Source organism: Halosimplex amylolyticum, from assembly GCF_051414035.1.
Taxonomy (GTDB): Archaea; Halobacteriota; Halobacteria; order Halobacteriales; family Haloarculaceae; genus Halosimplex; species Halosimplex amylolyticum.
The window spans coordinates 334,654-390,382 of sequence record NZ_JBLKNW010000002.1 but is presented as its reverse complement, the minus strand read 5'-3'; the positions used below and the strand labels follow the sequence as shown (position 1 = coordinate 390,382).

52 protein-coding genes (2 of these 52 running past the window's edge) are annotated in these 55,729 nt (G+C 70.0%); 21 read left to right on the top strand and 31 right to left on the bottom strand.

Translation table 11 applies throughout. From position 1 onward, the window contains the following. The 4 genes from ACMGFE_RS12480 to ACMGFE_RS12465 form a co-directional block, all read left to right on the top strand. Window positions 1-1,427 carry the 3' portion of a DUF255 domain-containing protein gene (locus tag ACMGFE_RS12480; RefSeq protein WP_436925528.1) on the top strand. 202 nt of this gene lie to the left of the window's left edge, so only the last 1,427 of its 1,629 coding nucleotides appear in the window; the start codon falls outside the window, past its left edge; its stop codon occupies window positions 1,425-1,427. A gap of 62 nt (window positions 1,428-1,489) precedes the next feature. Continuing rightward, on the top strand, window positions 1,490-2,293 hold the full coding sequence (locus ACMGFE_RS12475; protein WP_436925527.1) for a TrmB family transcriptional regulator: 804 nt from the start codon (window positions 1,490-1,492) through the stop codon (window positions 2,291-2,293). Between the two features lie 102 nt (window positions 2,294-2,395). Continuing rightward, window positions 2,396-3,460, top strand: a complete 1,065-nt coding sequence (locus ACMGFE_RS12470; protein WP_436925526.1) for a metallophosphoesterase family protein — start codon at window positions 2,396-2,398, stop codon at window positions 3,458-3,460. Continuing rightward, a complete protein-coding gene (locus tag ACMGFE_RS12465; protein ID WP_436925525.1) occupies window positions 3,457-5,403 on the top strand; it encodes an ATP-binding protein in 1,947 nt (648 codons plus the stop codon). The genes ACMGFE_RS12470 and ACMGFE_RS12465 overlap by 4 nt, the downstream gene beginning before the upstream one ends. A 36-nt stretch (window positions 5,404-5,439) precedes the next feature. On the opposite strand, the gene ACMGFE_RS12460 is transcribed toward ACMGFE_RS12465, so the two are convergent. Then, window positions 5,440-7,308: an ATP-binding protein gene (locus ACMGFE_RS12460; protein WP_436925524.1), complete on the bottom strand. Its 1,869-nt coding sequence runs from the start codon at window positions 7,306-7,308 to the stop codon at window positions 5,440-5,442. A 675-nt stretch (window positions 7,309-7,983) separates the two neighbouring features. On the opposite strand from ACMGFE_RS12460, the gene ACMGFE_RS12455 reads away from it, so the two are divergent. Next, the gene (locus tag ACMGFE_RS12455) at window positions 7,984-8,790 is read left to right on the top strand and encodes an endonuclease/exonuclease/phosphatase family protein (protein WP_436925523.1); all 807 of its coding nucleotides are present in this window, start codon (window positions 7,984-7,986) and stop codon (window positions 8,788-8,790) included. A gap of 93 nt (window positions 8,791-8,883) precedes the next feature. Continuing rightward, window positions 8,884-9,243: a DUF7113 family protein gene (locus ACMGFE_RS12450; protein ID WP_436925522.1), complete on the top strand. Its 360-nt coding sequence runs from the start codon at window positions 8,884-8,886 to the stop codon at window positions 9,241-9,243. Window positions 9,244-9,278: 35 nt separating this feature from the next. Here ACMGFE_RS12450 and ACMGFE_RS12445 read toward each other — a convergent pair whose 3' ends face one another. The 11 genes from ACMGFE_RS12445 to ACMGFE_RS12395 form a co-directional block, all read right to left on the bottom strand. After that, window positions 9,279-9,662 carry a DUF5789 family protein gene (locus ACMGFE_RS12445; RefSeq protein ID WP_436925521.1) on the bottom strand — a complete coding sequence of 128 codons (384 nt, stop codon included), beginning with the start codon at window positions 9,660-9,662 and terminating at the stop codon, window positions 9,279-9,281. A gap of 118 nt (window positions 9,663-9,780) precedes the next feature. Further along, window positions 9,781-10,695: an ABC transporter permease gene (locus ACMGFE_RS12440; RefSeq protein ID WP_436925520.1), complete on the bottom strand. Its 915-nt coding sequence runs from the start codon at window positions 10,693-10,695 to the stop codon at window positions 9,781-9,783. Beyond that, complete coding sequence (locus ACMGFE_RS12435; RefSeq protein ID WP_436925519.1) at window positions 10,692-11,732, bottom strand: ATP-binding cassette domain-containing protein; 1,041 nt, start codon at window positions 11,730-11,732, stop codon at window positions 10,692-10,694. Before ACMGFE_RS12435 ends, ACMGFE_RS12440 begins: the two co-directional genes overlap by 4 nt. Before the next feature lie 36 nt (window positions 11,733-11,768). Beyond that, complete coding sequence (locus ACMGFE_RS12430) at window positions 11,769-12,476, bottom strand: helix-turn-helix domain-containing protein (RefSeq protein ID WP_436925518.1); 708 nt, start codon at window positions 12,474-12,476, stop codon at window positions 11,769-11,771. Window positions 12,477-12,543: 67 nt separating this feature from the next. After that, window positions 12,544-13,545: a lipid II:glycine glycyltransferase FemX gene (locus ACMGFE_RS12425; RefSeq protein ID WP_436925517.1), complete on the bottom strand. Its 1,002-nt coding sequence runs from the start codon at window positions 13,543-13,545 to the stop codon at window positions 12,544-12,546. Beyond that, window positions 13,542-14,711 (bottom strand): GNAT family N-acetyltransferase, encoded by a 1,170-nt coding sequence (locus ACMGFE_RS12420; protein ID WP_436925516.1) that lies wholly within the window; start codon window positions 14,709-14,711, stop codon window positions 13,542-13,544. The genes ACMGFE_RS12425 and ACMGFE_RS12420 overlap by 4 nt, the downstream gene beginning before the upstream one ends. After that, window positions 14,704-16,344, bottom strand: a complete 1,641-nt coding sequence (locus ACMGFE_RS12415) for an alkaline phosphatase family protein (protein WP_436926091.1) — start codon at window positions 16,342-16,344, stop codon at window positions 14,704-14,706. Before ACMGFE_RS12415 ends, ACMGFE_RS12420 begins: the two co-directional genes overlap by 8 nt. 480 nt (window positions 16,345-16,824) lie before the next feature. Next, window positions 16,825-17,706 (bottom strand): universal stress protein, encoded by an 882-nt coding sequence (locus tag ACMGFE_RS12410; protein WP_436925515.1) that lies wholly within the window; start codon window positions 17,704-17,706, stop codon window positions 16,825-16,827. A gap of 154 nt (window positions 17,707-17,860) precedes the next feature. Further along, entirely contained in the window at window positions 17,861-19,252 is a 1,392-nt protein-coding gene (locus ACMGFE_RS12405; protein ID WP_436925514.1) for a hemolysin family protein, read from the bottom strand. Between the two features lie 263 nt (window positions 19,253-19,515). After that, on the bottom strand, window positions 19,516-20,772 hold the full coding sequence (locus ACMGFE_RS12400; protein ID WP_436925513.1) for a DNA double-strand break repair nuclease NurA: 1,257 nt from the start codon (window positions 20,770-20,772) through the stop codon (window positions 19,516-19,518). Then, window positions 20,769-21,161 carry a DUF7522 family protein gene (locus ACMGFE_RS12395; protein ID WP_436925512.1) on the bottom strand — a complete coding sequence of 131 codons (393 nt, stop codon included), beginning with the start codon at window positions 21,159-21,161 and terminating at the stop codon, window positions 20,769-20,771. The genes ACMGFE_RS12400 and ACMGFE_RS12395 overlap by 4 nt, the downstream gene beginning before the upstream one ends. 141 nt (window positions 21,162-21,302) lie before the next feature. On the opposite strand from ACMGFE_RS12395, the gene gpmI reads away from it, so the two are divergent. The 3 genes from gpmI (at window position 21,303) to ACMGFE_RS12380 (ending at window position 23,563) form a co-directional block, all read left to right on the top strand. After that, window positions 21,303-22,889 (top strand): 2,3-bisphosphoglycerate-independent phosphoglycerate mutase, encoded by a 1,587-nt coding sequence (gpmI, locus tag ACMGFE_RS12390; protein WP_436925511.1) that lies wholly within the window; start codon window positions 21,303-21,305, stop codon window positions 22,887-22,889. A 129-nt stretch (window positions 22,890-23,018) separates the two neighbouring features. Further along, a complete protein-coding gene (locus tag ACMGFE_RS12385; protein ID WP_436925510.1) occupies window positions 23,019-23,300 on the top strand; it encodes a type II toxin-antitoxin system HicB family antitoxin in 282 nt (93 codons plus the stop codon). 8 nt (window positions 23,301-23,308) lie between these two features. Further along, window positions 23,309-23,563, top strand: a complete 255-nt coding sequence (locus ACMGFE_RS12380; RefSeq protein WP_436925509.1) for a type II toxin-antitoxin system HicA family toxin — start codon at window positions 23,309-23,311, stop codon at window positions 23,561-23,563. Window positions 23,564-23,582: 19 nt separating this feature from the next. On the opposite strand, the gene ACMGFE_RS12375 is transcribed toward ACMGFE_RS12380, so the two are convergent. The 4 genes from ACMGFE_RS12375 to ACMGFE_RS12360 form a co-directional block, all read right to left on the bottom strand. Then, window positions 23,583-24,542, bottom strand: coding sequence for a Gfo/Idh/MocA family protein (locus ACMGFE_RS12375; RefSeq protein ID WP_436925508.1), 960 nt, complete (start codon window positions 24,540-24,542; stop codon window positions 23,583-23,585). A gap of 141 nt (window positions 24,543-24,683) precedes the next feature. After that, a complete protein-coding gene (locus ACMGFE_RS12370; protein ID WP_436925507.1) occupies window positions 24,684-25,193 on the bottom strand; it encodes a universal stress protein in 510 nt (169 codons plus the stop codon). Window positions 25,194-25,354: 161 nt separating this feature from the next. Further along, window positions 25,355-25,591: an amphi-Trp domain-containing protein gene (locus tag ACMGFE_RS12365; RefSeq protein WP_436925506.1), complete on the bottom strand. Its 237-nt coding sequence runs from the start codon at window positions 25,589-25,591 to the stop codon at window positions 25,355-25,357. Between the two features lie 117 nt (window positions 25,592-25,708). After that, complete coding sequence (locus ACMGFE_RS12360; protein ID WP_436925505.1) at window positions 25,709-26,785, bottom strand: saccharopine dehydrogenase family protein; 1,077 nt, start codon at window positions 26,783-26,785, stop codon at window positions 25,709-25,711. Window positions 26,786-27,012: 227 nt separating this feature from the next. Between ACMGFE_RS12360 and ACMGFE_RS12355 the strand changes: the two genes are divergently transcribed. The 3 genes from ACMGFE_RS12355 to ACMGFE_RS12345 all read left to right on the top strand — a co-directional run bounded on the left by ACMGFE_RS12355 (window position 27,013) and on the right by ACMGFE_RS12345 (window position 29,558). After that, entirely contained in the window at window positions 27,013-27,507 is a 495-nt protein-coding gene (locus ACMGFE_RS12355) for a DUF892 family protein (RefSeq protein ID WP_436925504.1), read from the top strand. Between the two features lie 143 nt (window positions 27,508-27,650). Next, the gene (locus ACMGFE_RS12350; RefSeq protein WP_436925503.1) at window positions 27,651-27,995 is read left to right on the top strand and encodes a hypothetical protein; all 345 of its coding nucleotides are present in this window, start codon (window positions 27,651-27,653) and stop codon (window positions 27,993-27,995) included. A gap of 576 nt (window positions 27,996-28,571) precedes the next feature. Beyond that, entirely contained in the window at window positions 28,572-29,558 is a 987-nt protein-coding gene (locus ACMGFE_RS12345; protein ID WP_436925502.1) for an AAA family ATPase, read from the top strand. On the opposite strand, the gene ACMGFE_RS12340 is transcribed toward ACMGFE_RS12345, so the two are convergent. From ACMGFE_RS12340 to ACMGFE_RS12325, 4 genes are read right to left on the bottom strand one after another with little or no spacing between them, the layout of a single operon-like run. Further along, on the bottom strand, window positions 29,518-30,216 hold the full coding sequence (locus ACMGFE_RS12340; RefSeq protein WP_436925501.1) for a DUF7519 family protein: 699 nt from the start codon (window positions 30,214-30,216) through the stop codon (window positions 29,518-29,520). The two genes, ACMGFE_RS12345 and ACMGFE_RS12340, sit on opposite strands and share 41 nt — an antisense overlap. After that, the gene (locus tag ACMGFE_RS12335; protein ID WP_436925500.1) at window positions 30,213-31,478 is read right to left on the bottom strand and encodes a DUF58 domain-containing protein; all 1,266 of its coding nucleotides are present in this window, start codon (window positions 31,476-31,478) and stop codon (window positions 30,213-30,215) included. Before ACMGFE_RS12335 ends, ACMGFE_RS12340 begins: the two co-directional genes overlap by 4 nt. Continuing rightward, entirely contained in the window at window positions 31,475-32,080 is a 606-nt protein-coding gene (locus ACMGFE_RS12330; RefSeq protein WP_436925499.1) for a DUF7269 family protein, read from the bottom strand. Before ACMGFE_RS12330 ends, ACMGFE_RS12335 begins: the two co-directional genes overlap by 4 nt. Next, entirely contained in the window at window positions 32,077-32,949 is an 873-nt protein-coding gene (locus ACMGFE_RS12325; RefSeq protein ID WP_436925498.1) for a DUF4129 domain-containing protein, read from the bottom strand. Before ACMGFE_RS12325 ends, ACMGFE_RS12330 begins: the two co-directional genes overlap by 4 nt. Before the next feature lie 241 nt (window positions 32,950-33,190). Between ACMGFE_RS12325 and ACMGFE_RS12320 the strand changes: the two genes are divergently transcribed. Beyond that, complete coding sequence (locus ACMGFE_RS12320; RefSeq protein ID WP_436925497.1) at window positions 33,191-35,215, top strand: bacterio-opsin activator domain-containing protein; 2,025 nt, start codon at window positions 33,191-33,193, stop codon at window positions 35,213-35,215. Window positions 35,216-35,298: 83 nt separating this feature from the next. Continuing rightward, entirely contained in the window at window positions 35,299-35,472 is a 174-nt protein-coding gene (locus ACMGFE_RS12315) for a DUF7837 family putative zinc-binding protein (RefSeq protein ID WP_436925496.1), read from the top strand. 46 nt (window positions 35,473-35,518) lie between these two features. Here the strand turns inward: ACMGFE_RS12315 and ACMGFE_RS12310 are convergent, their stop codons facing one another. Beyond that, complete coding sequence (locus ACMGFE_RS12310; RefSeq protein ID WP_436925495.1) at window positions 35,519-36,235, bottom strand: hypothetical protein; 717 nt, start codon at window positions 36,233-36,235, stop codon at window positions 35,519-35,521. Window positions 36,236-36,447: 212 nt separating this feature from the next. On the opposite strand from ACMGFE_RS12310, the gene ACMGFE_RS12305 reads away from it, so the two are divergent. Then, window positions 36,448-36,642, top strand: coding sequence for a hypothetical protein (locus tag ACMGFE_RS12305; RefSeq protein ID WP_436925494.1), 195 nt, complete (start codon window positions 36,448-36,450; stop codon window positions 36,640-36,642). A gap of 97 nt (window positions 36,643-36,739) precedes the next feature. Here the strand turns inward: ACMGFE_RS12305 and ACMGFE_RS12300 are convergent, their stop codons facing one another. The 5 genes from ACMGFE_RS12300 to ACMGFE_RS12280 all read right to left on the bottom strand — a co-directional run bounded on the left by ACMGFE_RS12300 (window position 36,740) and on the right by ACMGFE_RS12280 (window position 43,224). Continuing rightward, a complete protein-coding gene (locus ACMGFE_RS12300) occupies window positions 36,740-38,041 on the bottom strand; it encodes a carboxylate--amine ligase (RefSeq protein ID WP_436925493.1) in 1,302 nt (433 codons plus the stop codon). Between the two features lie 42 nt (window positions 38,042-38,083). Continuing rightward, window positions 38,084-38,698: an arsenate reductase/protein-tyrosine-phosphatase family protein gene (locus ACMGFE_RS12295; RefSeq protein ID WP_436925492.1), complete on the bottom strand. Its 615-nt coding sequence runs from the start codon at window positions 38,696-38,698 to the stop codon at window positions 38,084-38,086. Further along, window positions 38,695-39,627 (bottom strand): polysaccharide deacetylase family protein, encoded by a 933-nt coding sequence (locus ACMGFE_RS12290; protein WP_436925491.1) that lies wholly within the window; start codon window positions 39,625-39,627, stop codon window positions 38,695-38,697. The genes ACMGFE_RS12295 and ACMGFE_RS12290 overlap by 4 nt, the downstream gene beginning before the upstream one ends. 217 nt (window positions 39,628-39,844) lie before the next feature. Continuing rightward, window positions 39,845-41,398, bottom strand: a complete 1,554-nt coding sequence (locus tag ACMGFE_RS12285; RefSeq protein WP_436925490.1) for a flippase — start codon at window positions 41,396-41,398, stop codon at window positions 39,845-39,847. Window positions 41,399-41,877: 479 nt separating this feature from the next. Next, a complete protein-coding gene (locus ACMGFE_RS12280; protein ID WP_436925489.1) occupies window positions 41,878-43,224 on the bottom strand; it encodes a polysaccharide deacetylase family protein in 1,347 nt (448 codons plus the stop codon). A 231-nt stretch (window positions 43,225-43,455) separates the two neighbouring features. Here ACMGFE_RS12280 and ACMGFE_RS12275 point away from each other — a divergent pair, with 231 nt between their 5' ends. The 5 genes from ACMGFE_RS12275 (at window position 43,456) to ACMGFE_RS12255 (ending at window position 48,764) form a co-directional block, all read left to right on the top strand. Further along, on the top strand, window positions 43,456-44,397 hold the full coding sequence (locus ACMGFE_RS12275; RefSeq protein WP_436925488.1) for a hypothetical protein: 942 nt from the start codon (window positions 43,456-43,458) through the stop codon (window positions 44,395-44,397). Between the two features lie 7 nt (window positions 44,398-44,404). Continuing rightward, entirely contained in the window at window positions 44,405-44,980 is a 576-nt protein-coding gene (locus tag ACMGFE_RS12270; RefSeq protein WP_436925487.1) for a metal-dependent hydrolase, read from the top strand. Between the two features lie 137 nt (window positions 44,981-45,117). Beyond that, window positions 45,118-45,405, top strand: a complete 288-nt coding sequence (locus ACMGFE_RS12265) for a GYD domain-containing protein (RefSeq protein ID WP_436925486.1) — start codon at window positions 45,118-45,120, stop codon at window positions 45,403-45,405. 478 nt (window positions 45,406-45,883) lie between these two features. Next, a complete protein-coding gene (locus ACMGFE_RS12260) occupies window positions 45,884-46,819 on the top strand; it encodes a glycosyltransferase family 4 protein (RefSeq protein WP_436925485.1) in 936 nt (311 codons plus the stop codon). Then, a complete protein-coding gene (locus ACMGFE_RS12255; protein WP_436925484.1) occupies window positions 46,812-48,764 on the top strand; it encodes a hypothetical protein in 1,953 nt (650 codons plus the stop codon). Before ACMGFE_RS12260 ends, ACMGFE_RS12255 begins: the two co-directional genes overlap by 8 nt. 174 nt (window positions 48,765-48,938) lie before the next feature. Here the strand turns inward: ACMGFE_RS12255 and ACMGFE_RS12250 are convergent, their stop codons facing one another. Then, entirely contained in the window at window positions 48,939-49,766 is an 828-nt protein-coding gene (locus ACMGFE_RS12250) for a hypothetical protein (RefSeq protein WP_436925483.1), read from the bottom strand. 103 nt (window positions 49,767-49,869) lie between these two features. Here ACMGFE_RS12250 and ACMGFE_RS12245 point away from each other — a divergent pair, with 103 nt between their 5' ends. Then, entirely contained in the window at window positions 49,870-50,265 is a 396-nt protein-coding gene (locus ACMGFE_RS12245) for a CopG family ribbon-helix-helix protein (RefSeq protein WP_436925482.1), read from the top strand. A 311-nt stretch (window positions 50,266-50,576) separates the two neighbouring features. On the opposite strand, the gene ACMGFE_RS12240 is transcribed toward ACMGFE_RS12245, so the two are convergent. The 4 genes from ACMGFE_RS12240 to ACMGFE_RS12225 form a co-directional block, all read right to left on the bottom strand. Then, entirely contained in the window at window positions 50,577-51,581 is a 1,005-nt protein-coding gene (locus ACMGFE_RS12240; RefSeq protein WP_436925481.1) for a DUF8471 domain-containing protein, read from the bottom strand. A 31-nt stretch (window positions 51,582-51,612) separates the two neighbouring features. Continuing rightward, the gene (locus ACMGFE_RS12235; RefSeq protein WP_436925480.1) at window positions 51,613-53,325 is read right to left on the bottom strand and encodes an asparagine synthase-related protein; all 1,713 of its coding nucleotides are present in this window, start codon (window positions 53,323-53,325) and stop codon (window positions 51,613-51,615) included. A gap of 140 nt (window positions 53,326-53,465) precedes the next feature. Then, window positions 53,466-54,437, bottom strand: a complete 972-nt coding sequence (locus ACMGFE_RS12230) for a glycosyltransferase family 2 protein (RefSeq protein ID WP_436925479.1) — start codon at window positions 54,435-54,437, stop codon at window positions 53,466-53,468. A 114-nt stretch (window positions 54,438-54,551) separates the two neighbouring features. Then, on the bottom strand, window positions 54,552-55,729 hold the 3' portion of the coding sequence (locus ACMGFE_RS12225; protein WP_436925478.1) for a hypothetical protein. Its footprint extends 310 nt past the window's final position; only the last 1,178 of its 1,488 coding nucleotides appear in the window; the start codon falls outside the window, past its right edge; the stop codon is at window positions 54,552-54,554.

The following is a 55,729-nucleotide window of genomic DNA, read 5'->3' as shown; positions in this document are numbered from 1 at the left end:
TTTCCGTCGATCGCCACCCGCGCGTCCGCGACCGCTACAACATGGGCGGGTTCCCCTCGACCGTGTTCACGACGCCGGAGGGCACCGTCATCACCGGCGCGACGTTCCTCGGGATCGACGGCTTCCGCGAGATCCTCGACGCTGTCCGCCGCACCTGGGACGGCAAGGGCGCGGAGGCCGGCTCGATCCCCCGCCAGCTCGCCGACGCCGAGCCGCCGAGCGGGGAGCTCTCCGCCCGCGTCGAGGAGCACATGGTCGAGCAGTTGCTCGCGGCCTACGACGAGGAATTCGGCGGGTGGGGCACGGACGTCAAGTTCCCGCTCCCCCGCACCATCGAGTTCGCGCTGGTGCGGGCCAGGGACCAGGCGACTCGGACGCTCGAAGCGGTCCAGAATCGACTGTTCGACACCTACGACGGCGGCTTCTACCGCTTCTCGCACAACCGCAACTGGGGGTCGCCCCAGCGCGAGAAGCTCGCAGACGAGAACGCCGCGCTCGTGCGAGCGTTCGCCCACGGCTACCGCTACACCGGCGAGGACGCCTACCGCGAGACGGCCGAGCGGGCCGTCGAGTACCTGACGACCGATCTCTGGACCGGCGACGCCTTCGCGGCGAGCCAGGGCGGCGACGACGCCTACTACCGGCTGGAAGCGACCGAGCGGGAGGACGCCGACCCGCCGGCGGTCGACCAGACCGTCTTCGCCGGCCACAACGGCGTCGCCGTCGACAGCCTGTTGACCTACGCGGCGTACACCGACGACGAGCGCGCCCGCCGCTACGCCGAGCGCGCCCGCGACCACGTCGTCGCCGAACTCGTCGGTGAAGCGGGCGAGGTCGTCCACTTCGGCGACCCCGAGACCGGCGAAGTCGGGGAGGCCGGGCTCCTCTCGTCACAGGCGCGGACGCTCGCGGGGCTGACGACCAGTGCGTCCGTGCTGGGCGAACCCGGACCGATGCGGTCGGTCGCCGACTACGCCCTCGACGCGCTGCAGGACGAGTCCGGCGCGTTCGCCGACGGGACGAGCGAGGGCGCGGGCCTGCTCGACCGCCCGCTGTACCCCCTCGACACGAACGTCGACGCGGCCGACGCGTTGATCGACTGCTGGTTGCTGACCGACGACGAGCCATACCGCGAGGTCGCCCGCGACGCGCTCGCTGCCTTCGCCGGCGCGACCGACCGGATGGGCGTCGAAGTCGCCGCCTACGCCTCGGCCGTGGCGCGACTGCGCGACCCGCGCGTCGTCGCCGTCGGGACCGACGCCGGCAGCGACCTCCACCGCGCCGCCCTCCGACTCGTCGACCACGAGACGGTCGTCTCCCCCGACGACGACCGCGCCGAGGACGGCCACGCGGTCGTCCTCGCCGACGGCGAACGCGAGGGGCAGGCGGCCGACCCCACGGCCCTCGAATCGCTGCTGACCGGGTGAGCCGGTCGACCGGCCGTAAATTTACCCGTTGTTTTTTGTTGTCGCAGTTCGAGGTGCTGACAATGGCGAGTCTCAGAGACCTCGGCCTCTCGGAGTACGAAGCGCGGGCCTATCGCGCGCTCCTGGAGGCGGGACCGACGACGGCGAAGGACCTCTCGCGGGCGAGCGACGTACCGATGGGGCGCATCTACGACGTGCTCAACAGCCTGGAGACCCAGCAACTGGCGCGGAGTCAGACGGCGAGTCGGCCGAAGAAGTACGTCGCCGTCGAGACGGACACCGCGCTGGACCGGCTGCTGGAGAACAAGAAGCGCGAACTCGAAGAACAGGCCGAGCAGTACGAGGACATCGTCGACGACCTGGTCGACGAACTCGACGACGGCGAGCCGGTCGACGAGCCGTTCTGGACAGCCAGCGTCGGCCAGGAGGAGGCGTTCGACCTGCTGGTCGAGCGACTGACCGCGGCCGACGAGCGCATCGTCGTCGTCGCCTCCGAACCGGTCCAGCAGTTCGACCTCGACGAGGTGTCCGCCCGCATCACCGCCGCGCTGGAGGAGGCGCTCGAACGCGGCGTGTCGGTGTCGGTCCTGCTCACGCCCGAACTCGTCGACACGCTCCCCGACGCGGTCGGGACGCGCTACCGCGAGACGCTCCAGCCCCACGACCGCTTCGAGACGCGGACGAGCGCGAACGTCACGGGCACCTTCGAGATCATCGACGACACCGAGGTCTGCATCGAGGTCCCGCACCCGCTCATCGAGGACGAGACGTTCGCCGTCATCGACCTCAAGGACCCGGAGTTCGCCGCCGACGTGGGGAGGGAGTTCGCCCCGCGCTGGGACGAGGCCGAGACGCTCCGGCTCTGAGTGGGGTCGGATCGGGCTGGATCGGGTCGGATCAGCGTCCGTCTTTCTGTCGGCCACACAACCAATCCTTAAGTCGCTTGCCGCCGCCAGACGGGGGTACGGATGAGGTTACTCCACACCGCGGACCTCCACCTCGGGCGCGGCGGCGAGCGGTCGGTCGCCGCGCTCGACGCCCTCCTGGACGCCGCGGCGCGCGAGGACGTCGACGCCCTGACCGTCGGCGGCGACTGCTTCGACTCGGCCGCGGCCGCCGACGAACGCCGCCCCGAACTCCGCGAGCGGTTCACCGACAACCCCTTCGAGGTGCTCGTCGTCCCCGGGAACCACGACGTCGACGCCTTCCGCGAGAACGTCGAGTTCGGCCCCGACTTCCGCGTGCTCTCCGCTGACCCCTTCGAGGTCGCCGAGGTGGCAGACGGCGAGGTCGTCGGCGTCCCCTACCGCGAGCGGCTGGGCGACGACCTGTTCTTCGAGTTGCGCGAGCGCGCCCACGAGGACGCCGTCCTCTGCCTCCACTGCACGCTCGACGCCGGGTTCGGCGCGGGCGCGACGGGGAGCGAGGAAGCCCCCAGCTACTGCCCCGTCCAGACGGAGACGCTGGGCGAACTCGGCTACGAGTTCGTCCTCGCCGGCCACGTCCACGCCGAACTCTACCAGCGCAAACTCCCCAACGGCGGCCTGTTCATCTACCCCGGATCGCCCGTCTCGCACTCCTGGGCGGAGACCGGGCGACGCCACGCCGTCGTCGTCGACACCGACGACGCGAACGTCCAGCCGATCGCGCTCGACACCTACTATCGCGACCGCTTCGAGGCGACCGTCACCCCCGGCGAGGGCTACGAGGTCATCGACCGCGTCGAGGGGTGGGTCGACGGCCAGGACACGGACCGGAGCGACCTGGAAGTCCGGGTCGACGGCTTCACCGAACTCGACGAGAGCGCCTTCGACGAGCGGCTGCACGCGGCCGCCGGCCCGGCGACCGTCGTCAACGAGACCCGCGGCGTCGCGGCCGTCCTCGACCACCCCATCTACGCCGACTTCGTCGACCGCCTCGACGACCTCGACCTCGACCGGTGGGAGCACGTCGACGACCGCGAGCAGGTCGAGCGGCGACTCGTCGAGACGCTCGCCGAGTTGCTCGCCGCGGGGGAGGTGACACACGCGTGAAACTCAGCGAGGTCCACGTCGACCGCTACGGGCCGCTCCGCGAGACGCTCCAGTTCGACGACGCCCACGTCGTCTACGGCCCCAACGAGTCGGGGAAGACGCTGCTGACGGAGTGCCTCCTGCGGACGCTGACGGGCGACCGCCGCGTCGCCGGCCCGCGCGTCGACGAGCGACCCGAGGGCTACGTCGTCCTCGACGGCGACGAGGGCGAGCACAAGCTCTCGAACGGCGAGACTCTGCTCGACCGCTACGCCGAGCGCTACAACTTCGAGCTGACGCCCGCCGAGTTCCGCAACGTCTTCGTCGTCCGCGACGGCGACCTGAGCGTCCTCGACGAGAGCGCCTTCTACCGACAGGTCACCGACCGCATCGTCGGCATCTGGACCGGCGACATCGAGACCGTCCGCGACCGCGTCCTCGAACGCGGCCGGCTCACGCCCGAGCGGCGGAACCTCTCGAACCAGCACGACGACGCCCGCGAGCAACACGAGCGGGCGACGGAGCTGCTGGCGGACGTGCAGTCGTACCTCGAGCGGGTCGAATCTGCGGGCCTCGACGCCATCGAGCGAGACTGCTACCGGGCGACCCGCGAGCGCGAGCGCGCCGAGGCCGACGTGGCGGCGCTCGAGGCCGCGCAGGCCCGCGAGGAGTACGAGGAGCTCGTCAAGACGAAGGGCGCGCTGGAGCGCAGTCTGGAGGAGCGGGCGGCGCTACCGGGCGACGCCGAGCTGTCGGAGCTGGAGTCGCGCCTGGACGAACTGGCGACCGGGAGCGAGGACGAGTTCGAGACCCGCAAGACCTGGTGTCGCCGCGCGACGCTGGCGGCGCTGATCGCGGGCGCCGTCGCCGGGGCCGTCCCGCTGGCGCTGGGGATCCGCGACCCGCCGCTCGTCGCCACCGGCCCGGCCGCGTTCGGCGTCGTCGCGCTCGTCGCGCTCGCGCTCTACCGGTCGGCGAGCAACGCGGTCGCGCGGCTCCACGCCGACCAGCAGGCCGTCGTCGAGCGCGCCGCGGAGATCGGCATCGACGCGTACGACCCCACGGAGGTGCGCGCCGCCATCGCAGACCTCCGCGAGGAGTGCGAGAGCCACACCGAAGTGATCCAGGGGTACACCGCGGTGCTCCGCAGGCAACTCGACGTCGACGCCGAGGACCCCCGCGAGGTCGTCGAAGCCGCTGCGGACGCCCTCGAAGCCCGCCGGGCCGACATCGACTTCGACGCCGACCGCGAGTTCACCGAGGACGAACTCGAAGCGGCCCGCGAGCGCGCCGCGGAGGCCGACGAACGCTCCGCGGAACTCGAAGCCGCCCTGCGCGAACACCGCCGACAGCTCGACCGGTTCGCCGAGCGGGCCGCGGAGATCCGCTTCGAGACGGTCTGCGGCGAGCCGCTGGACCTGGCGGTCGCCAACCTCGGCGCGCTCGACGACCTCGCCGACCGGCTGGAATCGTTCGTCGACGCCGTCGAGACCGACGCGGACGTCTCGCGGGCGGCGGCGACGGTGCTGGAGCGGATGGCCGAATCGGAGAACGAGAAGATGGCGTCACTGTTCGCCGACGGCGAGGCGAGCGACGTGTTCCGGCGAGTCACCGACGACCGCTACGTCGACGTGGGGCTGACCGACGAGTCGCGGCTCGCCGTCGAACTCGCCAACGGCGAGCGCCTCTCCCCGCGCGAGTTGAGCCGCGGGACGCGCGACCAGCTGTACCTCTCCGTGCGCGTCGCGCTCGGCCGCCGGCTGATGGAAGGTAGGGACGGCTTCTTCCTGATGGACGACGCCTTCCTGTCGGCCGACCCCCAGCGGCTCCAGCGGCAGGCCGAGGTGCTCGGCGATCTGGTCGACTCCGGCTGGCAGGTCGTCTACCTCACCTGCAAGCCGGAGGCCCGCGAGGCGCTCACCGAGGCGACCGACGCGGGCGTGACCGAGCTGACGCCGCTGTGACCCGTCGGAGGTGCTGAATTCGAGCGACGGGGCCGCTCACTCGTGGTTGGTCAGGCACTTCGAGAGCCCGACCAGTTCGACGGGTTCGGAGTTGTCCGGCGAGTAGACGACCTTCTGGCCCTTCTCCATGTAGGGGACCTTCTGTTCGAGGCTGGCCGGGATGTTGACGGCGGAGATGGCGTCGTCGTCGCCGAGATTCAAGACGACCGTCGTGTTGATCTGCTTGAAGACGGGGTCGGCGATGTCCTGGGGGTCCTGGGTGATGAGAAACAGGCCGAGTCGCTCTTTGCGGCCCTGCTTGGCGGCCTCGGTGAACTTGCCGATGATCTGCTCGCCCTGGACGCTGTCGACCTCCGAGAGGAAGTTGTGGGCCTCGTCGAGACCGAGGACGAGCGGCGTGTGCTTGATGCGCTCGTAGTCGGGGTCGTTCGACAGTTTCTGGTCGACGATGAGCGCCGCGAGCGCGAGGACGACCGTCACCGTCGTCCGCGAGTTGTTGATGTGGTAGGTCGGGACGACGGAGACGCCGCCCGCGCGGACGAACTCGTGGATGCGCTCGGTGATCGGGCGGGCGTCCTGGTCGAAGATGCCGTCGAAACCAAGCGCCCGGCGCTTGACCGCGTTGAACGTCGCCTCGTGGACGCGACCGGTCTCGTCGAGTTCCTCCCGGAGCGCGGGGTCGTCGAGGAACGTCTTGAACTGCTGGTAGGTGCCGTCCGGGCCGTAGTCGCGGGAGAAGCGATTGAGCAGGAGGCGGAGGGCGTTGTACTGGTTGCCGTTGAGGCTCGATCCCGCGATGAGCCAGGGGTTCTCGTGGACCATCGAGAAGGGGATGGTGAACTCCACCTGCTCGGCGCGGTGGTCACTGGTGGCGTAGGAGGCCCCGTCGACCTTCGGGACGAACGCGATGGTGTCGTCGACGCCGCCGTGGGCGATCCCCTCGCGTTCGAGCCGGCGGGCGAACGCGTCGTCCAGGTCGGGGTTGTCGTCGTGCATCTGCGCGTACTCGTCCTGCGGGTCGAACATGACGAGCCCCGGCGAGACGTCGCGGGCGCCGTCCTCGACGGGATACGTTCGATCCTCGGCGAGATACTGCCGGAGGACGTTCTTGGCGCTGTGGGTCTTCCCCGACCCCGTCCCGCCGGCGACGAGCGTGTGCCGGAAGACCAGCGGGTCGCCGTCGTCGTAGTCGTCTTTCAGCCGGTAGTCGATGGTGGGCGGATCGGCCGCCGTCTCGACCTTCTCGCCGCCCACGGAGAGGTGACCGAGGAAGACGCCGTCCTCCGGGATCTTCAGCCCGGTCTTGATCTCCGACTTGTCGGTCGCCTCGCGGACGACGGTCTCGGGTTTGGGGACGCGGTCGGTCATCCGCCGCTTGAGTTCGCCGTCCTCGGAGTACAGCACCGCGACGGGGTCGAGCGTCGCGACGAACTTGAAGTCCTGTTCGTCGATGTCGCCCCTGCGCATGGCACGGCGGGCGTGGATCTCCGTCGCGTCGTCGGCGCGGAACTCCTGGGCGTACTCAAGGGCCGTGATGCGACAGAACAGCCGCTCGTCGTCCAGATACGGGACGAGCAGGTACTTCCCGATGCGGACGTCCGAGCGGTTCTCGACGGTGACGTACGCGCGGAGTTCGGTCTCCTCGCCGTCCTCGCTGATTCGCAGGCCCTCGGTGGCGGAGACGACGCCGACGCCGTGGTCCTCGCCCGCCGGCGTCACGTCCATGGCCGCGAAGTCGTCGTCGGTGTCGTCGCCGTCGCTGGCCGCGTCGAACAGGTCGGCGTCGGTCGCGGTGCCCTCCCCATCGGCCGTCGATGTCGTCGCTGCGGCCGCGCCGTCGGCCTCGTTTCCGTCGTCGGCGTCGTCGTCGCCATCGAAATCAGTGAAATCCCCGAGGTCGGACATACCCGCCACGTCGTACTGGGACGTGAAACGCTTTCCGCCCCCATCTTTTTCCCGGAGGGGTGGGCGCGGGCGCCCACCCCTCCGGCAGAAACATGGGTGAAAAAGGCCGCATCTCGGCCTTCGGCCTCGATGCGGTGAACCGGCGCCTTCGGCGCCGGATGCTCAGTACAGCCCACAGCGTGACCAATGGCGGTGGCGCGCGCTGTCTAGCGTGCCCGAGCACTGCGAGGGCCGCAAGATGGAGTCGTGCGAGGTCTTCGTGAACGGAGTGAACGAAGGCTCGGAAGACGAGCGGAGCGAGTCTTCCGGTGGATGAGGAGCGCAACGGAGTGAGCACCGCAGTCGGTTGGGGAGGTGTGAGGTGCGGTGCTGTGCAGTCCCTGGCGGACTGAAAGGGCGAGGTGCGCTCGCGTTCATGTAGTCGCCTGAGCGAGCGCTATCCCAGCGAGCGCAGCGAGCGAGGATATCTCGCTCAGCGACCGCGAGCGCGCCGAGGGCTTTCAACTCCCAGTACACTCCGCAGTAGTTCCGAGTACTGCGAGCGAACACACCGAGAGCGTTCGACCGCCAACCGACCCCGCGATCACTCCGGTCGAAGTACCTTCCGGGACCCTTCGACCAGAATCGAGGACGACGGACCGCGGTACTAAGGTCCACCACGCCCGACAGTGCGGTATGGACTGCGACGCCGTCCGCGCCCTGACGTACAACGTTCGCCGCGACGTGGCGAGCGACGGGGAGTTCGACTGGGCGGCCAGACGCGACGCCGTCGCGAGCACGCTCCGCTTTCACCGCCCCGACGTGATCGGGCTCCAGGAGCCGCTGGCTCACCAGTACGCGGACGTCCGCGAAGCGCTGCCGGCCTACGAGTGGGTCGGCGAGTCGCGTGAACACGGGGACGGCGAGGGGGAGTTCTGCCCCGTCGGCTACCGCCGCGACCGCTTCGAGCGCGTCGACGCCGGCACGTTCTGGCTCTCGCCGACGCCCGACGAGCCCGGCAGCGTCGGCTGGGACGCCACCTACCCGCGGATCGCGACCTGGGCCCGCCTGGAGGACCGCCGGACCGGCGAGTCGCTACTGTTCGCCAACACCCACTTCGACCACGAGGGGCCGCAGGCCCGCCGCGAGGGCGCACGCGTGCTCCGCGACCGGGTCGCCGGGCTCCGCGAGGCCGACCGGCGGGAAGCCACCGTCGTCGTCGGGGACCTGAACTGCCGGGCCGGTGAGGTGCCACACGGCGTTCTCGCTGGCACCGGCGACCGCGAGAGCCCGCTGGTCGACGCGCGCGAGATCAGCGCGCATCCGCCCCACGGCCCGTCGACCACGCGGACCGACTTCGAGTCGCTCCTGCCGGAGTGGCAGATCGACCACGTCTTCGTCGCCGACTGCGCCGTCGCGGGCTACGGCGTCGCCGCCGACGTGGTCGGCGACGGGTGGTTCCCCTCCGACCACCTCCCCGTCGTCGTCGATCTGGAGGTGTGAATTCGACGGCGACACCACAGCGGTTTCGAGCGTCCCGGTCCACGCGGAATGCCCCGGCGTGCTTTTGGCGGTCGGCCCCGTAGTATCGGGGATATGCTACTGATTCGCGGTCACGCGGGTGGGACGACGCTGACGGGGACGCTGTACGAGCGCGGCGAACGGCCGCCGACCTTCGAGGGCGCGCCGGACGAAGGCGCTCCCTACGTCTGGATCTGCGACGAGTTCTACGAGGTCGAGTCGGGCGGGCAACTCCAGCGGATCGACGGCCAGGAGCGGCGGGTGGCCTTCGAGGCGCCGACGACCCGCGGGTTCGACACGCGGGAAGCGGCGCTGGCGGCGGCGGAAGAACACGTGCGCACGCAGTTCGCGCGCCTCGGGCTCTCCGGCGACGACGTCGAGGTCGAAGTCGTCGAGGACCCCGACGCGGACGACGCCGATCCGGACGGGAACTGAGGCGGACTGGGGCCGGTCTCTTCCCGCGGGACGGGCTACTGCTGGGTGACGTCGGGGTCGGTCGCTTCCCCCGGCTCCAGGTCTGCGGCGGTCTGCTCGCCGGCCCGCTTCGCCGCCTCGGTCGTGACCGGGGTGGAACCGCCGCGGTCGGAGTAGTTCGCCCGTCCCCCGGTTCCCCGGGGCATCTGTCCGAGGAGCGTCTGTCGGAGCTCCCCCTCGGACTCGAACGTCGCGTCGCCCATGTAGGAGAACAGTTCCCCGACGGAGATGGGGTCGGCGTTGGTCCGCGGGAGCTCACGGTCGCCGTGGTCGGCGACGAACTCGTCGGTCGACACCGGGTACGACAGATCTTCGAGCACGGGGTTCATCTCGGTGAAGTCGACGCCTTCGAATCGGTCGTGGCCGCCGTCGTCTGTCATACGGTCCGCAGCGGTGCGAGCAATAAACACTCTCTGCGTGAAGGGGCAAGTACCCCCGATAGAGCGGTTCTGCAGGCCGATACGAGCCCGGAGAGTCGGTGACGGGAAGCGTCGCCGGTCACTGCACGGAGGAACTCGACGCGCGGTTGAGCAGGTAGACCATGGCGCCGCCGAGCACCAGGTCGAGCGCGAGGAGCACGAGGATGGCCGGGACGAGCGTGTTCCAGACGCCGGTGAACCGGGTGACCTCGACGACGGTCATGACGTCCTGGTCGAGCATGAGCGCGCGGGCGGCGTCGACGCCGTAGGTGATCGGGTTGTACGTCGCGACGGTCTGGATCCACCCGGGCATCGCGTCCAGCGGGAGGAACGCGGTCGAGACGAACAGCAAGGGGAACTGCAGGAGGTTCGCGCCGATGATCGTCGACTCCTGGTCGCGCGTGACGACCGCCATGATGTTCGAGAGCGCGATGAACCACAGCGAGAAGAGGATGCCGACGACGATGATCCCGATCGCGCCGGGGACGCCGGTGGCGACCTCCGCGCCGAGGACGACGCCGAGCACGAGGATGATCGCGATCTGGACGACGATCCGGAGGATCTCGGCGGCGGTCTTGCCGAGGAAGACCGCCGCGCGGTTCATCGGCATCACGAGCACCTTCTCGAACAGGCCCTCCTCCATGTCGTTGACGAGACCGATGCCCGACCCCGCGGCGGCGGCCAGCGACACCTGCATCGCGATAGCGGGCAGCAGGAACGTCTCGTAGGTGATGCCCGCGGCGCCCCCGCCACCGCCGCCGATCGCGCTCGTCGCGATCTGGCCGAACACCTGCGTGAACAGGACGAGGAAGATGATCGGCTGGACGAGCGAGCCGACGACCACGAAGGGGTTGCGCACCGCCTTCAGGTTCCAGCGGACGAAGTTCACCCAGAAGTCACCGAGGAAGGAGTTGCTCGACGGCGTCGACCGGACGTACCCACCGTCAGTGCGGGCGTCCGCGGACTCGGACTGGGCCGAGGAGTCACTACTCATTCGGCGGTCACCTCCGGTTCCGTCACGTCCGCGGCGTCGGCCGAGCGGTCCTCGGAGTCGAGTTCCTCGCCGGTGATCGCGAGGAAGACGTCGTCGAGCGTCGGCGCGCGGATGTTGAAGCCCGTGACGGTGATCCCGGCGTCACGCAGGGCGACCAGGAGATCGGTTCCGTGCTCGCGCGCCCGCTCGGCCGTGACGCTGATCCCGTCGTCGGTGACGCTCACGTCCGCGTCGGCGTCGAAGACGTCGCCCTCGCGGGCTATCTCGGCGGCCTGCTCGCGGGCGTCCTCGCTCGCCGGAATATCGACGTCGAGGATCTCCCCGCCCACCCGTCGTTTCAGTTCCGTGGGTGAGCCGGTGGCGACGATCTCGCCGTCCATGATGACGGCGATGCGGTCGCAGAGCTGGTCGGCCTCTTCGAGGTACTGCGTGGTGAGAAAGAGCGTCGTCCCGCGCTCGTTGATGCGCTCGAAGTACTCCCAGAGGCGATTTCTCGCCTTGGGGTCCAGCCCCGTGGTGGGCTCGTCGAGGAAGACGAGCGGCGGACTGTGGACCAGCGCCGTCGCCGCGTCCAGCCGCTTTTTCATCCCGCCGGAGAACTCGCCGGCGCGCTTGTCGCCCACGTCCGCCAGGTCGACCAGCTCGAGCAGTTCGTCGATTCGTTGCTCGCGCTCGCTCCTGGGGACGCCGTAGGCCCGCGCGGCGAAGCGGATGTTCTCGCGGGCGGTGAGCTCCTCGTCGACGCTGGTCTCCTGGGCCATGTAGCCGATGGTCTCGCGGATCTTGCGGGGTTCGCGCCGCACGTCGAACCCGTTGACGGTGATCGACCCGGCGGTCGGCGACAGCAGCGTCGCGAAGGTCTTGATCGTCGTCGTCTTCCCGGCGCCGTTCGCGCCGAGGAAGCCGAAGAACTCGCCCTCCGGGACCGTCAGGTCGATCCCCTTGACCGCCTCCGTCCCGTCGGCGTAGGTCAGTTCCACACCCTGCGCCTCGATGGCGGCCCCACCGCCGTCCGTCCGTAGCGTGTCGTCGGTCACAGGCGTGCTTGTGACCACGCACCCGTAGCCCGTGCCCTAATTTGTTCGGGGTTTTAAATTGGAAGTGCGGCGGAACTCCGCGACGAGGTGGTGCTGCGCGCGGCGGAGGCGTTCGGAGAGCGACGCGGACGCGACCCCGAGTTCGTCGGCGACGTCGGCCATCGTGGCAGTCCGCGGCGTGTCGAAGTAGCCCATCTCGTGGGCGGTGACGAGCGCCTCGTGCTGGGCGTCGGTCATCTCGGGCGGCCGGGACAGGTCGTCGTCGCGACCGAACGGACCCGTGCCGGGTCCGTCCGATCCGTCGTCGCGCTCGACGAGGCGGTCCAGGTGGAACCGGTAGTCGTTCGCCCGACAGAACGAGCGGAACTGGTCGAACTCCTCGCGGTCGGCGAACCAGCGCCGCTCCTCCCAGCCCGTCGGCGTGACCAGCACCCGTTCGGGGATCGACCCGTTGTCCGCGAGCAGTTCGAGGTCCGCCGGGGGGCCGCCGGTCGGCCGACATCGGTAGCGGCGCGTCGCCCCCTCGGCGGCGAGGAGCGAGTGGTCGGTCACCGAATCCGCGTCCGCGAAGGCCGCGTCGATCGCGTCGGCATCGGCGCCCGCGGTCTGCACGACGAACGTCGGCGGTCCCGAGGGCTGCGCCTGGACCGACTCGAACTCGACGGTCGCGTCCGGGATCCCGGCTGCCACGTCGACCAGCGCCAGCCCCTCGGAGACCAGCCGGAACTCCGCGATCAGTCCCATGAGGATGGACAGGTCGGACGGACAGTTAGGCGTGCCGGGCGGTGACGTAGAGAGGTCGGCCATCCCGTCACTTCACGCGCGAGTAGAGGCCGAGTAGCGCGTCCATCGCCAGCGACGAGCGCTCGACGCTGTGGAACGTCTCGACCGAGGGGCCGAACTTCGCCTTGTACGAGTTGATCCGCGGGTCGCCAGCGCCGACGAGGTCGTAAGCGTCGAGTCCCCGCTCCATCGCGTCGGTCATGACCGTCCAGTCGAGGGTGTCGTTGACCGGGAAGTCCACGTCGGGGGTCACGCCGCCCTGCCAGCGGTGGATCCACTCGTCGGTCTCGTAGGTGAGGATGCCGCCGACGAACTCGCCCTCGTGGCGGCAGACGTACGTGCGCATCGCCCCCTCGGGCAGGGCCTCGTAGCAGTCGCGGGCGAACCCGCGCGGGAGGTTGAACGGCTCGCCCTGCGCGTCGAAGCGGTCGCGCACGTGGTCGACGATCCGCTCGACGTCGGCGGCGTCGCCTTCCTCGAAGGTGCAGTCTGCGTCGAGGTTCCGGACGTTCGAGCGGGCGTCGCTGCTGAAGCTAGCGAGCAACTCCTCCGGGTCCTCGGGCAGGTCGACGACGTAGGTGAACTCCGGCGTGACGTCCGCGTCCGCCCACTTGAACGGGCGCAGGTCGGTGAAGGTGCACTCGGTCTTCACGCGGAGGAGGTTCGGGCTGCACTCCTCGTCGAGCCACTCCAGCGACCCCTCGACGAACCGGCGAATGCGCCGCTCGGTCTTGCGCTGGGAGAGTTCGTCGACGTTCAGCAGTGCGGGGCCGAGGCGGTGGATCCACAGCGGCGGCGGCGGCGAGAAGGCGGCGCTGATCGGGCCCTTCGACAGCTCGAAGACGGGGAAGATCCCGACCGGTTCCCGGCCCTTGTAGCCGACGAGGCGATGGCAGGTCGCCCCGGCGTAGTCGGCCTCGACGGCGAGCGCCTCGGCGCGGTGGAAGGGGTCGGCGTCGGCCGAGCGCTCGACGTGGCGGTTCCACTCCCCGGCGTCGCTCTCGTCGAGGACTCGTATCTCGATCGTCATGTGTCTGGATAGGCGTATCGCTGGTAGCCGCGGCGAGCGACCCGGTAAGCGTTCCAGAGGACGGGCGACCCGCCCCGCTCCCAGCGCAGCGTCGGCATGACTCGCGCGCCGTACTTCTCCTTGTACTTGAACGTCCCGTCGCTGAAGGTCGAACCGGTCGAGCCGAAGTCGTACTCGTCGTACCCGCGCTCGCGCGCCCACTCGACGACGTGGCTGTGCAGGAGTTCGGTCGGGTTGTACTCGTAGTTCGAGTCGTCGCCGATGGCCGAGAAGAAGTAGTGGACCGCCGACTGCTCGTCGTCGAGCAGGCAGACGTACTGTCCGGTCTCCACGCCGTCGACCGCGAGGGAAAACACGCGCGTCCGCTCGGGGCAGTCGGCGGCGAGCGCCGCGAAGAACGAACGCGGGTAGGTGTCGCCGCCCGCCCGGTCCATGTCGCGGAGGTACCGCTCGTAGGTCTCGTCCAGCGTCTCCGCCAGCGAGCGCTCGGTCACGTGGTAGTCCTGCTCGCGGGCGTCGCAGACGGCCTTGCGTCGCTCCTTGTCCATCCCGTCGAGTACGTCCTCGAAGGGGCGGTCGACGTCGAGCACGAACCGACAGTCGAGCAACGTGGGGCTGTATCCCCGCCCCGCCAGGAACTTCCCGTAGCGCATGTACGCCGGTTCTTTCGCCTTGACGACGTGACAGAGGGTGGACTCGGAGAGCGCGTCGTCGAGCGCGTCGAACAGCATCTCGAGACAGTCGGCCTCGTCGGTCAGGACGACCGGACCGCCGAACCCCGGCGTGGCCGAACAGAGGCGCTCGACGGGGAGCGAGTCGAGCACGTCAGTGCTCACGTCGATGGGCGTCCCAGCGTCGGTCGAGAGGGTCCCGACCGCACCAGTGAGGAGGCGGTCTACCAGCGCGGGCGCGCCGAAGCGATCCGCGATCGGCGACAGGTCGGGCGCGTCGACGGGCACTCGGAAGTTCGGGAGGACGGCGACCGGGTTCGAGCCCTTCCGGACGACGAAGTGGGCCGCCCGGCGGTCGAGGCCGCGTTCGACCGCCCGGAGCCAGCCGTGGCGGTGGAACACCGACCCAAGGTCCGACTGACGGACCAGCGTGTCCCACTGGTTCTCGTCGATCTCGTCGATCGTCTCGTGGACGGTGAGTTCGAGGTCAGTCATCCTGAACCCGTTCGACGTAGCCGAGGTCGGCCAGGGTCTCGGTCACCCCTTCGTCTTCGGTGCCGACCCGTTCGCGCGCCTCGCGCGGCGGATACCGCCGTTCGTCCGTCGGTTCCACGAACGGGAGCGGCCGCCCGTCCATCCTGTCGCTCCGCGGGATCCCGAGCGCCGCGCACACCGTCGGCGCCACGTCGAAGAGGTGCGGGTCGCCGACCCCCGCCTCGGCGTCGACGGCGTCGCCCGCGGCGACGACCAGCCCCGTGCGCTTGTGTGTCCACGGCTCCGTGGGTTCGCCGAAGCGCTCGCCGTAGAGCTGGGCGACGAGGGACTGGTCGAAGTCGGCGGGGACGGTGACCACGTCGACCGCCCGCTCGGCCTCGGGGCCGTGGAAGTGCGCCTCCCGGGGCGCGACCTCCTCGAAGACGGGGTCACCGTCGGGCGTCCGCACCGATTCGAGCGCGTCGATCAGGTCCGCACGAACCGACTCGTACTCGTCGGGATCGACGACCCCCTCGGGGTCCCGGCCGACGAGGTTGATACGGACCCCGAGTTCGATCGGGTCGCGCACGTACGCCACCGACGCCGGGAAGTCGACGCGCTCGGTCCCCGCCCGCTGGAGGTCGTCGGGGACGATCCGCGAGACCGGTTCGGTGAGACCGAGTGCGTCCACCAGTCGCGCCGCGCGCTGGGTCGTGAAGCCGGCGCGAGCGGCGAGGCCCATCGCCGACGCCAGCGCCCCGGACACTCCAGAGATACCGGAGAAGCCGCCCTCCTCGTCGCCGTTCCCCACGCCGCGCAACCGTCCTTCGCGGATCGATACCCACGTCGGCATCCCGTCGCCGTCGGTCGCCGTCTCGACGAATCCCTCCTCGCGGAGGAACTCGTTGACGCGGAACTCCCGGCCCTCGCAGGGGCCGATGCCGTGGTCGCTGGCGAGGATCACGGTGTCCGGGTCGCAGGCGTCGAGGATCGCGGCGATCTCGTCGTCGACCGCATCGTAGACGGCTCCGAGGAGGTCGTCGTCCCCCGGGAACTCGTGGCAGACCGTGTCGGTCTGCTGGAACTGGACGAACCCGAACTCGGGGTCGAAGCGGTCCGCGAGGTACCGGAAGGCCGCACCGCGCGAGCGGACGAACGCGCGGTAGTCGTCGGCGGCGGACTCGCGATCGACCTCGCCCTCGGAGTAGAGCCGGTAGTCACCGACGTGGTCACGCACGGCGTCGAGGACCCCCGGCGGGTGGCACTCGGGGTCTTCGGGGGCCGTGTAGCCCGGGACGAGCGCGCCGTCGAACGACCGCGGCGGGTGGGTCACGGGCGCGTTCACGACGACGCTCGTCAGGCCGTGGCGGTCGGCGAGCTCCCAGAGCGGGCGCGCGCAGAGGTCGGTCGCGTTGACGACGTCCCAGTCGTAGCCGTCGAATCGCAAGAAGCCGAACACGCCGTGTTTGCCGGGGTTCGTCCCGGTGTACAGCGACGGCCAGGCGCTCGCCGTCCACGGCGGAATCGCGGATTCGAGCGGCGCGGCGACCCCCCGATTGCCGAGCCGGTCGATGGTCGAGACCGCCGACCGGTCCGGCAACCGCTCTACGACCGGCCAGCACGCCGCGTCGACGCCGACGAGTAACGTGTTCATCCCCAGTCGAAGTGCCACCTCGTGGACGGTACTACGACCGTCGCGAAAATTTGTTATTTAGCGATTATCCGGGCGATCGAGTGTTCCCGCGCCGTCGCCGCCCCGTCCCCGAGTTCACCCACCGGACGCTCGTCGCCGCTATAGGGCTCCGGAGAGGACGTACCCGTGATAAGACTGGATTACGGCTAGGTAGGGAGCCCCCAGATGCCGTCGGCGGGAGGCGATACGGGTTCCTCGACGTCGACGCCAGCGGGTTCCTCCTCGCCCGCCTCGGACAGCCGAAGCTCGGTACCGTCCGTTCCGACTGCGCAGTCCGTCTGCGAACTGGCTATCGAAACCGCTCCCAGGATCAGTCGATGGGCGGAGAGCCGTCCCGAAGAGACGGCACACGGTTTGCAGTCTGTCCTCGTGTGCCCTTCTGTCTGGTAGGGGTTCGAAACCGGAGGTCGATTCTGTCGACGCCGGCGACGGCGGCCACGTCTACCGTTCCGTGGGACGCTGAGACGCGACGGTGATGACGGGGACCGGCGCCGAGCGGACGGTCTTTTCGGCGACACTGCCGAGCAGGACCCGCTCTGCGCCACGTCTCCCTTTCGTCCCCATCCCGACCGCGTGTACGTCGTTCGATTCGATACAGTCGAGGATCTCCTCGACGGGCGTTCCGTGTTCGACGTGGCGGACAGTGTTCGAAACACCGCGTGATTCCGCCTCCGAGACGACGGTCGCTACAGCGTCGGTCGCGGCCTGCTCACTTTCTGTTCCGGAGGTCGTCGACCGGAGGTTCAGCCCGAGCGCAGTGTCGTCCACGACCGACAGGACGTGCACGGTCGCATCGAGGGCCGCCGCGACTGAGAGCGTGTGTTCGGCGGCGTGTGTCGCAGCGTCGCTCCCATCCGTCGGGACGAGGACGTTCTCGTAGGGAAATACGAACGTCTCGTCGGGTTGCATGCGGACCGTGAGGACGGGAACTGTGGAGAGGCGGACGACCTTCTCGGAGACGCTTCCGAGAAGGAAACGCGAGAGCCCCTCGCGACCGTGGGTCGGCATCACGACCAGATCGTGGCCGTACCGCTCGGCGTAGTCGACGATCGTCGGTGCCGGATTACCCTGGACGACGTCGGTATCGTACGAAACCCCGAGTGTGTCCAGCGTTTTTGCAGCCTCCTCGACGACGTCTTCTCCCTCTCGTACGAGCACGTCGATAGTTTCACCGTCGACGACGGTGGCGCTGTCGCGCGCCGTGTCGGCAACGGAGAGCACCTGGACGGTAGCGTCGGCCCAGTGAGCGAGTTCGCCCGCGTGATGGAGCGCCTCGGCCGCCCCCTCGCTACCGTCGAACGGCAGGAGGATGTTCTCGTACATGGCTCGATAGGCGAGAGTACGGTTGCCGGCCTCCTAATGACTTCGCCGACCCTTCGACGTCGTGGCTCCCAGCGGCAGCAGGTCCCACTGACGATCGCATGCTCTCGCGTCCAGCGGAGTAACGGAGCCAGCTGCAGCCGCCGATACCTGCCGATCAATCGGTTTCGTCCTCACCGGCGGGGGACTCCTCGTCGGCCGGATCGACGGTATCGCGGTCGACGGTCACCCGGGCCTTCTGAATGCGAGTGTCTTCCACCTGTTCGGCCCGCAACGTCACGTTCTCGTAGTCGAACGCCTCGCCCTGCTCGACGAGGCGGCCCGCGCGGTTGAAGATGAATCCCGCGATGGTCTCGAACTCCTCGCCTTCGGGGAGGGTGATGTCCAGCACCTCGTTGACCTCGTCGATGGTGACCTCCCCGCGGACCAGCACCTCGGCGTCGTCGACGAACTCGACCGGGTGTTCCTCGTCGCCCACCAGTATCTCGCCGACGATCTCCTCGACGATGTCCTCGATCGTGATGAGGCCCTCGGTGGCACCGAACTCGTCGACGACGACGACCATGTGTATCCGGTTCTGGCGCATCTCCAGGAGAAGTTCGTCGACGTTCTTCGACTCTGGGACGTGACGTGTCGGATTGGCCACGTCCGCTACCGTGCGGTCGGTGGTGACGTCGTAGTTTGCATCCCGGTCCTGGTCACGGATGTCGAAGACGCCGACCACGTTGTCCAGCGACCCCTCGTAGACCGGCAGGCGGCCGTGTCCCGAGTGCATACACTCCTCGATGGCCTCCTCGACCGTCGCGTCGCTGGAGATGGCTTCGACGTCGAGGCGGGGGGTCATCACCTCCTTGGCGGTGGTGTTTTTGAACCGCAGGGTGCGCTGGATCATCTGCCGTTCCTCCTCGTCGAGGATGCCTTCGCGCTCGCCCGTCCTGATCATGTTCCGGATCTCCTCGCGGGTGACGTACGACGACTCGATGGACGAGCTACCGCCGGTGACCTTGTTCACGAGCTTCGTCAGATAGTAGAACAGGGTGATGAGCGGCCACAGCACTTTCCCGACGATCGTCAACAGGGGGGCGACGGTCCGTGCCCACGAGCTGGTGTTCTCGACGGCGTAGGACTTGGGTGCGCTCTCGCCGAACAGCAGGACCATCGACGTGATACCGAACGACGAGACGAGTACCGCCGTACCCGCGTCTAGATAGAAGCCGACGATGGTCGTCGAGATAGAGGACATCGTGATGTTGACGAGGTTGTTCCCCACCAGGATCGTCACGAGCAAGCGGTGTGGGTCGTCTTTGAGCGACTTGACCGCCTGCGCACCACGCTTTCCCTCCTCTACCATCCCGTCGATCTGGTGGGCCGACAGGGAGAACATCGCGATCTCCGACGAGGAGAAAAAGCCGGACCCCATGATCAGAAACAGGATCATGAGGACGCCGATCGCGGTGAGTGTCGTCTGCCCCAGCTCGATACCGACGACCGGCACGGCGGACTGCGTGACACCAGTCACAGATGCGGCTGTGAGCACGGATAATCCCATCAATATCGACTATTATTAGAGCGGAACAGTAATCCTTGTGCAGCGGTGCGCGGATTTGCCGAACGACGTTTACACGAATCGAGGGACGACTGCGGTGTCGTCTCGTCGTGGTCCGCTGCGGGCCGCAAGTCGAAATAATTCGGTAGAGACGTCGGAAACAGCGGTCTTGCGTTTTCGCGGTCGAACGCGACGATATCGACGGCCTCAGACGGGAGCGAACAGGCGGGGTCGACGCAGGCGACTCCCGCGAAAACGTGGCGGCGTCAGACTAACTCCTCGACGTCGACGCCCCAGCGCTTGTCGTCGTACTCGCGGTGGCGGTCGCTGCCGAGTTCGCGCTCGATGCGCCGGCGGAGTTGCTCGTTCGCCTGCCGGTCGATGTGGGCGAGTTCGTCGGCCTTCGCGACGGCCAGGGGCGGCCCCTGTTCGCCGGCCACGTCGTGGAGCACCTGCAGACGAAGCGCCTCGCGGGCGTCCTCGTCTTCGGTGAAGGCGTAGGGCGCTTCGACGCGGTAACAGAGGTCGTCGCGCGGGTCGTACAGCACGAAGAACGTGACCTCGTAGGCCCCGGGGTCGAGTTCGCGGTCGATGCCGAGGGCGTCGCCGTCGGCGGCCATCACGCGGTCGGTGCCGACGCGCGAGCGGAACCAGTTGGTCGCCGTGAGGGCGTCCGTCTTGCGGTCCCCCTGGTCGTCGCGCCGGGCGAGCACGCGCTGGAAGAAGGCGTTGTCGTTGGCCCACGGGGCGTTGGTCTTCTCGCGGACGACCTGGGTGATCGCCTTGGCGGTGCTGTTCTTGATGAAGCCGATCAGGGGCACGTCGCGCGCGACGAAGTCCTCGACGAGGCGGACGTAGTTCTCGACGACGTCGCGCGGGCGCTCGTCCTCGGTGAGGAGGTCCGCGAGCGCGGTGTCGCGCTCGGCCCACTTGAGGAGGCCGGTGGGGTAGAGGGGGCCGTCGAGGATCAGGAGGTCGTCGACGATGCCGGCCTGTTCGCGGGCGTGCTCGCTCTCGGCGAGGTAGAGCGCGAGCGCGTGGACGACGTTCTGCTCGTAGCGGTCGACGCGGGGGGCGTGCAGCGCGCGCTCGCGGACGTAGCCCTCGTCGTGCATCGTCCAGTCCTCCTGGCCGATCCGATAGGTGTCGTCGTTGGAGTGGGCCGTCATCACGATGGTCCGGGCGCGGTGCAGGTCCAGATCGGAGGGGACGCCCGCCATCGCGGCCTGCGAGACGTCGAGGACGAGTCCGTTCTTGAACGTGGTCGGGTTGATCGTCCCCGAGTCGAGGCCGTGCTGGGTGGGGAAGGGAGGATCCCGCAGGGCGACGGCGTCGACGGGGACCTTCTCGCGGCGCTGGTCGCCGAGGGGTTCGAGGACGACCGAGCCGTCGCGATAGAGCGGGTCGAGGAACTCGGCCCACACCGTCTCGGCGGCGTCCTGGTGGTCGTCCTCGTCGACGCCCTCGCTGACGCGGCCGGCGAGGCGGGCGATCCCGTCGACGTGGACCGGGTCGAGCGTCATTCCGTCGTCGGGTCCTCCGCGAGCATCTTCTCGATGGCCTCGGCGATCTCCTCGTAGGACTGCATCTGGAGGCCGTCCGTGGTGATGAGCACGCCCCGTCGCTCACCGGTCACGCGGAGGAGGTACCCGTTCGTGAACGCGCGGACCGTGAAGCGGTACTCCCCGAGTTCCGAGGTCTGGTAGGCGTTGCGCGTGTCGCGGAAGCCGCGCCACTCGTGGCCGACGAACGTGTCCAGGTCGGCGTCGCGTTCGAGGTCCTCGCGGAGGTAGAGCTGTTCGAAGTCCGACCGCGTGAAGTACGTCACCGACCGGAGGCTGTCCCCGGTGGCCGTCCGGGCCGTCGTCACGATCTGGTCGGCGAGTTCGTCCGACAGCAGTTGCGCGTCCATGCCCTAACGAGGTGTGGCCAGGGACAAAGAGATAGTGGTGGTGCCGGTCGGATCGAACGGTCCGGACCACTCGACGGCGCCGGCGACCGAACCGGCCGGCGGACCGACACCGACTTTGGCGGGCCGGTCCGACCCCGAGACATGCAAGCCGCGCTCGTCATCCTCGACGGCTGGGCGCTCAACCCCGACGAGGGCGTCCGCGACGCCGTCGCCGCCGCCGAGACGCCCAACTTCGACCGCTTCTGGAACGCCGGCGCCCACGGGACGCTGGTCACCTCCGGGCGCCGGGTCGGCCTCCCCGAGGGGCAGATGGGCAACTCCGAGGTCGGCCACCTCAACATCGGCGCCGGCCGCGTCGTCACCCAGGAGTCGGCCCGGGTCACCGACTCGATCGATCGCTGGCGCGCGACCCGCCCCGATTCGGCCGTCGACCCCGACGACATCCCCGAGGACGTCGTCGACGACGGCCCCATCCACGAGAACGAGGCCATCCTGTCGGCGTTCGACTACGCCCGCGAGAACGACGGTCGCGTCCACTTCATGGGCCTCGTCTCCGACGGAGGCGTCCACTCCTACCAATGGCACCTCCACGCGCTGATCGAACTCGCTGCCGACGAGGGCGTCGAGGCGGTCACGCACGCCTTCACCGACGGGCGCGACACGTCGCCGACCGGCGGCGAGGACTACCTCGCCGACCTGCAGGCCCACGTCGAGGAGCAGGGGACCGGCCACGTCGCCACCGTCTCCGGACGCTACTACGCGATGGACCGCGACGAGAACTGGGACCGCACCGAGCTGGCCTACGACGCCATCGTGAACCGCCACGCCGGCCACACTGCCGACTCGGCCGTCGAGGCCGTCCGCGAATCATACGACCGCGGCGACACCGACGAGTTCGTCGAGCCGACCACGATCGCCGACCGCCCGGCCCTCTCAGAGGGAGACAGCGTCGTCTTCTTCAACTTCCGCTCGGACCGGGCCCGCCAGCTCACGCGGATGCTCGCCGACGTCCGCTCGGGGGCGTGGGGCGGCCACACCGACCCGCCGGCGACCCGCGTCGTCACGATGACCCAGTACGACGAGACGTTCGACCTGCCCGCCGCCTTCCCGCCGATCCGCCCGGAGGACACCCTCGGCGAAGTCGTGTCCGAAACGGGCCACACCCAGTTGCGGCTCGCCGAGACCGAGAAGTACGCCCACGTCACCTACTTCCTCAACGGCGGCCGCGAGGTGGAGTTCGACGGCGAGATCCGCGAGATCGTCCCGAGTCCCGACGTGCCGACCTACGACCAGCAACCGGAGATGAGCGCCCCCGAGGTGACCGACACCGCCATCGCCGAGATCGAGGAACGCGACCCCGATCTCGTGGTTCTCAACTACGCGAACCCGGACATGGTCGGCCACACCGGCGACTTCGACGCGGCCGTCGCCGCCGTCGAGGCGGTCGACGAACAGCTCGGGCGGTTGGTCGAGGCGATCCAGAGAGCCGGCGGACACGTCCTGATCACGGCCGACCACGGCAACGCCGACGACATGGGCACCGAGGCCGAGCCCTACACCGCCCACACGACGAACCCGGTGCCGCTGATCTACCTCGCCGACGACGGGACGGACGGCGGCCGACTGGTCCGGGAGGGCGGCGCGCTCGAAGACATCGCCCCGACGCTGCTGGAACTCATGAGCATCGAGAAACCGTCGGTCATGACCGGCGAGAGCCTGCTGGAGTAGGACTCGACCCGTTCGAATGCATCGTCGACACACAGGGACGAACAGCGCGAGCGCCCCCGGCGTTCTGCATTCGCACGGGGACGAGAGCGGCACCGAGGACTTATCCGTCATCCCGACCTGATTCCGCGTATGAGCACCGACACCGACGGGGCGGGCGACGAGGACCCGACCACGCCGGTCGAGATTAGTCTCACGCTCGGCGAGAGCGGCGACCTGTGGGTCGCCCGTGACGAGGAAACCGGCGTCGCGTCGCAGGGTGAAACCCGCGAGGCGGCGCTCGACAATCTCGACGAGGCGGTCGCCCTCTATCACGGTGAGATCGGGCGCGAGCCGACGGACGAGGAGTTGCGCGAGGTCGGTATCGACCCCGAGGAGAACACCTCGGGAGACCTTCCCGACGTACTGCAGTAGCGGATTGGATGGTTTCACGCGGTTTTTCAGGCGACGACGTGATCAAAGTCCTCGGGAACGTCGGCGGCTTCGAGTGGCAGCTGACGACCGGTGACCACGTCATTCTCACGTGGTACCCACCGGAGGACCACGACACGGAACCGCGGACGGTGAGCGTCCCACGCCACGACCGCATCGACACGGGGACGCTCCGGCACATCGCCGAACAAGCCGGTGCGGACGACTTCGAGGCGTTCTGTGGATGGATCGACCGCAACCGGTGACACTGATCGGTGACGTGACCTACAACTCCACGGGCTCGCCGCGCTCGATGGACTCGTTGACTGCCAGGGTCAGTTCGAACGTCTCCAGCGCATCGCCGTACGGCGAGCGCAGGCCCGCGCCGTCGCCCGTCGCGACGGCGTCGACGAACGACTCGACCTCGGCCGCGTAGGGGTTGCGGTCGAAGGACTCGTCGATCTCCTCGCCGTCGACGACGCCCGAGACGGCCTGCTCGGTCACTTCGATGGTCGCGCCGTCGGCGACGACTTCGAGGCCGTGCTTGCCGTCCTCGGCGGCACAGGTGGTCGAGACGTGACTGACGGCGCCGTTCTCGTGGGTCATCGTCGCCGAGGTGGCGTCGGAGAAGTCGACCGCGTTCTCGAGGCGGTGGCTGCCGGCGGCGGAGACGCGCTCGACGTCGCCGGCGAGGTAGCGGACCGTGTCGTAGATGTGGGTGGCCTGCTCGACGACCTGCCCGCCCGACTTCTCGGCGTGGCGCCACCAGTGGTCCTCGCCGCCGGCGACGCCGCCCCACCAGTAGCCGTCGACGTAGCCCACGGCGCGGTCGGCGAGGATCTCGCGGGCGCGGTCGACGCCGGCCGAGTAGCGCCAGTCGTAGCCCGCCTGCGCGAGCACGTCGTTGTCCTCGACGGCGTCGCGGATCTCGCGGGCTTTCTCGGCCGAGAGCGCGAGCGGCTTCTCGACGAACAGGTCGTAGCCGTGCTCGGCGGCGGCGATCTCCTGGTCGTCGTGGGCGAACGGCGGGAGACAGACGAACACCGCGTCCGGGTCGGTCTCCGCGTAGAGAGCGTGGTGGTCGGAGAACGCGGGGACGTCGAAGCGCTCGGCCGCCGACTCGGCGGTCTCAGCGTCCACGTCACAGATGCCGACGATCTCGGCGTGGTCTATCGATTCGAGGTTGTCGAAGTGCTGCCACTGGGCGATGCCGCCGGCGCCGACGAAGGCGATCTCGACTGTCACGGCCCGACTCGGGCGCCGGTCCCTCATAAAGTCGGCGTCAGCGGCGAGCGAAGCCGGTGCGAGCGCGCTTCGGACCGTCCGCAGTGTCGTCGCCACCGTCCGCCGCCACCGGATCGCGACGCGGCGGCGTCCACTGCGGAGTCACTCGGCGGGCGAGTTCCCAGAACCCGACGCTCCGGACGCCGACGCCTCCCGGAGCGCCGCGACCTTGGCGGGTCCCGACTGCCTGACGATGACCACGTCGTACGCCACGTCCGTCGCGATGGCGCCGCCGACGCTGCTGATCCCCGTGACGAGGCGACCGGCGTTCTCGCTGCCGACGAACACCATCGAGGCGTCGACCGCTTTGGCGAGCTCCCGGACGCGCTTGGCGATCGTCCCGGTCGGCGCGTAGCTGTCGACGACGCAGCGTCGGAACTCCGCGTCCGGACTCAGTTCCCGTACCTGTTCGCGCAACCGCGAGGCGACCGTCGACAGGTCGAATCGCTCGTCGTCGTCGATCCAGCCGCGCTCTCTCGCGTAGCGGGCGTTGTCCGCCGGAACGACGGTCACGGCCAGGACGGCCTCGTCGAAGACCGTGCCGAACTGGTCGGCGCGGACGAGCGCCGCTTCGGCGAGCGGCGATCCGTCGAACGGAACGACCAGTGTCATGGACGGATATCGGGTCGTCTCGGCAAAGTATCCGGGTTACCGTTCCCGCATCCCGAGAACCCGGGGTCCGGGGCGCCGACGGGGAGCGGTCGCTACTCCGGCTTCCCGTCCGGTTTCCCTCCGGCTTCCAGTCCAGTTTCACTCCGGCTTCCAGTCCAGTTTCACTCCGGCTTCCAATCCAGTTTGATCGTGAACGCCTCGCGGTCGCCACGGAGGAGCGAGGACATCTCCCGGACGCCGACCTCCATCCCGATGTCGTCGGGGGGCGCGAGGTGGACGGTCCGGTTACTCACGTTCACGTCGAACGACCCGTCGCCGCGGAGGTCGTCGGCGATCGCTTCGAGCCGGTCGGCCGCCTCGTCGCGGGTCACGTCCAGCTCTTCGAGTTCTTTCGCCATACCCGAGTTCACGGAGCGAGGCGAAAAAGTAAACGGCGGGAACCGGCGGTAACGCCGACCTACGCCGCCCCGTGGCGCGAGCGGTCGGACGCGACGAGCGGTTCCGACCGCCGAGCGCTACTGGACGACGCGCTGCGGTTCGGTCAGGAACTCCACGGTGACGCCCTCGAACTCCTCGACGAACTCGGGACCAAACGCGGAGGCGGGCGTCTGGAACCCCCGTCCCGCTTCGCCGGCGAGGACCCGCTCGGCGGCCGTGACCGCCGTCGCCGTCGCGAGGTCGTACGTGTCCGGCGTCCGCATGCGAGCGCGAGCGACGCGTCCGCCCTCGGTCCGCACCTCCCCCCAGACGTGCGTCTCGCTCTCGGCTCGCTCGCGGGCGGTCGGCCCGGAGACGACGCGGTCGATCAGCGCCTCTGCGGCCCGTCTGACCGGGCCGATAGTCAGCAGGCGGGCGAGCGGGCGCGTCCGCTCCATCACGGCCGCTGCGCGGTCGGGGACCCCGGCGTACACCTCGATGTTCGGGATCCCCGTCGAGTAGTAGGCCGAGGACACGTCGCCCCAGGGGACGGTCACGGCGGTCGTCTCGCCGCTGGGGAACTCGACGGTGCGGCGCTTCCAGGCGAGCGGGACGGTCTCGATGTGGCCGTCCTGGCGGACGGCGCCCGGCCGGTCGAGCCCGCGCAGGACGGACTTCAGCGTCCCGGGCGAGAACGTGCCCAGCCCGTCGATGGCGAGGGTGAGTTCGGTCGCCTCGGGGAGCCGGCCGTGGAGCGTCGCCGCGAGGCAGTCGGTCGGGACGACGTCGAACCCGACGCCGGGCACGAGCGCGACGGAGGCGTCGGTCGCCTCGGCGTCGCGGGCGGCGATCGACTCGAGCACGTCGACGTTGCCGGCGATGTCGAGGTAGTCGGTCCGGGTGCGGAGACACGCCTCGATCAGCGGCTCGGCCGTCTCCTCGAAGGGGCCGGCGCAGTTGAGCACCGCGTCGACGCCCGCCAGCATCCCGTCGACGACCGGCGGGTGTTCGAGGCTGAACACCCGGTGGTCGCAGCCGCGCCGGGTCGCCGCCGCCTCGACGGGCTCGGCGTCTCGGCCCGCGAAGATCGGGTCGAGCCCCTCCGCGGCGGCGCGTTCGCTGATCAGTGTCCCCGCGTACCCGTACGAACCGTAGACGAGCAGGTCACCGGTCATGGCGCTCCGTTCGGGTGCGAGCAGAAAAACAGGCGCGTCCGTTCAGCCGCCGGAGCCAGCGGGCGAGCGTCCGGCCGGCGGACGGCGGGACGCGAGTCCGTTCGGACGCCGGTTCAGCCGGCCTTTCCGCTCGGTAAGCCGCGTGTATCCCGACGCCGTCTACGAGTTCGCGAGTAGCGAGCGGATTACTAACCGCGGCCGTGTCGAACGCCCACGCGGTGACTCATATGGCAGTAAATTCAGCGCAAGACCTGTTCGAGCACGAACTGGAGGACATCTACTACGCCGAGCACGAACTGCTCGACGTCCTCGAACAGCTCGCCGACCAGACCGAACACGAGGAGATCGCCCAGGCTTTCGAGGAACACCGCGAGGAGACGAAAGGCCACATCGAGCGCGTCGAGGAAGTCTTCGAAATGATCGGCCAGCCCCCCGAAGAGGAAGAATGCGAGGGGATCCAGGGCCTCATCGAGGAGCACCAGGAGCTCCTGGACATGGACCCCGACGGGGACGTGCTCGACGTGCACAACCTCACGGCGGCCCAGAAGACCGAACACTACGAGATCGCCGCTTACGGCAACCTCGCCCTGCTGGCCGACCGCCTCGGCATGGACGAGGCCGGCGACCTGCTCCACGAGAACCTCGAAGAGGAGGAAGCGGCCCTGGAGAAGCTGAAGGACCTGACCGACCAGTACGACTACGAGCCGATCCTGGCGGCGTGAGCGACCGCTGACGCGCTCGGGGATCGGTCCCTCCGGCCCGTCCGCCGTCGCCCGACGGGACCCGGCGACGACGGTGCCGCGTCAGACGCCTGACCGACTGGTCTTTATGGGTTGGGACATCCTCGGATACAAGCGAGACGACGATGATCCCGACCACGGAACACGGCGACGACGTTGCTGTCGGCGAGGCGCCCGGGGAGCGATCGATCCCGATCGAGATCAGCGTCGCGAGCGACGGCGACGAGCGCCCGCCGGTCGACGACGAGACGCGGATCGACGTCGAGGTCGACGGCCAGATGTACCCCACCGCGCGGCTGGCCGACGGCCGCTACGTCGCGTGGTGGTTCGAGACCGACGCGCCGGCGCTCGACGACCCCGTGACGACCGAGTGGGTCGCCGCCCCGACGCGCTTTCTCGCCGCGGGCACGCTCCACGAACTCTGGCAGGACCCCGCGGCGTTCGACTCGCTCCCCGACGACGGGTTCTGACGAGCGCCTCCCGCTCCGTTCCCGCCCGGGCTTTCACCCCCACCTCGACACGGTCCGGTAGCAGCTTCTCGCGAGCGTCACCCACTTCACACGTCGAGTGTTCACTCCAGGGTCCTGCTCGCACGCCGCCGACCCGTCACCGACAACGGGGTCGATTCCCGCCGTTGCGGCGGTTTAGCCGGAACATAATAACGACCGATGCGCTCGCAGTAACGAGTGGACGTTACCCGACGTCCACAGCGTACGGGCCGGTGCCGACGCCCGACCCACCAATCCACCCAACCCGTCGACCGCTGACGCGGCTATCCACGGTGTGCCCGAACCCCAATTCGCACCGTCACCCGTAGCCCGTCGCACTCGGCACCGGTATCTGTCCACCGACGAGCGCGCGCGGCTCCCACCGCGCCGGGCGCGTTCGTCTCACCCTTCTGTCGACCCGCGAGTTCCCCACCTCTCTCGACCCGCGAGTTCCTCGACCGTCGGGGCCCGCCCGTCGGTGTCGTCGGGGGCGCTCAGCCCGGTACCCGTCGAGTTACCACTGTCATAATAACGGCGCAGGGGGCGGGTGTCCGAGGTATGCAGGCCGCCGACGCGGGCGATACCTGTCGCACCGTCATCGAAACCGTCTCTCGCGGCGTCGTCGCCGACGACGAGCTCCTCGAAACCGTCCTGACGGCGGTACTCGCGGACGGACACGTCCTGCTGGAGGACGTCCCGGGGACCGGGAAGACGCTGACCGCGCGGTGTTTCGCGGCCGCGCTCGGGCTGTCGTTCTCCCGCGTGCAGTTCACGCCGGACCTGCTTCCCGCGGACGTGACCGGTACCTACGTGTTCGACGAACGGACCGACGGGTTCGACTTCAACCCCGGGCCGCTGTTCGCGAACGTCGTCCTCGCCGACGAGATCAACCGGGCGTCGCCGAAGACCCAGGCCGCGCTGCTGGAGGCGATGGAGGAAGAGCAGGTCACCGTCGACGGCGAGACCCACGACCTGCCGGACCCGTTTTTCGTCATCGCGACGCAGAACCCCGTCGAGAGCGGCAACGGCACGTTCCCCCTCCCGGAGGCCCAGAAGGACCGCTTCCTCGTCAAGACGAGCATCGGCTACCCCGACGAGCGCGGCGAGATGGAGCTGCTTGACCGGCGCGAGGCGCGCGAAGACCAGTTCTCCGCGGTCGAGCGCGTCCTCGGCACCGAGCGGGTGCGCGCCCTCCAGCAGGCTCCCGAGGGGACCGACGTCGACCGCGACGTCAAGCAGTACGTGGTCGACCTCGTCCGGCGGACCCGGACCGACGGGCGCGTCGACGTCGGCGTCTCGCCGCGCGGCACCCAGCGGCTCTTCGAGGCCGCGCGGGCGACCGCGGCGCTCCGGGGACGGGAGTACGTGACGCCAGACGACGTCCAGCAGGTCGCACAGTCGGTGCTCGCACACCGGGTCGTGCTGACCGCCGACGCCCGCGTCGGCGACGTCACCAAACGCGACGTCGTCGCCGACGCCGTCGACGAGGTGACCGTCCCGACCGTCACTCGTGAAGCGCGCCCGCGAGCAGGACGAGGCCGATAAGCAACAGCGCGAACACGCCGAGCGGGAACCCCGGCGTCCCGACGCCGGCGACGGTCTTCCCCGCGACGACCGCTCCCGCACCGATCGCCGCCGAACCGAGTCCGTGTGCGAGTTCGACCCGTGACGTCTCGGCCCGGCGGCCGAGTTGCACTCCGAGTCCGATCGCGTTTTCCCCGAGGTCCCACGCGAGCACAGCGGCGACGGTGCCGACGAGGAGCGGCTGGAGCGGCGGCTTCAGCACGACGGCGGTCGCGAAGACCGAGAGGAGGACCAGCCCGGAGCCGACTTTCACCAGTCGTCGCGACCCCCGGCCGCGCGCCGGGATCACGCCGAGCGCGAGGACCAGCACGCCGACCATCCCCGGGACAGTCTGTGCAGTGACGAGCAGGTCTCTGGTGTCGAGCCACACCAGCGCGAGCGCGCCGAGGACGACCGCGAGGGCGACGGCCACCAGCGCGTCGCCGGCCGCTCGCGACCGGTCGCGGCGGACCGTCACGCCGACCGCCAGGAGCGCCAGTCCGACCGCCTCGACGGCGAAGGCAGTCGTCGAACCGCCGCCGAGCGAGACGAGCGCCCCGAACGCGACGGCGACCGAGAGTGCCCCGCTCAGGCGCGCCGGACGGAGGTTCGCCGAGACTGTCTCGCTCGGGGCGCTCACGCGACCACCTCCTCGCCCGTCGCGGCGAGGGCGGCAGCCAGCGGGTTCCCGGGAGACCACTCGACCACCCGGATCCCGGCGTTGCGGAGGTCGCTGAGTCGGTGGCGGCGCTCGGCGACGGCCAGGCGCCGCTCCGGCCCGTCGCGGTCGGTGACGGTCGGGCTGACGACGGTCACCGCGTGGCCGCGGGTCTCGAGCGACCGCGCGGTCTCGCAGATCGCGTCGTCGGTGAGCGGCGAGAACAGCACCACCTGCGAGCGGTCGTCGAGGCGCTCGCGCAGCCGGTCGACCTGGTCGTCGAGCGAGCAGTCGCCGTCGGGCGGCGTCGGCGAGAGCGTCTCGTGCCTCGCGAGGAGCGCCTCGACGTCGTCGACGTGCGAGCGGCCGGCGCCCGGTTCGAGCCAGGCGAACGAACGCCCGAGCGCCGCGACGCCGACTCTGTTGCGGCTCCCGACGAGACTGGCGGCGATCTGGCGCGCGCCCGAGACCGAGTAGGCGACTGCGTGTGGCTCGCCGGCTCGACCGCGGTAGGCGGGCTCGCGAGCGTCGACCAGGAGAACGACGCTCGCGGCGCGTTCGCGGCGGAACTCGACGGTCGAGAGCGAGCCCGTCCGCGCGAAGCGCTTCCAGTCGACACGGCTCGGCGCGTCGCCGCGCTGGTACTCGCGGGTGCGGTGGAACTCGACGCCGCTCCCGCCGTCGTCCGCGGTGACGCGGCCCACGTCGGCAAGCGTCTGGTCCCGCAACGGAGCGGCCGCGTCGGCGACGGTGCAGTCGATCTCGGTCTCGCTGGCGACCGACTGTTCGACCTCGCGGGCGCCGGCCAGGTCGCGCACGGCGACCGTCGCGGGATCGAAAGGGTGCTTGCCGCGCTCGGCCCGGACGGTGTAGCTGAACGTCAGCGACCCCCCTGGGCGGAGGACGCCCGCGTGGCGCGGCGCGCCGTCGGTCACGCGGAGCGTCTCGGGGACCCCGTCGACGACCCGGCAGTCGAACAGCGTCGCGTCGCCCTCGTTCGCGAGTTCGACCGTCACCTCGACCGGGTCGCCCTGCCCGGGGCGCTCGTCGTCGAGTCGCCGCTCGAGCGACAGGGCGGGGTCGGGTTCCCGCGCCAGCGCCGGATAGACGGCGAAGACGACGCCCACGACAGAAAGCAGGACGACGTTCGGGAGGTTCAGGAGCAGGCCGGCCGTCAGCGCGACGAGCGCGACGCCGATCACGCCGCGCCAGCGCTCCGTCCGACGGGTCCGCCGGTCGGTCACCGGGTCACCCCCTGTTCGCGTTCGGTCCCGCCGAGTTCGACGTCCGCGACGGCGTCCGCGGTCCGGCGAGCGCCGGCGACGAAGGGCGTCTCGCCCCGCAGCGTAGCGGCGAGGGCGTCCCCCAGGGACGCGCTTCGATCGGACGCGAGGAACGCCGCGGCGCGGGAATCAGAGGTCCACGCGCCGCTGTCGACCCGTTCACGGGCGGCGGCCTCGTCGCAGTTGCGGGCCCTGCGAACGGCGGTGACCGCGTCCTCGCGGAGTCGGTCGCGGACGTCGCGCCGGACCCGCCGGCCCAGGACGGGGACGGCGACGCGCCAGCTATCGAGTCGGTCGGCGAGGTCGTCGCCGGGCGCGGGGACCGCCGTCGCCGACTCCGGGTCGGGCATCCGCGCCTGGTCGACCTCGTCGCCGTCGACGAGGACGGCCGCCGCGACCGCGAGGGATCCGCCCCCGATGAGTGCGACGAAGACGTAGTCGGTCCCGAGGACGGCGACGGCCGCCTCCGCAGGGACGAGGCCACCGACGAGGCCCGTCCCGACGAGCGCGAGCGCCACGAGGGCGACGCCGGGGACGCCGAGCGCGAGTCGCCGACGGTTCACGAGCGGACCCCCAGTTGCGAGCGGACGTCCGCGAGCCCGTCGAGGGCCCGGTCGCGCCGGGCAGGCGTGACCGTCGCGTGGCCGTAGCGGACCGATTCGAACGTCTCGGTGACGCGCTCGACGGCGGCGCGGTCGGCCCCGGCCGCGACGGCGCGGCGGGCGCACTCGCGGGGACTCGTCGTCTCGACTCCGTCGCCGTCGACGAGCGCGGCCATCTCGTACCAGGCCCGTTCGACCTCGTTTTCCGGAGCGGCCCGGAGCGGCGGTCCGCCGGCCTCGTCCGGGAGGTCGTCGTCCCGACCGAACCGCTCCCGGAGCGCCGCGGCGATGCGGTCGCGGTTGGCGACGACGACCGCGAGCAGCCCCAGGGCGACGAGGACGGGGAGCGCCCGCAAGAGCGCCGCCAGGATGGCGCCCAGTAGCGAGAGCAGCCACTCGATCAGGGACTGCCTGTCGCGACCGGGCAGATCGCCCGGCCCCTGCGTCCGTCGGTCTCCCGTGTGATCACCCGCCGTCGGCTCGGAAGAACCCCCCAGCTGCCCGTCCCCGTCCTCGTCCCCGCTCTCGCCCTCGTCCCCGTCTTCGCTCTCGCTCTCGCTCTCGCTCTCGTCCCCGTCTCCGGAGTCGCCGCTCGGTTCGGACGGATCGCCGGACTGATCGGGAGCGGCGCCGCCGGATCCCGAGTCGGAATCGAGGCGGTCGGCGTACTCGCCGACGTCGTCGGAAGAGATCGGGAGCGACGCGCTGTCGACGTCGATGACGTCGTCCGGAGTGGTCTCTACGGTCGACTGGAGCGTCGTCGCCGACGCCCCGATGCCGGCGAGCAGTACCACCGCCGCCGCCACGCTGAAGAGTCGTTCAGTGTCCATGCTCCCTCCACCGAACGAGCGGGCGAGCCGCGTGGACCGCGCAACCGCCGCGCAACGAACGCACTGCCGACGTACTGTGGAGCACTCCCGACATTCTGTGGACGGGGACACGCCGTCTCGCCCGTTTATTATTCAGATGGTAAGGCCCGCTACCGCACCGATAATAACGGCGGACGGGCCACTCCAGCGGGTAGATGGAGCGACGTCCGAACACGCGCCGACCGGCCCCGCTGGAGTGGCGATGACGCTCCGTCCCGACACTGTCGACGCGTTCGAGCGGCTGGTCGAGCGACTGCCGGTCGCCCTGCTGGACCCGGCGGGCGAGACGCGCTACGTCAGCCCCGCCGCCGCGGCCGTCGCCGGCGTCTCTCCCGCGACACCGCTCGACGACGTCGGTCGGCTGGTGGCCCCGGCCGACGGTCCGGTCCTCGCCGACGCGTTCGCGTCGCTCGTCGACGGCGACGGGACCGAGGCGCGCGTCACCGCCCGTCCGGCCGGTCGCTCGGACGGCGCCGCCGTCGCCGCGACGCTGTTCGATTTCACCGCCGAACCGGCCGTCGGCGGCGTCGTCGTCCTGTTCACCGACGAGACGCGCGCGGCGCAGGTGCGGCGACTGGTCCGGGCCGCGACCGACCCCGACGACGGCGTCGCGAGCGCGGACTCGCCCCGCGACGTCGTCGACCGGATCGTCGCGGCCGCCAGCGGTGTCCCGTGGCTCGAACTCGGCTGTTACCTCCGCGACGGGGCGTCGGCACCGCTCGGACCCGTCGACCCGTCGGTCGACGACGATGCCGAGCCGGTCGTCAGGGCCGCCGACCGGACCGGCGAACGCCGCGTCGTCGGCCCCGACGCGGTCCCACTGAACGCCCTGCCCGACCGGCCGTACGCGGGCGGCCTCGCCGTCCCCATGGGGGACCACGGGGTGCTAGTCGCCGGCGTCCGCGACCAGGGCGACGTGACCCCCGACCTGCTGACGGGTCTCTCGCTCGTCGCGACGACGGGTTCGCTCGCGCTCGATCGACTCGCCGCCGGCCGAGCCCTCGGTCGATTTCGGGAGCAGAACCGCCGGTATCGCGCCGAGGTCGACCGTCTCGCGGCCGCGACGGCGACGGAACGGCGCGCCGAGGAGCGCGTGCTGGCGGCCGACTCGACCCAGGCGGTCCGGCAGGCGGTCTGTACCGAACTCGCGGCCGCGGAGCCGATCGCGCTCGCCTGGTTCGGCACCGTCTCGCCCGGCGGGAGCGAACTCGTCCCCGCGGCAGTCGTGGGCGACGGCGAGGCGTATCCGTCGGCCGTGACGTTCGAACTGGGCGACGAGTCGGGGCCGCCGGCAGCGCGGGCCCTCACCGAACGGAGCGTCGTCGCGGAGCGGGACCTCGCGGCCGGATCCGCGCCGGCCGACTGGCGGCGGGCCGCGCTCGACGCGGGGCTCCGATCGGCCCTCGCGGTCCCGATCGGCGGCGACGAGGGCACGCACGGCGTGCTCGCGGTCTACGGGCGAGCGGTCGGCGCGCTCGACGGACCGATCCGCGCGCTCGTCGAGCACCTGGGTCGCGTCGCCGCGTACGCGCTGACGGCGGTCGAACTGCGGGCGCTCGCGCTCGGGAACACGACCGTCGAGCTCGAGCTATCGGTGCCGGCCCCGAACTCGTTCCTCGCGGAACTGGCCGCCGCGATCGACGCCCCGGTTCGCTTCGAGAACGCCGCGCCGAACCGGAGCGGATACACTCGTCTGTTCGTCACCGTCGACGCGCCCGGCGACCGGGTCGTCGCGACCGCGAGGGACGTCGACGGCGTCGCCGAGGCCAGACACCTCGCCGACCGCGACGACGGCGCGCTCGTGGAGGTGATCGCCGAGGACGAGACGGTGCCGGGAACGCTCGCGTCGCTGGGCGCGGTCGTCACCGACGCGGAGACGACCGGCGAGGGCGTCCGCGCAATCGTCACCGTCGCCCGGAGTGTCGACGTCCGCGAGTTCGTCGACGACGTCCGGGAGCACTACCCCGAGACCGTCCTGCTTGCCCGGCGGGTCCGCGAGACGCCGGTCGAGGCGGACCGGCGCTTCCGCCGGAGGATCGAGTCGCGGCTCACCGACCGGCAGTACGAGGCGCTCCAGGCCGCTCATTACGGGGGGTACTTCGAGTCGCCGCGGCGCCAGACCGGCAGCGACATCGCGGCCACGCTCGACATCACCCAGCCGACCTTCGCGAACCACGTCCGCGAGGCCCAGCGGAAGCTCCTGATGGCGCTGTTCCGGTCGGGCTGACCCGTCAGTGGCCCCGACCGTTCCGACCGTCTCCGACGCTTACCGTCACGGTAACAATAGCGTCTAGAGGGCTACGTCCGCGTATGCCCACCCCGACCGACGCAGACCCGTCCGAGGAACCCGCCAGCCACGTCGGCACCTGCCCGGACTGCGGGACGCCCCTCCCGCGGTCGAACGTCGTCATCGAGTACGAGACCGGAGAAGAGTGGGGACAGCTCGCCGTCTGCACCGAGTGCCGCGACCTCGTCCACGCGTAGCGGACGCGGCGCGACGGCGGTCGATCGACCGAACGCCCGACGCTTCTCAGGGCGCGTACCGCACCGATCCGTTCCAGACGCCGTAGACGTCGTCGTACTCGCTGTCGCGGTCGACGAGCTTGACGGTGAGGGCGAGTTCGCCGGCGTCGAAGCGGTCGAAACCACCGTCTTTCCGCATGGTGATCCCGAAGGTCCCGTTCTCGTCCTGGACGACGTACTTCGAGCGCTCGAGGAGCTGGCCGTTCACGTAGACGAGGAAGTAGGGTTCACCGTCGACGGTTCCGTGGCTCGCGGGGTCGACGCGGGACATGCTGGTGTTCGCGTGGATCTCCAGATCGAAGTTAGAGTAGCCGGAGCCGTTCTCCGACGCGACCGTGTTCACGACCTCGACGGACGAGATGCGGGGCGTCGACGACGCGTTGGTCTTGTCTTCCATCGGCTTGTTGGGGAGTTCCGGGTGCGTCCACGACTCCGACGTCTCCGAGTCCGTCGTGGTCGCCTCCGTATCGGTCGGGGTCGCGGTCGCCGAGGCCGTCGCGCTCGCAGAGGCCGTCGCGCTCTCGTCCGTTCCGGCGTCGGTCGCGTCCGTGTCGTTCGTTGCCGCGTCGGTGCTAGTCGCTGCCGCGTCGGCGTCGGCCGCGTCGGTTTCAGCGGGCGTCGATCCCCCGTCAGGCGTCGCTTCGTCGGCGCCCAGTCCCGTGCCGCAGCCGGCGAGGGCGACGAGACAGGTGATCGCTACGACCGTCAGTATTCGGTTTCGCATGGACCCTCGTAGCCCGGCGTGGATCATTATTACGCGGCACGTATCGTGCCATCGAGTGGCATGCACAACGGAGCGTCCCGGGTGGGCCCCTCACCCGTATTCGGGACCGATAGCGTAAGCGCCGCTATTCTCCCGTTTTCGGGGGGTGAAACAGTACGCAACGGTCGAGACGGTCGGACCGTTTTATCCCGTCGTGAGGCCTTCGAAGCGGTATGCAATCCCGGAACGCGATGGCGGAGAACCGGCAGGAGTTCGAGGCGGCGCTGGGCGCGCTCGTCCGTTCAGCCGAGCGCGCCGGCGTCGACCTGGACGACCCTCATGCGGTCGTGGCCGACGGACTGGGGTGCTGGGAGATCGAGATTTCACGCGTTCGCGACGACAAACCCGAGCGGTCCCGGCCGCGGTGACCGGCGGACACCGAACCCGAGAGCGCCCCACCGCTCCTTTCTCCCGACACGCGTCCACGAACCGCGAGCCGACGGAACGACGACCGCCGGCGTGAGACTACCGGTCGCCGAGCGCGTGGTTGGCGACGTCGCGCAGGAAGGGGGCCGGGTCGTCGGCGGCGAGGTAGTCGAAGTTGGGCTGGCGGACGACCGACAGGGCCACCGACGCGACGGCCCGCGCCAGCGACGGCCGCTCGGCGTGGTCGTGGTCGTGTCGGAGGACGCTGTGGAGGTAGCTCGCCTCGCCCCGGAGCGTGTGACAGCCGACGCCCGTCTCGTAGTCGGCGCGGCCGTCGCCGGACGGCGGGTCGTCGATTCGCCCGTCGGTGGGACCGCCGTCGGTACGCCCGTCTGCGGAGTTGCCGGCAGAGCGGTCGCCGTCTCCGGCAGAGCGGTCGCCGTCTTCGGCAGAGCGGTCGCCGTCGGAGTCGCCGGTCCCGAGCCGGTAGTAGACGGCGGGGAAGTCGACGCCCGCAGCGACGGCGAGCGGGAGCGAGCCCCAGAACCGCGGGTTGACTTCGAGCAGCTTGAAGCGGCCGTCGCGCCGGTCGCGCCGGAACTCGACCATCGCCGGACCGTGCCAGTCCAGGGCGGCGAGCAGGCGCCGGCCGGCCGCGGCCAGCTCGGGGACGTCCACGGCCTCGCGGTAGACGCTCGCACCGCCGTCGTAGCTGTAACTGCGGACGCGCCGGTGCTGGAAGGTGCGGACCGGGTCCCCCTCGTCGCAGACGGCGAAGAAGCCGTACTCGCCGCCGTCCGGGACGTGCGACTGCACGATCGGTTCGTGGCCCATCTCGTCGACGAGCGCCTCGACGTCCGGTCGCTCGCCGGGGTCGGTGACGCGCACCTCGGGATAGGCGACGCCGCCGTCCTCGATCACGAAGGTGTAGCGCGGTTTGACCACCGCGCGGCCCGACCAGTCCTCGCGCTCGCGCAGGAGCGACGTCTCCGGCACGGGTACGTCCGCCGACTCCGCGATCGCGAACAGTTCGCGGCGGTCCTGGGCGCGGCGGAGGCGGTCGCCGTCGACCCACGGCGTCGCCACGCGGTCAGCGAGCGCCGCTCGGTCGCTGGCGAGCGCGTAGATGTCGGGTTCGTACAGCGGGACGAGCGTCCGCACGTCCGGTCGGTCGGCGAGGTCGAGGAGGGCGTCCCGGTAGCCGTCGAGGTCGGTCCCCGGCGAGGGCGCGACACGGCTCTCGTCGCAGTGCCTGGAGGCGAGCGCCGGGGCGGACTCGCTCGACGCGACGCCGATCACGGAGAGGCCGAGGCGGCTCAGCGACCGGATGCAGGCGAGGCTGCTCCCGCCGTGGTCGGCGGGGACGACGACGGCGTCGGGACGGCGCTGCCGGTCTGACATTCGCTTCGCCCTCGGGCGGCCACCGCCTTTCTTATCGCCGTCCTAAGCGGGCGGGGAGACTCGTTCGGGCTCGGCCAGCGCGGCGACGAGGCGCTCGGTCGCCTCGGTCACCGACCGGTAGGCGTCGTCGAACGCCCGCCACCCCTCGCCGTGCGGATCGGGGACCGCGATCGCTTCCTCGTCGGTGAACGCGTGCAGGAAGTACGGCTGGTCCGAGCGCTCGGGGAAGGTCCGCCGCAGGCGACGCAGGTTCCGGACGTCCATCACGACCACCAGGTCGCTCTCGTCGAGCAGGTCACCGGTGACGCGGGTCGACCGGTGAGTCGTCAGGTCGACGCCGTACTGCGCGGCCACGTCGACGGCCTGCGTCGGACTCGTCCGGCCGTCCTCGGCCAAGAACCCCGCGGAGTCGAACCGCGCGGCGTCCCCCTCGTCGCACTTTCGCGCGTAGCGTTCGGCCAGCGGGCTCCGGCAGATGTTCCCGTGACAGAGAAAGAGGATCCGCGGTGTCTCGGGGAGGTCCGCGAGCGCCGCGTCGGGATCGAGCGCCCGCGGTGACGGGGCGACGCGCAGCCGCGTCCGCTCGATCGTCCGCGCCGCGCGGTCGATCCCCTGGCGGACGTACTCGCCGGCGACGGTCCGGAGTCCGTCGGTCACGACTCGGGCCTCCGCGTCCGGTCGGCGACGGCGCCCATCGTCGCGATCTCCAGATCGCCCACGTCGCGGTGGTCCGCCGCGCGCTCCAGGACCCGGCGGAGCCGGGCGTAATCGGCGGGTTCGGTCAGGTTGTGGGGGTGGAACCACAGGTGGCAGACGCCGCCGTCTTCGGCCGCGGCGTCGACGCCGCGCTCGGCCCGCTTCGCGACGGGGTCGTCATGCAGCGCTGCGGCCGCCCCGGTGACGGGGCCGAGCCCGTCGAAGAGGTACATCGAAGCGGGGACGTTCACGAGCCCGTACTCGTCGACGCGCGGGCGGACCAGCGGGGCGCGGCCGCGGTCGAGCAGCGCGCCGGCGGCCTTCCGGACGCGCCGGTCCGCGGCCGTCCGGTCGGCGGTCGGCGCGAGGCCGCGGTAACAGCCGAAGTCGGCCTCGGCCAGCAGAGCTCGGTAGCCCACCTCGTTGACGGGGAAGACGAACGAGTCGAGGTCGCAGCCGACGGCCGCGGCGGCGTCGCGCGTGCGCTCGACCTCCCGGCGGGCGAACAGCCGCGTCATCCGCTCGTGGTCGAAGTGGACGTGGGTGAACCCGTGGCCGGCGATCTCGTGGTCCGCGTCGGCCTCGCGGACCTCCTCGACGAGGTCGCGGCCGTACCACGCCCGATCTGACGAGAGCGACCGGTCGCCGTCGCCCCCGGGCGCTACGTCGCAGGGTCGGGCGCCGGCCGGGTGGTCTCGGTGCGGTTCCTCGCAGTCCTCGAGCAGGAGGTGCCCGACGACCGCCCAGGTGGCGGGCACCTCGTAGCGGTCGAACAGCGCGACCAGTCGCCGCCAGGCGCGGCGGGCATCCGCGATCCGCTCGGCGGGCGGGTCGACGTCGTGAAAGCCCCAGGCGAGCTCCGCGTCGAGCGAGAGCACGAGCGTCCCCACGGGTCACCGCCTCCGCGCGGCGCGACCGGTCGCTGTCTGTCGCGCGGAGGCAGTCCGGTCCGTCGGTCGCGCGGCGGCCGTTCGGCCCGATGCTGGCGAGCGGGGCCGCCGCGACTGCGCCCGTTCGATCGGCGTCATGACCGAACACCGGCCCCGTGGTGCCATTATTATGTCTCGGGTAAGCGCCGCGCAACTGTCTCGCCGCCCGGGCGGACGGTTAGCCCGCGGTGCGCTCGGGGAACCGCCGACGGAGCCGACGCCCGACCGCACCGAGCGGGTCCGGACAGGACGTGAGGACGTCGATCGTCTCACCGAGGCCGACCGCGCCGGTGAGGTACGCGATCGTCAGGAAGACGAGCAGGCCCGCGGGCGGCACGGCGAACAGCGAGAGCGGGAGCGAGACGCCGACGACCGGGACGAGCAGGTCGGCGGTGACGAACCGCGGGAGGGCGAGGATGGGACCGGCCGCGAGCGCGACGGTGGCGACGACGCGCCCGACTCGGAGGTCAGCCAGCGGCTGGAAGCCGATCCGGCGGGCGCTCCAGAGGTGGAAGACGAACATCGACGCGTAGCCGACGCTGGTGGCGACCGCCGCGCCGCGCATCCCGTAGCGCGGGATGAGCGCCAGGTTGAGCAGGGCGTTGACGACCGCGCTCGCGCCGGTCGCGGCGATGGGGTATCGCAGGTCGCCTTTCCCCTGCTCGATGGCGAGCAGCGGGCGAGCGAGCGCGAAGCCGACGGCGCCGGGGACCAGCAGGACGAGCGGCGTCACCGCCGGGGTGTACTCGCTCCCGAGGTACGTCGGGACCGCCACGTCGGCGAGCGCGACGAGTCCGAGTCCCATCAGCGCCGTCAACAGGAGGGTGTAGCGGGTGGTCCGGGCCGCGATCTCGTTGATGCGGTCGACGCGGTCGTTCGACCACAGCTCCGACATCGAGTGGACAAACACGGACTGGATCATCAGCGGCACCATCCAGAGGAACTCCGCGAGGGTGAGCGCGCCCTTGTAGTAGCCGACGGTGGCGCCGCCGACGAGGACCTGCAGCATGACGACGTCGACGTGGTACAGCGACATCATCAGGAACATGAGGAGGACGGTCAGCGAGTTGAACGTCAGCATCTCCCGGCGGGGGAGCCAGTCGGGCGACGCCGTCGCGCCGCGGAGCGAGGCCTTCCGCGCGATGATGGCGAGTCCGACGACGGCGGCGACGAGGCCCGAGAAGACGCGCCCCGCGAGCGCGCCCGCCGCGCCGAAGCCCAGCGCGACCAGCGGGAGCGCGAGTCCGACGAAGAGGCCGTGGTTGAACACCTTCAGCGGCTCCGAGTAGCGTTCGAGGCCGAACCCCATGAGCGTCCGGCGGGCGTAGCCCCAGAACTGCGCGGCGAAGACGCCGACGACCAGCAGGTAGAACAGCGGCTCGTAGGCCGGGCCGAACACCGTCGCCACGAGCCCGAAGTACGTCGCCGAGAACATGAGGAGGGCGCCGGCCGCCGCGAGGAGGAGCGCCAGCCGGAAGTAGAAGCCGACGACCGCTCCCTCCCAGCGGTCGCGGTCGCGGTCCTCGGCCACGTACTTGCGGACGCCGTCGGTGACGCCGGCGCTCACGAAGATCATGAACAGTGCCTGCACCGAGACGACGGTGCCGAAAATGCCGACCCGGCGAGGCCCGAGCAGCTGATAGAGGACTGGCGTCGTGAGGATACCCATCACGAGCGAGATCGCTTTCGCGCTCGCGATCGACAGGAACCCGCTGAGGATGGTCCGGTCCACGCTACGACCACCCCGGATCCGGGTCGGAGCGGCCGGTATCGACGGGAGCGACCGGACCGGTCGCGACGCGACGGCCGACGGGCGTGCGAGCGGTCGGGGCCCCGCCGTGGCTGGCGACGTTCACGGATATGGAAACGTCGCGCCGGAGCCGCCTTTCTTATGCGTCTGATAAGGGAACGTCGGGCCGCAGTCACCGGCGACGGCGGCCGGGAAATCCGCCCGATCCGCGCCGGCGGCCGCGGTCGGGCGGGCGCGCGGCGGTGGCGCGGTCCGGTTCGCGGTCGGCGGGACAGGAACCGCCGTATCGCGATCGGACCGTCCCCCGCGACGGAGCACCGTCCGACTGCGGGCCCGGTGGGGTCGGCTGCTGGATCGGTGGAGGGAGCTTCTGGCCCGGTGGGGTCGGCTGCTGGATCGGTGGAGGTGACTTCGGGGACCGCGGGGGCCGAGGGCGGTACTGAAAGCGTCTCGGACGGGGATCACGGCGAGAGGTCGCCGTCCAGGAGGTCCGACGCAGTGACGACCTCGACGTCCGCCTGATCGACGTACTCCAGGGTGGCGCGGAAGTCCGACTCGGAGATCCCGTCCGGGCCGATCGCGTGGTGGTTCAGGACGACGAGCTGGCCGTACTGCTCGGCGTAGTCGACGTACTGCTGGACCGCGCTCGGGTCGGTGGCGTTGATGCGACCGAAGTTGTACGTCGTCGTCGGGGAGAGGCCGTTGGGCATGCCGCCGAAGGTGAACAGCGACTCGTGATGCTCGCGGACCAGGTCGTCGGTGTTCGGCCCGACCATGTTCTGCGGGGTGAGGAAGTGGCGCGCACCCTCGCGGAACCCGTTCCGGTCGAGGAACTGCTTGTTGTCCTCGATGCGCTGTTTCTGCTTGGCCTCCGAGAACTCCGTGAGGAGTCGCCCGCGGGTGACGGGGTGCGAGGCCATGTCCCAGCCGGCGTCGCGCATCTCGCGCATCATCCCGACGTCGAGCCGGTCCGTGTTGCCGACGGCCGCCGCGATGACACCCTCGACGCCCGGCAGGCCGTACTCCTGCATCGCGGGGAACGCGCGCTCGTAGTGGCTCTCGTGGGCGTCGTCGAAGGTCAGCATGACCCGGCCTCGCTCCGGCCGTTCCACGGCGCGCAGATCGTCGACCGCGAACTCGACCGGTTCCTCGACCCCGCCGCGCCGGCGGCAGACGATGCGGATCTCCTGGACCTTCGAGAGGTCGGGGTCGCGCTCGACCGTCGTCGTCCCGAAGTCGACGCGGACCCAGCGGTCGGTCGGGCCGGGCATCGTGCGCATCATCCGGACCATGTTCCCGCGGTCGGGCGCCAGCAGGGCCACGGAGATCTTCGCGATCTCCGGTTTCGAGAGCTTGACCGCCAGCGAGAGGTTCCGGTCCGAGAAGTCCTGCGGTTCGCTGAACGCCGTGTAGATGCCGCCGAAGGCGTCGCCGCTCTGCGATTCGACGCGCGCGGACTGGCTCCCGTCGTAGGGGTCGCTCGTCTCCGCCGAGAGCTCCCCCTGGTCGCTCAGGACGAACCAGCGGTCGAAGCGCTCGAAGTCGTCGAGCTGTTCGCCCGGGAGGTCGAGCGGACTCGTCGGCGTGGCGGTCGCGGTCGGCGCGTCCGTGCCGTTCGGTGCGGTCGCCGTCTCGTCCGGGGTCGGCGAGGCGGTGGCCGTGGCGGTGCCGTTGGCGATCGGGCCGTCCGTGTGTGTGACGTCGCGATCCGGTGAATCCGTCTCGCCGGAGCGGAACGACGAGAGGCAACCCGTGACGGACAGTGCCCCGACGGTGCCGAGGAACGCTCGTCTGGTCTGTCGACTCATGCACCCGTCCCGACGAGCCGACCCGTCTTTCTTATCGGGACCGTAGCGGCGCGCACCTCGCCACGGCCTCGCCTGCCGAACCAGACGGGGACGCGACGACGCGTTCCGCCGCCGGACTCGCGAGGCCGTGGCGGGTTCTCCCGCCGCCCGCGTCGGCTTACGACTGCGCTAAACCGCGGTTTCGTCGTTACCAAACGCATAGTGAAACCGACCGCTGGGGAAGGGTCGGGCATGCCGGTCAGTTTCAGCGGCTGGGCGTCGGCGCTCCGCGAGGGGCTCACGGAGGACCCCCGGCGGGCGGTCCTCCGGGGCGCCTACTGCGCGTACCTCGGGCTCTGGTACACCGTCACCTCGCGCGTCGAGCCCGGTCGAAACGTCTACGAGCGCGACTGGGACGCGCTGATCGTCCTCGACGCCTGTCGCGTCGACGCGCTCCGCGCTGTCGCGCCGGAGTACCCGTACCTCGACCGGGAGGACATCGAGAGCGTCCGCTCGGTCGGGTGCAGTTCCCCCGAGTGGCTGGTCAAGACGTTCACGACGGACCACCGGGAGACCGTCGCAGACACCGCGCACGTGACGGCGAGCGCATTCGCCGAACCGGTCTTCGAGGAGGGCGTGTACGGGCCGAACCTCACGGTCCCGTTCGGGTGGCCGCGCCGGAACGTCGTGAGCGACGACGACTTCGCGGACCTCGTTCGCGTCTGGCCTCACGGGCGCGACGAACGGATCGGAGCCGTGCCGCCGGGCGACGTGACCGAACGAGCCATCGTCGCGGGCCGCGCGACGGACGCCGGTCGACTCGTCGCCCACTACGGCCAGCCCGGCACGCCCTCGCTGGGCCGGACGACCGACGGGGACGACCGGACGGACGAGACCGACGCCTGGTCGGGACTCCGCGACGGCGACGTGAGTCGCGAACTCCTCTGGGAGCGCTACCTCGACGACCTGCGGTACGTCCTCGACGAGGTGACGGTCCTCCTCGAGAACCTCGACGCGCGGACCGTCGCGATCACCGCGGACCACGGCGAGGCGTTCGGCGAGTGGGGAGCGTACGGCCACCTCGACGGGCTGGCCATCCCACCGGTAAAGCGTGTGCCGTGGGTCGAGACGACCGCCACCGACACAGGCTGGCGCACGCCGACGAGCGACGTCGAACGGGTGTCGAACGGGTGACCCGCTGATGTGGCCCTGGGAGCACCTCGCCGTCGGCTACCTGTGCTACTCGGTCGCCGTCCACGCGGTCGACGGACACGCCCCCGACGGCCAGTGGGTCCTGCTGCTCGCCCTCGGGACCCAGGTGCCCGACCTCGTCGACAAACCGCTCGCCTGGTCGCTGGACGTGTTCGCCGTCGGTTACGGGCCCGCTCACTCGGTGCTCGTCGTCGGTCCGGCGCTCTGCGTCGCCGCCGCGGTCGCGGTCCGCGAGCGGCGCGGCGAGCCGGCCGTCGCCGCGTTCGGGATCGGCTGGCTCTCGCACCTCGCCGGCGACCTCGTCTATCCCGTCCTGCGAGGCGACCCCGTCCCCGTGGGCCGGGTCCTCTGGCCGGTCGCCTCGTTTCCTGGCCCGGTGACCGACCGCGGGCTGGTCGAGCGGGCGCTCGTGTACTTCCTCCGGTATCTCGCCCAGATACTCTCGCTCGAACCGAGCCCGCTGCTCGTCGTGCAGATCGGGCTCGTCACTGCCGTGGGCCTCCTCTGGCTGGCCGACGGCGCGCCCGGTCCACTGGCCGCCTGGCGACTCCTCGACGGCCGGTGACGCCGGCCCGCTCCGATTCCGGCTAGGGACCGTCCGACCGCAGGACTGCGACGCGGACGGGACGACGCGAAACAGTCCGGATCGATGGAACGTCGAAATCTACATTGGGACGCCGCCCCACTGACGAATCGTGTCCTATGCCAACATACATCACTCACGTCGACGTGAACGAGGGCCAGTTCCAGAATCCCCAGGAGTTCGTGTCGATCTGGGGGGCGATCCGGGAGGACATCCAGGAACTCGGGGGCGACGTCGAGGAGACGTACGCGATTCTCGGTGACTACGACTTCCACGTCAGGTTCACGGTCGAGAGCAGCGAGACGGCGTTCCAGGTGACGCAGGTCATCGAGCGCCACGGCCTCGACACGAAGACCATGGAAGCGCTCCCCCTCGATCGGGTCGGCGAACTCGTCGAGGACATCTGACTGGGACGGCCTCCGTTCCCGTCGAGAGGGCCGAACGGACCGGGGTAGCCGGGCCGTCTGCCCGGGGACGCGCCGGTTCGGTCTGGACGCGGTCCGCCGCACCGCTCGTAGCGACAGCCGCTGCGCGCTCGGACGGAGAGTCGAGCGAGTGGAGGGGAAGTCGAGTGGGCGGACGGAGAGTCGAGCAGGCGGACAGATCCAGTGAGCGATTTTAGCGAGATGGTAAGCGGCGCGGCCAGGGTGGCGGTGGTGAGGGGCTGCCGGCGCGTCTCGCTTACCGCCCCTATAATAAACCACGCCGCGAGCGACGCCCGAACCAGCGACGGTGCGCCGTGCGACAGCGGCGCCCCGGGGCATCGAACGAATGACGACGACACAACACGACACGGGAGGTCACGCGTCGAGAGCCAGTCTCGGTGGGAGGAGCGGGCGCTGCGCGACAATCGCCGAGCGGGCGCACGGGGCGGGAGGGTAACAGATGCGCGCCCTCCACCTCTACACGTCGACGCGATCGTTCTTCGAGGAGCAACTGGCCGCGCTCGAGGCGCGCGGGATCGACTGCACCGCGGTGGGCGTGCCGGGGGAGTACGAGCCCGACTCCCCGCGGACGGCCGCCGACTACGCCCGCTACCTGCCGCGCGTCCTCGACCACAGCCTGGACGGGTACGACCTGGTCCACGCGAACTACGGGCTGACGGCGCCGTTCGCGCTCGCCCAGCCCACCCGCCCGGTGGTGTTCACGCCCTGGGGGACCGACCTGTTCGGCGACCGCAGGTGGCTCACCGGCCTCAGCCGCCTCTCCGCCCGGGCCGCCGACGCGGTGGTCCTGCCGAGTCGCGCCTGCGCGTCCGCGGTCCCCGGCGACCACCCCGTCGTCCCCTTCGGCATCGACCTCGATCGCTTTTGCCCCGTCCCGCGAGCGGAGGCACGCGACCGCGTCGGCTGGGACCCCGACGAGCGGGTCGTCTTGTTCCCGTACGACCCCGCCCGCCCGGAGAAAGACTACCCGCGCGCCCGCAGAGTGGTAGAGGCTGCCGACGTCGACGCCGACCTCCGGATCCTCACCGGCGTTCCCCACGAGGAGGTCCCGCTGTACCTGAACGCCAGCGACGCCGTCCTCGTCACGTCGACCCGGGAGGCCGGGCCGATGGTCGTCAAGGAGGCCGCCGCGTGCAACGTGCCCGTCGTGTCGACGGACGTCGGCTTCGTCCGCGAGACGCTCTCGGGCGTCTCGAACTGCCGCGTCTGCGACGACGAAGCGGCGCTCGTCGACGGGATCGAAGCCGTCCTCGACGGCGACCGGCGCTCTGACGGGCGAGCGACCGTCGACGGCCTCGGGATCGACCAGATGGGCGAGCGCCTCGCCGAGGTGTACCGCCGCGTCGGCCGCGGGGAGGCGGTCGCCGATGTCTAGCTTCGGCGCGGGCCGGTCGAGCGGCGTCCGCCTCGACGTGCTCGCGGCGTTCGGGGGGCTCCTGGTGGCGCTCGCGCTCTTCCCGCTTCGGTTTCTCGCCTCGCAGATCTACATCCTGACGATCCCCCTCGTCCTCGGCCTGGCCTGTGCGCTCTACCTGATCGCCGTGTACCGGCCGCGGGAGGCGACGGCGCCGCCGCTGTTGCCGACGACCGTCGCGCGCTCGCTGCCCGGGCTGTCGTTCGCGGCCATGGGGCTGCTCGTGGTCGTCGCGACCGTCGAAGGGGGGCGGACCCTGCCGTTCTACCTCGTCGCGGCCGTCGTCGCCTCCGCGCTGACGGTCCAGCCGCTGGCCGCCAGCGACGAGGACTTCCGGGCGCGGCTGACGCTCGTCCAGGTCGTCCTGTTCGCGGCCGTCCTCCGCTTCACCGCGCTGGCCACCACGCCCGGGTTCATCGGCATCGACATCTGGTCCCACGTGCCGATCCTGGCCGACAGGGTCGCGACCCAGCACTCGCTCTCGGCGATGGCCGGCGACAAGTACTACGCGTCGCCGCTGTACCACCTGCTCGTCGCGGCCGCCTCCTTCCTCTACGACGTCCCGCTCCGCGCGGCGCTGTACCTGTCGCTCGGCGTCGCGATGCCGATCTCCGTGGTATTCGTCTACCTGACGACCGGGCTGCTCGTCCGCCAGCGGTGGGCGGTGCTGGCCGCGTCGCTGTACGCCATCGGCGACTACACCATCCAGTGGGGGATGCACCTCATCCCGACGAGCATGGGGCTCGCGTTCTACCTCGCGGTCCTCTACGCGCTCGTCCGGGTGATGCGCACCGAGTACGGCAGCCGCGACTTCCTGTTGCTCGTCTTCCTCACGGTCGTCGTCATCCTGACCCACCAGGTGTCGTCGTTCATCATGCTGGTGACGCTGCTGACCGCCATCGTCGCGCAGGTACTGGGGTCGCTCGGCGTCTTCGACCCGAACCGACCGCTGCGGTTCACGCGGCGCGAGACGGTCAACGTGGTCGGGCTGTTCGTCTTCGACGCAGGGTTCGTCACGTTCATGTGGTCGTTGACGCCGTACAACGGCGATTCGTTCCTCGAAACCGTCTTCAGCTACCTCGAGGAGACGATCCGGACGAGCGCGGGCTTTCTCAACCTCGCGAGCGGGTCGGCGTCCGGGTCGGCCGCCGGGCCGGAGACGACGCTGATCGAGCAGGTCGCGCTGTACGTCGACACGCTCGGCTTCCTGTTCCTGCTCTTTGCGACGTTCGTCGGCTGTCTCTACGTGGTCTCTCGCGACCACGCTCGCCAGTCGGTGCTCACGCTCCTGGTGTCGGCGGCCGTCATGCTCGTGTTCGTGATGCTGCTGCCGATGTTCGGCATCCGCAACTTCATCCCGACGCGGTGGTTCGCGTTCCTCTACGCCCCCATGGCCGTCCTCGCCGCCGTCGGCTTCCGCCACCTCTCGCGGGACCTCGCGAAACCGCTCCTGGCCGCCGTCCTCCTCCTCTTCGTCGCGGTCTACCCCGGCGCGATGATACTCTCGGGCGAAGCCACCGTCGACAATCCGGTGTTCGAGGACGACCGGGAGGAGCTCGCCTACACGGAGTCCGAGATCACCGCCGCGCACACGATCGGCGACATGACCGGCAGACCTCGGGGGCAGGAGATACGCCCCGACCAGGTGATCTTCACCGACCACCCCTACCAGACCGTCATCGACCGGATCGACTCGCACCCGACGGACGTGGCCGTCCTCAACGAGAGCCAGCGGTCCGAACACGACATCACCGTTTATCGCCGCGCCCAGTCCACGGAAGCGACCTACTTCCTCGTCGGCGGGAACGGACACGCGCTCAACGTGCCCCGCGAGCGGGTCTGCCGACCGAACCAGAACGTCCTCTACGCCAACGGTGACGTGGCGCTCTGTACCGCGCCTTCCTGACGACGGTTCCCGCGGCGGACCGCTGTGACGTGACGGCCGTTCGGTCTCGGTTTTTCGTCACGAGTCCGAACGGCAAGGACACGGTGAGCGGCACCGGCGGTACGGACGAACGTACCTGGCCCGGAGCGGATGGGACGAAGCGGGTCAACGAAGACCGCGAATTGAACGGGCAAGTCAGAAAACTCCGGTGATGAAACCAAATCCCATGATGGCGAGGACGGCTGCGGAAAATGCTGGGAGGTACGGCGTGTACTGCTCGACTGCCTCCTCTGAGTGCTGGTAGCCTGCAATCAACAGCATCGTCAGTCCCACGATCCCCGCGATGACGGTGAGGGCGTACGCACTCATCAGCTCGAGGCAGTGGTTCGACCCGGCGCAGAGCGCAATAATCTCGAATTCCTCTTCGTGGGCGAATCCGAGGACGAACGCGAACCACCCGATCCCGAGGAGGCCACGGTCAGCGGTAGCTTCGGGGTCATCGTGTGAGTGAGAGTGTCCACCGGCGAAGGGAACGAAAGCTTTCAAACGAGTGATCGGTCCGTTGTTGTGGTTGTGTGAATGGCTCTGCTCGTGAGAATGACCCGAATGCTCCTCCAGTTCATGGTGGTCGTGGCTGTGATGGTCGGAGTGGCCGTCATCACCGTGACTGCCGTGAGAATGCCCGTGGAAGTATTCACGAATTCCAAGCGCGATAAGTAGGACACCGGCAACAAGACTGACTGGCCCGCCAATTTCGATACCACCGAGTATCGTCATCGGCTCGTTGACCTGCGTGAGGTTGAAGTAGTCTTTCGCGTAGAAGAACACCCCCACCATCGCAATACTGCTGATAAGGTGGCCGACACCGATGATGAGACTCGCCGCGAACCCGTACACCCACTTGTTCGTCTGGTCGAGCGCATACGAGGCGGCAACGGGCCACCCGTGACCCGGTTCGATGCCGTGGACTGCGCCGAGCGCAACTGCCCCGAGGAAGAGACCGAGCGCTTCGCCGTGTAACATCCTGATCGAGACTCTGCTATCGACGTGAATAACGGATGTTAATACCGAAGTGGGTGGATCATCATACGAGAACCTCTTGTAGAATCACGACGAGCCAACACCTATGCGAACGAGTTTCAATATTCCAGACGAAGTCGTCGAAGAGTTCGACCGAGTTTGGAAAGAGCAGGACATCGAAAACAGGTCCCGAGCGGCCCGAGAAGCGATGCTGGAGTACATCGAGTCTCACTCTCGCCTCGAAGAGACGAGCGGGGAAGTCGTCGCGCTCGTCGCGTTCGATTATCGCCACCACGAGGTGATACAGGAACTCCACGCTGTCCAACACGAGTATCAAGACGTGATCCTCAACACGAGTCATACGCACCAAGGGGAGTGGTGCCTCGAATCACTGTTCTGTCGGGGATCAGCCGAGCAAGTACGTACCCTCACCTACCGACTCCGCGACTTTGACGGCGTCAACCGGGTCAAGGTGATGGTCATCCGAGACGGCGAAGAATGACGATCAGCTAGAAACCTTCGAGAGGGACACTCGCGATGTGTTTCACCTGTACTGACCGTAGGTAGTCGAAACAGGTCTACTTCGGAGGGGTTCGACAGAGCCGCTCCCGCCTGTTCAGTCATTGCGAGAAACAGACACCGGGACGACGCCGCCCCGTCCGTAGCGCTTCCGCCCGCCGCTCGTCGAGCGCGTCGTCGAACGAGCGGCCAGCGGAGAACGGTACTTCGGTGTCGTCACGGCGTCGGGTCGGAATGGAGAAGTGCGGAAACGCGGAGAGGAAGAGAGTCGAGGGTGGACGGCCGCCGAGCGAGTCAGGAGAGCGTGACGTCGAGCCGGAGCGACCGGTACGCCGAAGCAGGCGACGGGTTCTCCGGCGAGTCGCCGCGGTAGAGGTGGAGGACGATCCGGTGGTTCTCGCCGGACAGGTCCGGGGTGATCGCGAGCGGAGTGCGTTTCGTCTCGTTTGCCGGGACGCTCACGTCGCGCGTCGCGAGGTGCTGACGGCCGGTGACAGTGACCGTCCCGTTGCCGTCAGCTCCCCCGTCGATCCGCTGGAGCTCCGCGACGACCGTGTAATCGGCGCGCTCGCCCTCCCGGTTCCCGACGAACACGTCGAGCGTCGACTCCTCGCCGCGGGAGAACGTGTCGGGGTAGTTAGCCTGGCTGTCGATGGTCATGTCGTCCGTCTCGACGTAGAACTCGGTGAACCCCTCGGACTGGGAGGGTGCGACCGCCGCGTAGCCGACGCTCGTCGAGAGGACGACGAGCCCGACGACGAGCAGAACGTTGGGGATCGTAGCCTCGTGTATACGATTTCTGCCTGGCGTATACCACACGCGGGGGAGCGCGAACGCGACGGCGAATCGGTCCTCGGGGTCGACCCGCAACCGAGTGACGGCGGCGGCGAGGAGCGCGAGCGCTGTCGTCCAGGCGATGCCGGCGAGCAGGGGCCGGAGCCGAATTCCCAAGCCGGCGAGGTCGACGCCGAGCGCGACCAGCGGGACGACCGCGACGCTACAGCAGACCGAGAGGGCGAACCGGCCCTCGGCGCCGAGCCCCGCGCCGTCCCGGAGGTACTCGCTGGGGCCGAGCGACGCCGCTTCGAACTCGTCGAAGGGCATGAGCGAGTGGCCGCTCGCCGCGCGCTCCGGGAACAGCGCGGCGACGAGCGCGTAGCCGGGCAGGAAGAGGATCAGCGGGGCGGCGACCAGGATCCGCGCGATGCCGTCGACGCCAGCGGCGACGCCAGCGACGCAGGCGGCCGTCGCCGCCCCCACAGCCACCAGGTCGATGGACCAGTGTCCGCGTTCGTTCATCCGATCACCGGTAGACGCGGCGGGTCCTTACTTATCGGGAGCGTAATCCGGCGTCGATCACGGCCAGGGGGTCGCGGTCCACGTTCGCGTCGAGGCAGTCGCCGAGCCACCGCTCGACGTCGGCGACGCGGAGCTTGTGTCGCGGTCGGAGCTCGTGGAGGTAGCCGCGCTCGGGGAACAGCCGCTGGTCGAGCTGGTGGCGTTCGAAGTTCTCCGTTCGGCTGGGCCAGGAGGCGCTGTCGTGGTCGACGAACGGCAGCGTCCGCCGACAGAGGTCGACCGCGCCGTTGAGCAGGGCCGAGTCGTACGGGCGATTGGGCGGCCGGTGACGCAGGATGTCGCCGTCGAGCCGTCTGGCCGCGGCCAGGAACGTCTCCGTCGACCGGTGTTCCGGTGGGGTGCGGAGGTGCCACTCGAGGAGGCCGCTGTCGACGGCGACGAACGATTCGAGGAAGTTGTCCGCCAGGTGCGTCCGGAACGGGAGGGTCGGCTGGTTGACGATGCCGCAGGCGTCGATGACGTTCTGGACGTCGACGGCGCGGTCGTCGTCGACGATGCGTTCGCGGACGTCGTCGACGGCCTCGGCGACGGCGCGGCGGGCGAACGCCTCGTGGTCGTCCGGTCCGACGCCGCTGAAATCGCGCAGGCGGTGGCTCCCCGTCTCCGTGTAGCCGATGCGGCCCAGGAGGGCGTCCACCGGGTCCGCGTCGGGGTCGAGCCCGCCCAGCGGCACCTCGATACCGCCGACGGGGAGGGTCGACGGTTCGAGGAAGTGGCCGCGGAAGAGCGTGTCCCACAGCAGGCCGTGGTACACCGAATCGACGCCGATGGCGTCGGTCTGGTCGGCGTGGTGGACGTGCAGGGACTCCTTGATCCCCTGCCCGTACCGGGACTTGTTCGCGTCGACGAGCAGGTAATCGTCCGTGGAGTCGAGCGCGGTGTGGGAGACGCCGTACTGCGCGGCCACCTCGGCCGCGCGGGTGACTTCCTCGCCGTCGCTGTCGCCCACCGTGTAACACTGGCTGATGTGGGGGAGTTCGGCGAGGAGGACGCGCGAGTCGTAGCCGGCCGAGAGGAGGAGGCCGGTTTCGCCGGGATAGTCGCTGCGGCGCTCGATAGCGGTGCGCAGGCGGCGGGCGAGTTCGGCCGCGTAGTCGAACTTCCCTGGATCGTAGACGAATCGGTCGAGCGGCGTCACGCCGTCGGGCCCGAGGGTCGCGTCGAACGGCACCCGGCTCACCGATTCGAGGAGCGTCCGCCGGCCGAAGACGACGCTCAGGTGGAGGAACTCCCGGAGCGCTCGCCGGGAGACGCGCGGCGCGTCGACGGTCCGCCCGACGGAGGCCGCGTCCGAGCCGAAGACGCGAGTGCCCGGGGCGTCGGTGTAGAAACACTCCCACGAGCGGATCGGGTCGGTGGCGACGAGGGCTTCGTCACCGTGTTCGAGTGCGACGAGATACGATCCGTTGAGGGCCGCGAGGGCGTCGGTACCGCGCTCGGCGTAGGCGTCGGCGAGCCAGGCGGCGACGTCGTCGCCGCCGGTGGGACAGAACGCTTCGCCCCACACGACGCAGTGACCGGCGTCGTGTTCGTAGACGTCGCTACGGCCCGTCACGCCCAGGGCCGGATCTCGAAGTCCGACGGTCAGGTACTCGCCGGCGACGACGGCGTCGTACTCGTCGCCGGTCCTGAAGCGTCGGAACGCGTCCGCGTCGTCGAATACACCGAACAGTTCCTTGTACACGGTCGTGCACCTCGCGACGTCGTCTGCGTCGTCGCGCGACGGGACGTCCTGGGACCCGTCGACGCATTACTATCCCGCGGATAATCGGGTCTCTCGGCCGCTTACCGGAGCGCTAAACCACTCGACCGCACGGGACCGACTCACCGGCGCCGCGCGGCGACGACGAGGACCGCGACGGCGAGCGCGCTCGTCAGCACCGTCCGCCGGTCGGTTCGGCGTCGGAAGCCCCCCGCAGCGGCCCACGCGAGGCCGGGCACGTGCCGGCCCGGCACCGTCGCCCCGGCGAGATGTCGGATTCCGGTGAGGAACGAACCCTCGGCCAGGTGCCGCTTGGCCAGGATGAGGTTGTGGCGGCCCCTGACGTCGAACCCGCGCTCCTCGGCGCGTTCGACGGCGTCGGCGTACTTCGCGAGGTACTCGCGGTCGGCGGCCGCCACCGTCTCCGCGGCGGGCGTGCCGGTGTCGTGGCGGACGACCAGCGGCGCGTCGACGTGGGCGAGCGGCCCCTCGTCGAGGAGCCGGAGCACGAACTCGGGGTCCTGGAACCGGTCGAGTTCCTCGTCGAAGCCGCCCACCGAGCGCGCGACGTCCGTGCGCGCGACGAGCGTGGACCCGGCGCCCGGGTGCAGCCGGTCGGCCAGGATCTCGCCGACGAGCTCCTCGCCGCCCTCCGTCGGGTGGTCGTCGTCGGCTCGCGCGAGCAGCCCGGCGGCCAGCGACTCCAATCGCGCCGCCGGTCCTTCGCGTCGCGTCTCGAAGTCGCAGTAGGCCGCCACCCAGTCCGCGTCGTCCGCTTCGAGGCGGTCGATCTGGCGTTCGAGCTTCGTCGGCTTCCACTCGTCGTCGGAGTCGAGGAAGGCGACGTACTCCCCCTCGGCGGCCTCGATCCCGGTGTTGCGGGCGACGTTCCCCCCGCGGTTCGTCTCGTGGGCGACGTACCGGACCCGGTCGTCGTCGTAGTCGGCGACGACGGACTCGGTCTCGTCGGTCGAGCCGTCGTCGACCACGACGAGTTCGAGGTCGGCGAACGTCTGTCCGAGTGCGCTGTCCATCGCGCGCGGCAGAACGTCCGCGCGGTCGTACGTCGGGATGACGACGCTCACTGTCGGCATTGCTCGCCACGTCGCGACCCCACGGCATTATTATCTCGTCCGTAAGCCCCGGCACACGCCCCGTATTCGCCACGACGGAGTATCGGAGATTCGACGAGCAGGGATCCGCCGGGCTCAGTCGTCGATCCCGTTGGGGAAGTCGTTGTGCTTGAGTCGGTAGTCCGCGACGTCGTCGAAGATCTTGATCGAGGCGCGGTCCTCGTCGTAGGAGACGCTGCGAGTGTCCTCGATCCAGGCGCCCTCGTCCTTGACGGCGAGGCCGCGCTCGGCGACGGCGATGTCGCAGTCGTCGACGTAGGCGTCTCGCCCCGCGAGGAGGATGCCGCGGCGCTTGTTCCCGCCGGTCTGGTCGATAGTGACGTTCCGGAACGCACAGCCGTTCCGCAGACAGCGGATGGCGTGGCGCATCGTCTCGCCGCCGGCGTCGCCGGTGATCCGGACGTTCGAGAGGCCCACCTCGCCGCCGCCGCCCGCCTCGATCTGGACCGCGTTGTTGCTGTCGCGCATCTCGATGCCCACGTCCTTGAGGTACGTCGGTCCAGAGCCAGGGTTCACGTGGACGCCGATGGACGCGTCTTCGCCGACGGTCACGTCCGAGTGCTTGACGAACGCGCCGTCCACCTCGCTACCGACGTTGATCCCCTCGCCGGTGGGGTTGGGCATCGACACCGTCGTGTCGTCGACGACGACCCACTCGCTGTGGTCGAGGCGGATCCCCTCCTGCGGGATGTCCCAGGGCTGGTCGTCGACCACCACGGTCGCGCCGGTGACGGAGACCCGTCGGCCGCCGAGTCGGAGCGACGCGGTGCCGCTGTTGGCGTAGCGACCGCCCTCGACGTTCACCCTGCCGCTGCCGCCCGAAGCGTAGAGCCCGTTGTCGGGAAAGCCGCCGAGGTCGCAGTCGCGAAAGGTGATCGTCCCCTCGTGGGCCCACGAGCAGAGGATGCCGGTCGGTCCGCGCCAGAGGTGGTCGCCCGGGGTCTGCCACGTCGCCGCCGCTCCGTCCGGGGCGCGAAACCCCTGGACGAGTCCCTCGCCGCCACTGTCGGTGACCCGGAAGAGCGCCGGCCCCCACGTGCCGCTGTCGTGGCGGCCCTGGACGTCGATGTCTTTCACCGTGAGGCCGTCGTCGACGGCGACGTCGAACACCCGAACCCCCGTGTCGGCAGCCGTGAAGTCGACCGTGAAGTTCTGGATGTGGAGGTCGTTCCCCGGCACCTCGGGGGTCCCGAGCCGGAACAGTTTGTTCGAATCGTCGGCGAAGGAGTGAAAGTCAGCCGGGACGAGCGTCG

What these genes read in the sequence shown, in the direction of transcription:
- ACMGFE_RS12370 (WP_436925507.1), bottom strand. Translation starts at nt 25,193, where the DNA reads ATGACACTGGTCGTTCCGTTCGACGGATCGCCGCTCGCCGAAGCGGCG.
- ACMGFE_RS12270 (WP_436925487.1), top strand. Translation starts at nt 44,405, where the DNA reads ATGTGGCCCTGGGAGCACCTCGCCGTCGGCTACCTGTGCTACTCGGTC.
- ACMGFE_RS12240 (WP_436925481.1), bottom strand. Translation starts at nt 51,581, where the DNA reads ATGAACGAACGCGGACACTGGTCCATCGACCTGGTGGCTGTGGGGGCG.
- ACMGFE_RS12265 (WP_436925486.1), top strand. Translation starts at nt 45,118, where the DNA reads ATGCCAACATACATCACTCACGTCGACGTGAACGAGGGCCAGTTCCAG.
- ACMGFE_RS12310 (WP_436925495.1), bottom strand. Translation starts at nt 36,235, where the DNA reads ATGCGAAACCGAATACTGACGGTCGTAGCGATCACCTGTCTCGTCGCC.
- ACMGFE_RS12320 (WP_436925497.1), top strand. Translation starts at nt 33,191, where the DNA reads ATGACGCTCCGTCCCGACACTGTCGACGCGTTCGAGCGGCTGGTCGAG.
- ACMGFE_RS12305 (WP_436925494.1), top strand. Translation starts at nt 36,448, where the DNA reads ATGCAATCCCGGAACGCGATGGCGGAGAACCGGCAGGAGTTCGAGGCG.
- gpmI (WP_436925511.1), top strand. Translation starts at nt 21,303, where the DNA reads ATGCAAGCCGCGCTCGTCATCCTCGACGGCTGGGCGCTCAACCCCGAC.
- ACMGFE_RS12260 (WP_436925485.1), top strand. Translation starts at nt 45,884, where the DNA reads ATGCGCGCCCTCCACCTCTACACGTCGACGCGATCGTTCTTCGAGGAG.
- ACMGFE_RS12455 (WP_436925523.1), top strand. Translation starts at nt 7,984, where the DNA reads ATGGACTGCGACGCCGTCCGCGCCCTGACGTACAACGTTCGCCGCGAC.
- ACMGFE_RS12380 (WP_436925509.1), top strand. Translation starts at nt 23,309, where the DNA reads ATGGTTTCACGCGGTTTTTCAGGCGACGACGTGATCAAAGTCCTCGGG.
- ACMGFE_RS12355 (WP_436925504.1), top strand. Translation starts at nt 27,013, where the DNA reads ATGGCAGTAAATTCAGCGCAAGACCTGTTCGAGCACGAACTGGAGGAC.
- ACMGFE_RS12250 (WP_436925483.1), bottom strand. Translation starts at nt 49,766, where the DNA reads ATGTTACACGGCGAAGCGCTCGGTCTCTTCCTCGGGGCAGTTGCGCTC.
- ACMGFE_RS12385 (WP_436925510.1), top strand. Translation starts at nt 23,019, where the DNA reads ATGAGCACCGACACCGACGGGGCGGGCGACGAGGACCCGACCACGCCG.
- ACMGFE_RS12365 (WP_436925506.1), bottom strand. Translation starts at nt 25,591, where the DNA reads ATGGCGAAAGAACTCGAAGAGCTGGACGTGACCCGCGACGAGGCGGCC.
- ACMGFE_RS12245 (WP_436925482.1), top strand. Translation starts at nt 49,870, where the DNA reads ATGCGAACGAGTTTCAATATTCCAGACGAAGTCGTCGAAGAGTTCGAC.
- ACMGFE_RS12255 (WP_436925484.1), top strand. Translation starts at nt 46,812, where the DNA reads ATGTCTAGCTTCGGCGCGGGCCGGTCGAGCGGCGTCCGCCTCGACGTG.
- ACMGFE_RS12425 (WP_436925517.1), bottom strand. Translation starts at nt 13,545, where the DNA reads ATGACGATCGAGATACGAGTCCTCGACGAGAGCGACGCCGGGGAGTGG.
- ACMGFE_RS12395 (WP_436925512.1), bottom strand. Translation starts at nt 21,161, where the DNA reads ATGGACGCGCAACTGCTGTCGGACGAACTCGCCGACCAGATCGTGACG.
- ACMGFE_RS12230 (WP_436925479.1), bottom strand. Translation starts at nt 54,437, where the DNA reads ATGCCGACAGTGAGCGTCGTCATCCCGACGTACGACCGCGCGGACGTT.
- ACMGFE_RS12440 (WP_436925520.1), bottom strand. Translation starts at nt 10,695, where the DNA reads ATGAGTAGTGACTCCTCGGCCCAGTCCGAGTCCGCGGACGCCCGCACT.
- ACMGFE_RS12410 (WP_436925515.1), bottom strand. Translation starts at nt 17,706, where the DNA reads ATGTACGAGAACATCCTCCTGCCGTTCGACGGTAGCGAGGGGGCGGCC.
- ACMGFE_RS12280 (WP_436925489.1), bottom strand. Translation starts at nt 43,224, where the DNA reads ATGAGTCGACAGACCAGACGAGCGTTCCTCGGCACCGTCGGGGCACTG.
- ACMGFE_RS12460 (WP_436925524.1), bottom strand. Translation starts at nt 7,308, where the DNA reads ATGTCCGACCTCGGGGATTTCACTGATTTCGATGGCGACGACGACGCC.
- ACMGFE_RS12315 (WP_436925496.1), top strand. Translation starts at nt 35,299, where the DNA reads ATGCCCACCCCGACCGACGCAGACCCGTCCGAGGAACCCGCCAGCCAC.
- ACMGFE_RS12450 (WP_436925522.1), top strand. Translation starts at nt 8,884, where the DNA reads ATGCTACTGATTCGCGGTCACGCGGGTGGGACGACGCTGACGGGGACG.
- ACMGFE_RS12275 (WP_436925488.1), top strand. Translation starts at nt 43,456, where the DNA reads ATGCCGGTCAGTTTCAGCGGCTGGGCGTCGGCGCTCCGCGAGGGGCTC.
- ACMGFE_RS12475 (WP_436925527.1), top strand. Translation starts at nt 1,490, where the DNA reads ATGGCGAGTCTCAGAGACCTCGGCCTCTCGGAGTACGAAGCGCGGGCC.
- ACMGFE_RS12325 (WP_436925498.1), bottom strand. Translation starts at nt 32,949, where the DNA reads ATGGACACTGAACGACTCTTCAGCGTGGCGGCGGCGGTGGTACTGCTC.
- ACMGFE_RS12300 (WP_436925493.1), bottom strand. Translation starts at nt 38,041, where the DNA reads ATGTCAGACCGGCAGCGCCGTCCCGACGCCGTCGTCGTCCCCGCCGAC.
- ACMGFE_RS12345 (WP_436925502.1), top strand. Translation starts at nt 28,572, where the DNA reads ATGCAGGCCGCCGACGCGGGCGATACCTGTCGCACCGTCATCGAAACC.
- ACMGFE_RS12470 (WP_436925526.1), top strand. Translation starts at nt 2,396, where the DNA reads ATGAGGTTACTCCACACCGCGGACCTCCACCTCGGGCGCGGCGGCGAG.
- ACMGFE_RS12445 (WP_436925521.1), bottom strand. Translation starts at nt 9,662, where the DNA reads ATGACAGACGACGGCGGCCACGACCGATTCGAAGGCGTCGACTTCACC.
- ACMGFE_RS12405 (WP_436925514.1), bottom strand. Translation starts at nt 19,252, where the DNA reads ATGGGATTATCCGTGCTCACAGCCGCATCTGTGACTGGTGTCACGCAG.
- ACMGFE_RS12415 (WP_436926091.1), bottom strand. Translation starts at nt 16,344, where the DNA reads ATGAACACGTTACTCGTCGGCGTCGACGCGGCGTGCTGGCCGGTCGTA.
- ACMGFE_RS12350 (WP_436925503.1), top strand. Translation starts at nt 27,651, where the DNA reads ATGATCCCGACCACGGAACACGGCGACGACGTTGCTGTCGGCGAGGCG.
- ACMGFE_RS12430 (WP_436925518.1), bottom strand. Translation starts at nt 12,476, where the DNA reads ATGGGACTGATCGCGGAGTTCCGGCTGGTCTCCGAGGGGCTGGCGCTG.
- ACMGFE_RS12400 (WP_436925513.1), bottom strand. Translation starts at nt 20,772, where the DNA reads ATGACGCTCGACCCGGTCCACGTCGACGGGATCGCCCGCCTCGCCGGC.
- ACMGFE_RS12420 (WP_436925516.1), bottom strand. Translation starts at nt 14,711, where the DNA reads ATGACTGACCTCGAACTCACCGTCCACGAGACGATCGACGAGATCGAC.
- ACMGFE_RS12360 (WP_436925505.1), bottom strand. Translation starts at nt 26,785, where the DNA reads ATGACCGGTGACCTGCTCGTCTACGGTTCGTACGGGTACGCGGGGACA.